The 57,671-nt window shown below is 60.1% G+C and carries 46 protein-coding genes and 1 pseudogene (1 of these 47 running past the window's edge); 18 read left to right on the top strand and 29 right to left on the bottom strand.

Going from position 1 to position 57,671, the window contains the following annotated elements:
- Nucleotides 1-469: the 5' portion of a GNAT family N-acetyltransferase gene (locus PV407_RS10425; RefSeq protein ID WP_332089850.1), read on the bottom strand. The gene continues 5 nt to the left of window position 1, outside the view; the window shows 469 of its 474 coding nt (coding positions 1-469); its start codon is at nucleotides 467-469; its stop codon lies beyond the left edge, outside the window.
- 129 nt (nucleotides 470-598) lie between these two features.
- Nucleotides 599-1,813 (bottom strand): MFS transporter, encoded by a 1,215-nt coding sequence (locus PV407_RS10420; protein WP_332089865.1) that lies wholly within the window; start codon nucleotides 1,811-1,813, stop codon nucleotides 599-601.
- A 153-nt stretch (nucleotides 1,814-1,966) separates the two neighbouring features.
- On the opposite strand from PV407_RS10420, the gene PV407_RS10415 reads away from it, so the two are divergent.
- A complete protein-coding gene (locus tag PV407_RS10415; protein WP_332089849.1) occupies nucleotides 1,967-2,755 on the top strand; it encodes an AraC family transcriptional regulator in 789 nt (262 codons plus the stop codon).
- A 901-nt stretch (nucleotides 2,756-3,656) separates the two neighbouring features.
- Here PV407_RS10415 and PV407_RS10410 read toward each other — a convergent pair.
- From PV407_RS10410 to PV407_RS10380, 7 genes are all read right to left on the bottom strand, one after another.
- The gene (locus tag PV407_RS10410; protein WP_332089848.1) at nucleotides 3,657-4,280 is read right to left on the bottom strand and encodes a YcnI family copper-binding membrane protein; all 624 of its coding nucleotides are present in this window, start codon (nucleotides 4,278-4,280) and stop codon (nucleotides 3,657-3,659) included.
- An 83-nt stretch (nucleotides 4,281-4,363) separates the two neighbouring features.
- Entirely contained in the window at nucleotides 4,364-5,038 is a 675-nt protein-coding gene (locus tag PV407_RS10405; RefSeq protein WP_332089847.1) for a response regulator transcription factor, read from the bottom strand.
- The gene (locus tag PV407_RS10400) at nucleotides 5,035-5,847 is read right to left on the bottom strand and encodes a sensor histidine kinase (RefSeq protein WP_332089846.1); all 813 of its coding nucleotides are present in this window, start codon (nucleotides 5,845-5,847) and stop codon (nucleotides 5,035-5,037) included. Before PV407_RS10400 ends, PV407_RS10405 begins: the two co-directional genes overlap by 4 nt.
- Before the next feature lie 179 nt (nucleotides 5,848-6,026).
- The gene (locus tag PV407_RS10395) at nucleotides 6,027-7,673 is read right to left on the bottom strand and encodes a copper resistance CopC/CopD family protein (RefSeq protein WP_332089845.1); all 1,647 of its coding nucleotides are present in this window, start codon (nucleotides 7,671-7,673) and stop codon (nucleotides 6,027-6,029) included.
- Nucleotides 7,674-7,703: 30 nt separating this feature from the next.
- Complete coding sequence (locus tag PV407_RS10390) at nucleotides 7,704-8,108, bottom strand: DUF2203 domain-containing protein (protein ID WP_332089844.1); 405 nt, start codon at nucleotides 8,106-8,108, stop codon at nucleotides 7,704-7,706.
- 81 nt (nucleotides 8,109-8,189) lie between these two features.
- Nucleotides 8,190-8,990: a metallophosphoesterase gene (locus PV407_RS10385; protein WP_332089864.1), complete on the bottom strand. Its 801-nt coding sequence runs from the start codon at nucleotides 8,988-8,990 to the stop codon at nucleotides 8,190-8,192.
- Nucleotides 8,991-9,339: 349 nt separating this feature from the next.
- Nucleotides 9,340-11,070: a response regulator gene (locus tag PV407_RS10380; RefSeq protein ID WP_332089843.1), complete on the bottom strand. Its 1,731-nt coding sequence runs from the start codon at nucleotides 11,068-11,070 to the stop codon at nucleotides 9,340-9,342.
- Between PV407_RS10380 and PV407_RS10375 the strand changes: the two genes are divergently transcribed.
- Nucleotides 11,069-11,422: a hypothetical protein gene (locus PV407_RS10375; RefSeq protein WP_332089842.1), complete on the top strand. Its 354-nt coding sequence runs from the start codon at nucleotides 11,069-11,071 to the stop codon at nucleotides 11,420-11,422. The two genes, PV407_RS10380 and PV407_RS10375, sit on opposite strands and share 2 nt — an antisense overlap.
- 52 nt (nucleotides 11,423-11,474) lie before the next feature.
- Here the strand turns inward: PV407_RS10375 and PV407_RS10370 are convergent, their stop codons facing one another.
- The 6 genes from PV407_RS10370 to PV407_RS10345 form a co-directional block, all read right to left on the bottom strand.
- Nucleotides 11,475-11,855 (bottom strand): gamma-glutamylcyclotransferase family protein, encoded by a 381-nt coding sequence (locus PV407_RS10370; protein WP_332089841.1) that lies wholly within the window; start codon nucleotides 11,853-11,855, stop codon nucleotides 11,475-11,477.
- A complete protein-coding gene (locus tag PV407_RS10365; protein ID WP_332089840.1) occupies nucleotides 11,852-12,004 on the bottom strand; it encodes a hypothetical protein in 153 nt (50 codons plus the stop codon). Before PV407_RS10365 ends, PV407_RS10370 begins: the two co-directional genes overlap by 4 nt.
- A 359-nt stretch (nucleotides 12,005-12,363) precedes the next feature.
- The gene (locus tag PV407_RS10360) at nucleotides 12,364-12,654 is read right to left on the bottom strand and encodes a CD3324 family protein (protein WP_332089839.1); all 291 of its coding nucleotides are present in this window, start codon (nucleotides 12,652-12,654) and stop codon (nucleotides 12,364-12,366) included.
- A 615-nt stretch (nucleotides 12,655-13,269) separates the two neighbouring features.
- A complete protein-coding gene (locus PV407_RS10355) occupies nucleotides 13,270-14,439 on the bottom strand; it encodes a M20 family metallopeptidase (protein WP_332089838.1) in 1,170 nt (389 codons plus the stop codon).
- A gap of 421 nt (nucleotides 14,440-14,860) precedes the next feature.
- Complete coding sequence (locus tag PV407_RS10350) at nucleotides 14,861-16,594, bottom strand: dihydroxy-acid dehydratase (RefSeq protein WP_332089837.1); 1,734 nt, start codon at nucleotides 16,592-16,594, stop codon at nucleotides 14,861-14,863.
- A gap of 552 nt (nucleotides 16,595-17,146) precedes the next feature.
- Entirely contained in the window at nucleotides 17,147-18,760 is a 1,614-nt protein-coding gene (locus tag PV407_RS10345) for a bifunctional metallophosphatase/5'-nucleotidase (protein WP_332089836.1), read from the bottom strand.
- Nucleotides 18,761-18,941: 181 nt separating this feature from the next.
- On the opposite strand from PV407_RS10345, the gene PV407_RS10340 reads away from it, so the two are divergent.
- From PV407_RS10340 to PV407_RS10330, 3 genes are all read left to right on the top strand, one after another.
- Nucleotides 18,942-19,892, top strand: coding sequence for a phosphate/phosphite/phosphonate ABC transporter substrate-binding protein (locus tag PV407_RS10340; protein WP_332089835.1), 951 nt, complete (start codon nucleotides 18,942-18,944; stop codon nucleotides 19,890-19,892).
- 267 nt (nucleotides 19,893-20,159) lie between these two features.
- Nucleotides 20,160-22,250 (top strand): hypothetical protein, encoded by a 2,091-nt coding sequence (locus tag PV407_RS10335; protein WP_332089834.1) that lies wholly within the window; start codon nucleotides 20,160-20,162, stop codon nucleotides 22,248-22,250.
- 123 nt (nucleotides 22,251-22,373) lie between these two features.
- Nucleotides 22,374-23,261, top strand: coding sequence for an AraC family transcriptional regulator (locus PV407_RS10330; RefSeq protein ID WP_332089833.1), 888 nt, complete (start codon nucleotides 22,374-22,376; stop codon nucleotides 23,259-23,261).
- A gap of 77 nt (nucleotides 23,262-23,338) precedes the next feature.
- Here the strand turns inward: PV407_RS10330 and PV407_RS10325 are convergent, their stop codons facing one another.
- Entirely contained in the window at nucleotides 23,339-24,676 is a 1,338-nt protein-coding gene (locus PV407_RS10325; RefSeq protein ID WP_332089832.1) for an ABC transporter substrate-binding protein, read from the bottom strand.
- Nucleotides 24,677-24,939: 263 nt separating this feature from the next.
- Here PV407_RS10325 and PV407_RS10320 point away from each other — a divergent pair, with 263 nt between their 5' ends.
- The 4 genes from PV407_RS10320 (at nucleotide 24,940) to PV407_RS10305 (ending at nucleotide 27,245) form a co-directional block, all read left to right on the top strand.
- Nucleotides 24,940-25,509 carry an RNA polymerase sigma factor gene (locus PV407_RS10320; RefSeq protein ID WP_332089831.1) on the top strand — a complete coding sequence of 190 codons (570 nt, stop codon included), beginning with the start codon at nucleotides 24,940-24,942 and terminating at the stop codon, nucleotides 25,507-25,509.
- Nucleotides 25,451-25,663, top strand: a complete 213-nt coding sequence (locus tag PV407_RS10315; protein ID WP_332089830.1) for a hypothetical protein — start codon at nucleotides 25,451-25,453, stop codon at nucleotides 25,661-25,663. Before PV407_RS10320 ends, PV407_RS10315 begins: the two co-directional genes overlap by 59 nt.
- A 5-nt stretch (nucleotides 25,664-25,668) precedes the next feature.
- Entirely contained in the window at nucleotides 25,669-26,409 is a 741-nt protein-coding gene (locus tag PV407_RS10310; protein WP_332089829.1) for a hypothetical protein, read from the top strand.
- 74 nt (nucleotides 26,410-26,483) lie between these two features.
- Nucleotides 26,484-27,245 carry a GTP cyclohydrolase II gene (locus PV407_RS10305; protein WP_332089828.1) on the top strand — a complete coding sequence of 254 codons (762 nt, stop codon included), beginning with the start codon at nucleotides 26,484-26,486 and terminating at the stop codon, nucleotides 27,243-27,245.
- A gap of 76 nt (nucleotides 27,246-27,321) precedes the next feature.
- Here the strand turns inward: PV407_RS10305 and PV407_RS10300 are convergent, their stop codons facing one another.
- Nucleotides 27,322-28,194 carry a phosphotransferase family protein gene (locus tag PV407_RS10300; RefSeq protein ID WP_332089863.1) on the bottom strand — a complete coding sequence of 291 codons (873 nt, stop codon included), beginning with the start codon at nucleotides 28,192-28,194 and terminating at the stop codon, nucleotides 27,322-27,324.
- A 40-nt stretch (nucleotides 28,195-28,234) separates the two neighbouring features.
- Complete coding sequence (locus tag PV407_RS10295) at nucleotides 28,235-29,044, bottom strand: methyltransferase domain-containing protein (protein ID WP_332089827.1); 810 nt, start codon at nucleotides 29,042-29,044, stop codon at nucleotides 28,235-28,237.
- A 272-nt stretch (nucleotides 29,045-29,316) separates the two neighbouring features.
- Between PV407_RS10295 and PV407_RS10290 the strand changes: the two genes are divergently transcribed.
- Both PV407_RS10290 and PV407_RS10285 read left to right on the top strand, forming a co-directional pair.
- Nucleotides 29,317-30,117, top strand: coding sequence for a glycosyltransferase family 2 protein (locus PV407_RS10290; protein ID WP_332089826.1), 801 nt, complete (start codon nucleotides 29,317-29,319; stop codon nucleotides 30,115-30,117).
- Nucleotides 30,114-31,619 (top strand): glycosyltransferase family 39 protein, encoded by a 1,506-nt coding sequence (locus PV407_RS10285; protein WP_332089825.1) that lies wholly within the window; start codon nucleotides 30,114-30,116, stop codon nucleotides 31,617-31,619. The genes PV407_RS10290 and PV407_RS10285 overlap by 4 nt, the downstream gene beginning before the upstream one ends.
- 572 nt (nucleotides 31,620-32,191) lie before the next feature.
- Here the strand turns inward: PV407_RS10285 and PV407_RS10280 are convergent.
- From PV407_RS10280 to PV407_RS10270, 3 genes are all read right to left on the bottom strand, one after another.
- On the bottom strand, nucleotides 32,192-33,934 hold the full coding sequence (locus PV407_RS10280; RefSeq protein ID WP_332089824.1) for a hypothetical protein: 1,743 nt from the start codon (nucleotides 33,932-33,934) through the stop codon (nucleotides 32,192-32,194).
- A gap of 231 nt (nucleotides 33,935-34,165) precedes the next feature.
- Nucleotides 34,166-36,475, bottom strand: coding sequence for an FIMAH domain-containing protein (locus PV407_RS10275; protein WP_332089823.1), 2,310 nt, complete (start codon nucleotides 36,473-36,475; stop codon nucleotides 34,166-34,168).
- A 37-nt stretch (nucleotides 36,476-36,512) separates the two neighbouring features.
- Nucleotides 36,513-36,716, bottom strand: a complete 204-nt coding sequence (locus PV407_RS10270) for a hypothetical protein (RefSeq protein WP_332089822.1) — start codon at nucleotides 36,714-36,716, stop codon at nucleotides 36,513-36,515.
- A gap of 312 nt (nucleotides 36,717-37,028) precedes the next feature.
- On the opposite strand from PV407_RS10270, the gene PV407_RS10265 reads away from it, so the two are divergent.
- Together PV407_RS10265 and PV407_RS10260 are read left to right on the top strand one after the other, a co-directional pair.
- Entirely contained in the window at nucleotides 37,029-38,459 is a 1,431-nt protein-coding gene (locus PV407_RS10265) for an extracellular solute-binding protein (RefSeq protein ID WP_332089821.1), read from the top strand.
- The gene (locus tag PV407_RS10260) at nucleotides 38,456-39,217 is read left to right on the top strand and encodes a class I SAM-dependent methyltransferase (RefSeq protein ID WP_332089862.1); all 762 of its coding nucleotides are present in this window, start codon (nucleotides 38,456-38,458) and stop codon (nucleotides 39,215-39,217) included. The genes PV407_RS10265 and PV407_RS10260 overlap by 4 nt, the downstream gene beginning before the upstream one ends.
- A gap of 25 nt (nucleotides 39,218-39,242) precedes the next feature.
- On the opposite strand, the gene phnE is transcribed toward PV407_RS10260, so the two are convergent.
- A complete protein-coding gene (gene phnE, locus PV407_RS29520; protein WP_442951642.1) occupies nucleotides 39,243-40,784 on the bottom strand; it encodes a phosphonate ABC transporter, permease protein PhnE in 1,542 nt (513 codons plus the stop codon).
- Nucleotides 40,785-40,816: 32 nt separating this feature from the next.
- On the bottom strand, nucleotides 40,817-41,590 hold the full coding sequence (gene phnC, locus PV407_RS10245) for a phosphonate ABC transporter ATP-binding protein (RefSeq protein WP_332089820.1): 774 nt from the start codon (nucleotides 41,588-41,590) through the stop codon (nucleotides 40,817-40,819).
- A 327-nt stretch (nucleotides 41,591-41,917) separates the two neighbouring features.
- On the opposite strand from phnC, the gene PV407_RS10240 reads away from it, so the two are divergent.
- The 4 genes from PV407_RS10240 (at nucleotide 41,918) to PV407_RS10225 (ending at nucleotide 46,559) form a co-directional block, all read left to right on the top strand.
- Complete coding sequence (locus PV407_RS10240) at nucleotides 41,918-42,985, top strand: LacI family DNA-binding transcriptional regulator (protein WP_332089819.1); 1,068 nt, start codon at nucleotides 41,918-41,920, stop codon at nucleotides 42,983-42,985.
- A 30-nt stretch (nucleotides 42,986-43,015) separates the two neighbouring features.
- Complete coding sequence (locus tag PV407_RS10235) at nucleotides 43,016-44,677, top strand: extracellular solute-binding protein (protein WP_332089818.1); 1,662 nt, start codon at nucleotides 43,016-43,018, stop codon at nucleotides 44,675-44,677.
- Between the two features lie 88 nt (nucleotides 44,678-44,765).
- Nucleotides 44,766-45,656, top strand: a complete 891-nt coding sequence (locus PV407_RS10230; protein ID WP_332089817.1) for an ABC transporter permease — start codon at nucleotides 44,766-44,768, stop codon at nucleotides 45,654-45,656.
- 18 nt (nucleotides 45,657-45,674) lie between these two features.
- Nucleotides 45,675-46,559 (top strand): carbohydrate ABC transporter permease, encoded by an 885-nt coding sequence (locus tag PV407_RS10225; protein WP_332089816.1) that lies wholly within the window; start codon nucleotides 45,675-45,677, stop codon nucleotides 46,557-46,559.
- 188 nt (nucleotides 46,560-46,747) lie between these two features.
- Here the strand turns inward: PV407_RS10225 and PV407_RS10220 are convergent, their stop codons facing one another.
- The 6 genes and pseudogenes from PV407_RS10220 to PV407_RS10195 all read right to left on the bottom strand — a co-directional run bounded on the left by PV407_RS10220 (nucleotide 46,748) and on the right by PV407_RS10195 (nucleotide 55,498).
- Nucleotides 46,748-48,130, bottom strand: coding sequence for an ABC transporter substrate-binding protein (locus tag PV407_RS10220; protein WP_332089815.1), 1,383 nt, complete (start codon nucleotides 48,128-48,130; stop codon nucleotides 46,748-46,750).
- Nucleotides 48,131-48,530: 400 nt separating this feature from the next.
- Nucleotides 48,531-48,695: pseudogene (locus PV407_RS10215) on the bottom strand (HAD-IC family P-type ATPase); the annotation flags it as partial.
- Nucleotides 48,696-49,084: 389 nt separating this feature from the next.
- Nucleotides 49,085-50,611 (bottom strand): extracellular solute-binding protein, encoded by a 1,527-nt coding sequence (locus PV407_RS10210; RefSeq protein WP_332089814.1) that lies wholly within the window; start codon nucleotides 50,609-50,611, stop codon nucleotides 49,085-49,087.
- Nucleotides 50,612-50,654: 43 nt separating this feature from the next.
- Nucleotides 50,655-51,527 carry a carbohydrate ABC transporter permease gene (locus tag PV407_RS10205; protein ID WP_332089813.1) on the bottom strand — a complete coding sequence of 291 codons (873 nt, stop codon included), beginning with the start codon at nucleotides 51,525-51,527 and terminating at the stop codon, nucleotides 50,655-50,657.
- 31 nt (nucleotides 51,528-51,558) lie between these two features.
- Nucleotides 51,559-52,452 carry an ABC transporter permease gene (locus PV407_RS10200; RefSeq protein WP_332089860.1) on the bottom strand — a complete coding sequence of 298 codons (894 nt, stop codon included), beginning with the start codon at nucleotides 52,450-52,452 and terminating at the stop codon, nucleotides 51,559-51,561.
- A gap of 700 nt (nucleotides 52,453-53,152) precedes the next feature.
- Nucleotides 53,153-55,498 (bottom strand): helix-turn-helix transcriptional regulator, encoded by a 2,346-nt coding sequence (locus PV407_RS10195; RefSeq protein WP_332089812.1) that lies wholly within the window; start codon nucleotides 55,496-55,498, stop codon nucleotides 53,153-53,155.
- Nucleotides 55,499-55,724: 226 nt separating this feature from the next.
- Here PV407_RS10195 and PV407_RS10190 point away from each other — a divergent pair.
- Nucleotides 55,725-57,671: DNA topoisomerase 3 (locus PV407_RS10190; RefSeq protein ID WP_332089811.1), on the top strand; the 1,947-nt coding region annotated here is incomplete at its 3' end.

Below are 57,671 nucleotides of genomic sequence, written 5' to 3'. Positions count from 1 at the left end.
CCGCCAGGCTCATAACGAGCTGTTCCCCGTTCGGCCCCGTCCTTCTTCGGCCCGTATCGGTAAACCCGGCCTTTTCGTACAGCTTTTGCGCCGGAATATTCCCTCGGTTGACCGCCAGCACGATCTCGTCGCATTTGGCGAATTGCCGGTTGACGAATCGCTTTAACAGCCCCATCCCTTTCTTCGCATACCCTTTGCCCTGCTCGGCGTAATCGATCGAAAACGCCGAAAGCAGCATCGCGTTCGGATTTTCCGCATATTCCTTCACTTTCTCGCCGGAATGGAGGACGAAAAAACCGACCGGCTCGTTTCGGCCCATGATGACGATCGGGTGCCGCTCGCCTGTTTTTTCCAGCATCCCGACCGGCAGCGCCGTAAATTGCTCCTGTTGTTCCGGCAGCCGAAAAGCTTGAAGACGCTCCAAATGCCCCGCTTCATAAAATTGCAGCTCCACGTCGTTCGAATGCATGTATCCGACCTCCGCACGTCATGATCTATTCAAGATCATACCACAAGAATGTATGTTCGCAAAAGCGCGGCGAACAAGCTGCCGTTGCCGGCAGCCCGATCGCGGAGCGGCGCCCCGATCGGCGGCGCATTAGCCGCGCTTGTCCTTCGGCAGCATGAAGGCGACGACGCCGAGCAGCGGCAGCAAGGCGCACAGCCGAATGACGAGCGAAACGGAAGTCGCGTCCGCAAGCCAGCCGAGCGCGACGGAGCCGATGCCGCCCATCCCGAACGACAGCCCGAAAAAGAGTCCGGCCACGGTGCCCACCTTGCCCGGGAGCAGCTCTTGCGCGTAGACGATAATGACCGAGAAGCCCGACATCAGGATGAGCCCGATCGGCACGCACAGCAGCAGCGCCGCGGTCGGACCCGCGTAAGGCAGCAGCAGGGCGAACGGCGCGGTGCCGAAAATCGAAAACCAAATGACGCTTTTTCTGCCGATCCGGTCGGCCAGCGGGCCGCCGAACAGCGTGCCGAGCATGCCGGCGAACTGCAGGACGAACAAGCAGAGCTGCGCGTCGGCGAGCGGCCGCCCGTACCGCTCCATGTAATAGAACGAATAGAAGCCGTTCATCCCCGCCAAATAAACGAACTTGGAAAACAGCAGCAGGATGAGCACGCCGATGACGAACGCCGCCTTCCCCCGGCTCGTCGTCGCCGCGGTCCGATCCGGCTCCGTACGCGAATGTTCGCCGGCGGCCGCGCGCAGCGCCCGTTCCCGGAGCACGCGCGGCTTGTACCAGCGGCTGACGCCGAATTGGATCGCCATCCCCGCGACGGCGAACAGCGCGAACCAAAGGAAGCCGTGCTGCCCTTTCGGCGCGAGCAAAAACGCGACGAGCAGCGGACCGATCGCCTGACCGGTGTTGCCGCCCACCTGGAATATGGACTGCGCCAAGCCCCTCCCTTTGCCAGCGGCCATATGCGCGACGCGCGACGATTCCGGGTGAAGCACCGACGAGCCGATGCCGACGGCCGTCACGGCCAGCAGCAGCGCGGGCAAGCTTGCGGCGAAAGCGAGGCCGAGCATGCCGGCGAGCGAGAACGCCATGCCGGCGGGGAGCAGGCCCGGCATCGGCCGTTTGTCGGTATAATAGCCGATCAGCGGCTGCAGGATCGATGCGGTGACGTTCAGCACGAACGCCACCCATCCGATCTGGCTGAAGCTCAAATTCATTTGCTGCTGGAACAGCGGGAAGCCGGCCGGGATAACCGTCTGCATCGCATCGTTCAGCAGGTGCGCCAGGCTGACGCCGATCAGGGCGTACAGCGAATACGAACGCGTTCGTTCGGCCGCTTTCTCCATGGACGTCGGAAGTTGTGTTTCGGTTTGCGGCTGCATGGAAGTCGCCCCTCTTCGCTTTTTTATTTATCGTAAAAAAAGCGTACGGGTGCTGTCGCCGCGATTGTTGCTACGAAATCGCGCAATTTTTGCTATACTGGCATCAGGTGAACGACTATGCAAATCCGCATCGTAACGCCCGCGATGGAGCTGTGGCGAATCGAGGACGAATTTACGAACGTCCCCCACAGTCACGAAGAACGGGTACAATTGACCGTGCCGATTCGCGGCACATGCCATTTTACGCAGGAGCGCCGGAAATACCGGCTCGACGAAGGCCGCGCCCTCGTGCAGCATCCGCGCGAGGAGCATCATTTTCGGATCGGCGACAAGTCCGGCGTCATCATCATCCAGCTGCAGACGAGCCGGATGGCGGGCGGCTTATCGGCGGACGATTTCGCTCCGATGCCGCATATAAACGCCCGGGAGCTCGGCGCCCGGTTTCGGGAATGGGCCGGCGAGCTGCTGCTGCGCGACCCGGCGGATCCGCTCGCCCAGCAGGAGACGGAGTCGCGCGTCGCCTCTTACATGAGCCGCGTGCTGACCGGAGCCGCCCCGCCCGGCGGAGACGCGCTTCCCGCGCGAAGCAAGGACGATCCGCACGTCGCCCGCGCGATCGAATATATCCGGGCGCGCTTCCGCTCGGCGCTGACGGTCGACGAGCTGGCGTCGGTCGCGCTGCAAAGCCGGTACCATTTCATCCGTTCGTTCAAAGCGGCGACCGGCTTGTCGCCTTACCAATACGTGCTGCGGCTGCGGATCGAGGAAGCGAAGCGGCTGCTGCGGACGACCCGGATGTCGGTAACCGACATTAGCCTGCACCTCGGATTCGCGAGCACGAGCCAGCTGCACCGGGCGTTCCGGAGCATCGTCGGCGTAAGCCCGGAGCGGTTTCGGGCGCTGTAGCGCCGTTGCCGTCGTTAGCAGTCTTGGGAGACTCGCGATTCCGTATGAGAAAACCGTCTATCGACGTCTTTCGAGGATGAGCGCAAACCGTCGGCTTCCGAAACGTAACGGACGCCACGGCGCTTATTTCGCGAAAATCGGCCGTTTTCCGATCGTAACGGACACCACCTGCGCTTATTGGCTCCGAACCGCCGTCCAAAAGGGGGTTTTTCGCCAAATAGCCGCGCCTGTGTCCGTTAGAAATAAAACAAGCCGTTATTAGGCGCAATAGCGGCCGCCATATCCGTTGGACACTTGAAGCTTAGGCCCGCCCCGCCGACGCCCCATGCTCGCCCCATGCTCCAACTCCCGACGCCGCCGGCACAGGTCAACCGAGCCGATATCGCCGTTTCCCGCCGCGGACAGCAGGGACCCGCTCCGGCTTCGGCGCTTAAGCGAAAGTCGGGACGGAAAGTCTTTTCTTTGCAAACCGATTTGTACGTCGAAACGACGGCGCATCGGGTAACGAACTGGAAATGCTCCCGCTATTTTCGGTCGTTTCCCGTTTCCGGGCAAACCAACGGGAAAACGTCCCGCTACATTCGTCCAAACCGCGCTTTTCGCCGATTCGGCGCCATTTTATCTGGAGCTTTTCTGAGCTTTTCCAGGTATTTCGACACGACGCCACAAGGAGAGCGAGTTAACCGGAGGTTTTCCCGTTCGTTCGATATTCGATTCCAACCGCCCGGCAGGATACGGAGAAGCCGGACGCAGAAACGAAAGGCGCTGCTCGCCCCACGCTTTAGCATCCTCTCCGTTTATAAATCCTAATACTAAAAAAACCCGTCCTCGCGAGCGTTCAAGCTCGCATAGGACGGGCTTCGTTTCCGCACGCGCCGTTCGTTCGGCCGGCGGCGCAGCCTTACTTCGCTTTTTTGAGCAGCGACACGATCAGCGCCAGCGCGCCGAGCACGACGGCGGCGATCGACAAATAGAGCGGCGTTTTCGACTCGGCGGAAGCGCCGGCTGCTTCGGCCGGAGCGGAAGCGCCGGTATCGTGGCCGTGCGAGTCGGCCCCCGGCGCGGCGGCCTTCACCTTCGTCACCGACGCCGGTTTGTCCGAGCCTTCCGCGCCGACCCATTCGACGACGCTGCCGTCCTTGTACGTCTGGTACGCCTTCCACGACAAATCTTTGGCGTCGTTTTCCACCTTGCCGGACATTTTGAATTCGCCGAACTCGGTCGCTCCGAGACCTTCGCCCGTCGCCGTCCAGACGACGCTCGTGATTTTCCCCGAGCCGTCCTTCGTCGTCGTGTAGGTCCAGCCGAACTTCGGCTCGAACCGCGATATGGTGACGCCCGCCGGAAACCTCACCTCCACCTTGACGGTGGCGATTTCTTTCTCGGTCGGCACGCGAACCGTAAACACTTCGTATTTGCCCTGCGACGTTTCGTTCGGCAGCACGGTTACGTGCGCGCTCGCCACCCCCGCGAACATCATCATCGCGATCAGGCAGACGGCGAGCAGCGTTCCTGTCTTTTTCATCGGTATGCAGCCCCTTCGGTTCGAGTTTGTCTCCACGTATCAATGTAACCAAAAAGCGGAACGGTGAGAATGACTCGACCGGGCTATTTTCCTTCGCGTTTTTGACCGAACTGTGTCAGTCCTTGCCGGACGGCGTACGCGGTCAGCTGAACCCGGTTTTCCAGCTTCAGCTTGTCCAAAATATTTTTAATATGGTTTTTTACCGTATTTTCGGCGATGACGAGCCGCTCGGCGATTTGCCGGTTCGTGTCGCCGGCCGCGACGCAGGCGATCAGCTCCCGCTCCCGCGGCGTCAGCAGCCCCGAATCCGGCTCGGGTACGGTCGCCCCGGCTCCGCCCCGAAAATGCTGGAACAGCTTGTCCGCCATCCGGCGGGACACTTCCGCGTCGTCGTCCAGCAGCGCGCGCAAATAGTGCATCCAGTCGTCGGGATCCATATTTTTGAGCAAATAGCCTTGCGCCCCGAACTGAATCGCCGTAAACAAATCGGCCACATGATCGGAGACGGTAAGCATGACGACGCGGACGTGGGGATACAGCTGCTTGATGCGCCGCGTCGCCTCGAGCCCGCTCATGTCGGGCATGTGGATGTCCATCAGCACCAGATCGGGCTGCAGGTTGCCGCACAGCGCGATCGCTTCCTCGCCGCCGGACGCTTCGGCGATCGTCTCGAACTGCGCATCGTCGTCGAGCAAGCCGCGAATCGCTTTCCGGGCCAGCGGATGATCGTCGGCAATCAATACGCGATAAGGGGTCATCCGTTTGCACGCTCCTTCCCGCCTTCGATTATCAGCTCCGTGCCGCCGTCCTCCAGCGGGCGTACATGAAAGGCCGCGCCCAGCTCGGCGGCCCGCTTGCGCATCATCGAGATGCCGTATTTGCCCGAATCCGCCGCGGGAGCTTGCATGCCCTTTCCGTTGTCCCGGACGGCCAGCGTCCAGCGTCCCGTCTCGCCGTCATAGGCAAATTCGAGCGTCGCCCGGTCCGCCTCGGAATGTTTGCGAATGTTCGTGAACGCTTCCTGGACGATGGCGAACAGCTGCACCTCCTCGTTCGAGGTGAACAGGCCGTCGACCCATTCGCCCTGCCGCTCCGCCTCGACGCCGGAAATGGCGCTCCATTCGCGCAGCCAGCGGCCGACCCGGTCGGGAAACGAAACGCCGTCCTCCGGCAGCGAACGGAGGTTGAATATCGCCTGGCGCAGATGGTGATCGATTTCCGCCACGACCGAACGCGCCTCCGCCGTTTTTCCCTGCTTCAGCTGGACGTTCAAAAAAAACAGCATTTGCGCGATATTGTCGTGCAGCTCCCGCGCCAGCCGCTCCCGCTCCTCGTAGACGGCGCGGCGCGACCGCTCGGCGGCGATCGTTTCGTTCATCGCCTGAATTTTGCGGAACATCCACGTCGAGAACCAGTACGACAGCAGAAGCGTCAGGACGATAATATAAATATTGCCGACCTCCATCGACAAATAATGCAGCAAAAACTCGTGCCGGATCAGCTCGAACCCGCCGATGACGACGGCCGGCAGCAAAATCGTAAACAACTTCAATCGTTCGAACGACATAAGCTCCCTCCCTCCCGAGCATTGTTTTCGTCCCGCGCCGACGAACCCGTGCGACCCGACCCGGCCCGATCCGACCCGATCCGATTTCGCGATGCGCCCCGTTCCAAAAAAGCTCCCTGCCGCACGCGGCTTTCTCCGCATCGGCAGGGAGCCCTTCGGCTCTTCGCAACGTGTGCTGCTCAGTATACTCGTTTCACGGTCGTATAGACCGTCTCGTCGTCGTTTTTGTCCATAATGCGCACTTCCATCTTCCAGTTGCCGGGGAACGGGATGAACGGCCCGTCGGCTTTATAGCTGTGCTGCTCGTACGTCTCGTCGGCCGTATAGCCCGCGTCCGGCTGCTCGTTCGTATGCTCCGCAAGCGGAATTTCGATCGGCGCGACGTCCGGCTTGTCCGTATCCTGCAGCTTCAGCAGCACCTGCTTCGGCTTGCCGAGCTCCTTCGTCAGCCATATGTCGATGCGGAACTGGTTGTCGCCGGGCACCATCGGAGCGACCTGCACGGTCATATGCGGCGAGCTCGCCGTCTCGCCCATCTCGTGCCAATAAAGCGGCTCGTTCGGCGGAACCGGACTGATGAACGTGAGCAGCGAGACGAGCACGACGATGATCGCCATCGCCCCGAAGTCCATCCGCACCATGTCGCGAACGTCCTTCTCTTTGCGCTGCCGCATCGCGAGCCGGATGCCGAGGCCGAGCAGGATGACCAGCACGACGAAGACGACTTTCGCGATCAGCAAAATGCCCCACTGGGAGTAAAGCAAATAGCGCAAGCTCGGCAAAAACAGCAGCGTCGTAGCCGTTCCGGTCAGCGCCAGCGCGACGATCGCAAGCAGCGCGGCGTTGGAAAATTTGGGCAAAAACCCGTCGACCCACGCCTTGTTCTTTTTCCATTGCGGCACGATCAGCAGCAGCCCGCCGACCCAGACGGCCGCTCCCAGCAGATGGACGAAATCGAGCGATACGGTCAGCCAAATCGGATCGTGCCCCATCGCATGGCCGTTCACGCTTTTCGCCGCCAGCAGCAGACCGACGACGAGCGCGTCGCCCGCTTTCGAGCGGCCGAGTACGGCAAAGCCGATCAGCGCCAGCACGAACGCGGCCAGCCACGATCGGCCGACCCACGTGCCGGTAAACAAATCGACCAGCTCGCCCAGCCCCTGGTCGCCGAGCAAATCTTGGTAATGAAAATAAACGAACGCGATCAGCGCCAAAAAATGGGCGCGCTGTACGCCGAGCAGGCCGCTGCGGTACGTCTCCGCGATCGCGGAATGCCGCAAATCGGCGAACGCTCCCCACAGCGCCCAGCCGGCCAGCGCCAGCAAACCGAAATAATACGCGATGCGCGACAAATATTTCAGCACGTCGTACACGCTCATGTCGGCCGACAGCTGATGTCCCGCGTGCAAGGACGAAGGATCGCCGACGATCGCGCCTTCCGCGCCGGGTCCGATCGACAGCACGTACGTCCCTTCGACCGGATGGCCGTCCGCGGATATGACGTGGTACGTCACCGTATAGCGGCCGTTGCCCAGCTTCGGCAAATCGAGCGACATCGTTTTCTGGTCGGCGGAAAGCGCCGCCTTCAAGTCCGGCAGCGCCCGGCCGATTTCGTCGAATACTTTAATATAGTAGAGCTGCGACTCGAGCCGTTCGTTGAACGTCAGCTCGATGCGGGGAGGCGATTCGTTCAACTGGCTGTTCGGCTCCGGCACCGCCTTCGTCAGCACGGAGTGCGCGGAAGCCGGCGTCGGCGCGGCGAACGCGCAGACGAGCAGCAGCACCGCCGCCGCGTATAACCATCTGGCTAGCTTGTTCGTGTACAAAGTTTCGTTCTCCTCGTTCCTGTAGTCCCGTCAATCTTCCTCGATCAGCTTTCTGCCGGCGAATCCGTCGCTCAGCCCGTGCCAATACGAAATTTTTTCCTCGCCGAGCCGCCAGCAGAGCAGCACTTCCTCGCCGCCGCGCAGCGAAGGAAAATCGACGAGACCCATATCCAAATCTTTCAGCTGAGCGCCTTTCATATGAATGCTTTGGACGAGCGTCCGGGCTTCGATCTGCATGAATTCGAGCTCGCTCTCGAGCGTAAAGTACGGATCCGGCTGTCCTTCGCGAGGCGTTCCGAGCTGCTCCTTGAGCAGCCTCAGCTGCATGAACCGACGCTCGAACTGCTGTTTGATCGATTGAAGCTGGTCGATTTCTTGGCGGATGGTCGGCAGCAGCGCGTTCGCTTCCTCCAGAGTAAACCACTTCTTCTCCATCGATAACGCCTCCTCCACGTAAATTGTACCAAAGTTGATGCGCGTGGTCCAAGCGGGCGGTCTTGAACGATCTATGAACGTTTACCGGCTTCCGACGACCCGGATCAAGGCGACCTCCGGCCGGCAGCCGATGCGAAACGGAAGATGGATCGTGCCGAGCCCGCGATTGACGTAGAAATAACGGCCCGGTCCGAGCTTTTTCATGCCGGTATGGTAACGGGCGTACCGTCCGAGCGCCTTGCCCAGGAAGCGGATTTGTCCGCCGTGCGTATGTCCCGCGAGCAGCAGCTCGAAGCCGATCGAACGCTTGTCCAGCCAGCGCACGATGCTCGGCGAATGCGCCAGCATGAGCCGGAACGTCTCGTCGATGTCGTCGAGATGGGGGGCGTACTTCTCCGAGCCGTACAGCGAATTGTCGAAACCGTATACAAAAATGTCCGACTGCTTGATGCGGATCAGCTCGCCTTCGTTGGCCAGCACGCGCATGTTCCGGACGCCGATATCGCGCAGCACGGCGACATACTGCTCCTCCGTGAATTTGCGCCGCCGAAACCGTTTGCGCTCCTCCCGTTCGTGATTGCCGGGAACGAAAAACAAATATTCGCAATCCAGGTGGGCGAGCTCCTTCATCACTTCCGGAAGCTGGTCGAGCCGGTTGAACAAATCGCCGGTCACGCATACGATGTCCGGTTTGAGCGAATCGACGATTTCGCCGATCGTGCCGGTCCAAAACCGGGTGCGTCCGTGCAAATCGGAAATTTGCACGATCTTCAGCTCGCCCTTGATCCGGTCGGATTCGATTCGCGTCTCGACGACCTCGGCCTTCACGGTCTCGTAAAACAAATAAATGAAAACCGCAACCGCGGCTAATAGAAGTAGCACAAATATCAATGTCATTCCCCTTCCGGTCTGAAAAATGGTTCCGTCTTCGCCGCCGCGGCCCGCTCTAGGCGGCCGCAGCGGGTTCGTTCGCCGGCGCGTCGCTTTGCGCCTATCCCTCCTCTCGGGCGTCTGCTATCTAATATTCTATCACGTTCGGGCTGCCATTGACGACAAAAATAGGAAAATGCTGCATGCGCAGACATCGAAAAACGGAACCATCGCCCGAACGTCCCGCCCGATGCAAGAACAGCCTCCAAGCCGATTGCGGATCGGCGAGGAGGTCTTGACAAACGTAACGGCAAACTCGATGAAACGCGGTACTCCGCCTCGAAGCGAACCCGCCGGGCGTTTACGGCTGCGGCTCCGTTTCCAGCAGCCGGCTCACCCGCAATTCCAGCTCGACCAGCGAAAACGGCTTCGACATGTAATCGTCGGCGCCGAGACGCAGCGCCGCGGCGACATCCTCCTCGCGTTTTTTGCCCGACAGCATCAGCACCTTCGGGCGCCGGAGACGGCCGTCCGGGTCCGCCTTCAGCCGCTTCAGCACCTCGAATCCGTCCAGCTTCGGCATGACGCCGTCCAGTATGCACAGGTCGACGTCGTGCTCCGTCAAATAGCGCAGCGCCTCTTCCCCGTCGGCCGCCTCGGTGACGTCGACGGACAGCTTTTTCAGCCGGGCCGCCAAGATGGAGCGGAGAATGCCGTCGTCGTCCGTCACGAGCACCCGCTTCGGCTTCGTCCTATCGTCCGGCGCCGGCCGTATCGCCGCCTCCGGCGAACCGCCCGCCAGCACGACGCGGTCGCGGCCTTCCTGCTTCGCCCGGTACATCGCTTCGTCGGCGAGCGCGAGCCATTGCTTCGCGGGCAGTCCCGCCGGCCATTCCGCGACGCCGCATGAAAACGTGACCCGAATCGACAGCCCTTCGTGCTGGGCGATCGGCTGCCGGCGCGCGAGCTCCAGCGCGTCTTCCATCAGCCGCGCGGCCTGCCCGCCGGTCGTGTTCGGCATGACGGCGACGAATTCTTCGCCGCCGAAGCGGGCGACGAAATCGGTCGGGCGCAGTTGCTGCTGCACCAAATGCGCAAGCCCCTGCAGGACGAGATCGCCGACGGCGTGCCCGTACGTGTCGTTCACCTGCTTGAACCGGTCGATATCGAGAAAGGCGATCGAAATCGGCGCCGGATACCGGGCGAGCCGCTGCAGCTCCAGCTCGAGCTGATGGTCGAAATAACGGCGGTTGAACGCGCCGGTAAGCGGATCGCGAAACGCGAGCTGCTCGAAATTTTTCGTCCGCGACAGCAGGTTGTATATACGCGCGGCCAGCTCGTCGTATTCGAACGGCTTCGTCACGTAATCGTTCGCTCCGAGCATCAGACAGCGCACTTTATCGCGAACGTCGCTGCGGGCGGACAGCACGATGAGCGGAACCCATTTCAGGCTCGGGTCTTCCTTCAAATAATCGAACAGCTCGTAGCCCGACTGCGGAAACAGCATCAGATCGAGCAAAATGAGATCGTACGCGTTCTCCCGCAGCTTCTGCTTCGCCGCCTCCACGCACTCCGCTTCGTCGACCGCATAGCCGTCCAGCTCGAGCCGGCGGACGAGAAACGAGCGCAGCACGTCGTCGTCGTCGACGACGAGCAGCTTGTCGGCGCGGGCTGCGCCGTACTGCCGCGGACCGTGCTCGTTCGGCTCGCCCGCGAGCAGCTGGCGCTGCAGGACGCTCCATTCCATCTTCAGCTGCATCAAGCTCGTCCTGCCGTTCGCGACGCATTCGCCAACGGAGGGCCCGGTTGCCGCCCCGTCCAGCGTCCATTCCCATTCGTCCGCCAGCCGCCCGGCCGCGGCGCCGACGCCGGCGAAGCCGAATACGGGCGCGCTGCCCTTCAGCGTATGCGCGTATCGATACAGCTGGGCGGGAAGCGGACCGTCGAAGCTTTCCTCCATTCGATCAAGTAGACGTTCCATCTCGCGAATTTGTTTATGCATTTCTTCAAGAAACCGGGCTTTGCCTTCCTTCATCAGGTTGTCGCTTTGCATCGTTTTCTCGTAACGGTCCAGCTCGCGCCGCTCATTCATGCTACTTCACTTCCACCTCGATTCTATCCAGTCTCACTTTCACTTCGGCGACTCGGATACCTTCCTCCTCCCGACAAATACGCGGCAGCGGCGCTCCGCCGGCCTTGCCGCGCAGGCGTTTGCCCGCTTCCGCTCCGTTTTTTCCGGCATCGCACCGAGCAATTCCTTCCCCGCTTATTGCTCGCTTGCCGCCGACTTCGGCTTCCGCAATCGAGCGGCCTTTTTCCGCAAGCGTTTTCGCAAGAAGAAAGCGGAGGGCCGTTTCGCCGTCGGCGGCAGGATCCGTTTGCCCGCCATGCCGCCTTTCGCCGCCCTTCGACAATCTTCGTTATTTTCGACTCGATCATTATAGCATCTCGTTGCAGCCGTCCGCGCGCAAAAAAAATTCGCCGGCGCGATTTGCCTTAACGCTCGCGCCAGCTGCCGGACCGGATCGCCGGGCAGCCCCGCGCATCGCGCCATACGTACGCCCAGCCGGAGCGAACGCCGTCGATGTCGGTGACGCGCACCCGCTCGTAGTCGTTACGCTCGTCGCCGGGCCCGAAATAGTCTTCGAGCGCGTCCATCGCCGGCAGCCCGTCCTCGCCGACGGTCAGCCATTCGCCGCGCACGACGGTCCCGGCCGCGCCGCCGCCCGGCTTCCCGAGCACGAGCGCCGGGTACGCTCCGGCGTCGACGAGCGTGCCGCGCACCGCTCCGGGCTCCGCGGACCGTACGTACGGCGCCGCCACGCCATGATTCGCCTCGCCCGTCATCAGCGTTCCGTACACGAAGACGCGGATCATGGCGCGCCTCCGCTCCCGTCCGCCGCCTCGCGCGCTGCGGTCATGTCCGGCTGCGGCGTCCCCGTTTCTGTTGAACGAACGATCGAGCGATCGGCCCCGGTTAACGGGTGAAGTTTCCGGCTTTGCGGATGTTTCGGTATTCGGGCCATGGCGGCGCCTCCTCTGCGGTTTATGCTTTTTTCAATGTACATGCTGACCGCCGGTCCGTCAAATGACAAGGCGAACGCAAGCCTGTCGGGGCAACCCGTAAAAAACGGCTGTCGACGGCTTGCGAACCCGGCAACCATTATCGGAGCCGAATGCGGGGGTTTGACTTTGTTTCCGGATTCGTTAGCCTGAAAAACGATCATTTTTCCACTGATAAACCTGTACCGGTTCGCTAGACAAACCAAAACTTTCCGAAACGCCAAAAAAACGCCCCCGCCGCCACTTCAAAGTGGTCGCGGAGGCGTCTTCGCGCATGGCTCGGGGACTGACGCTGCGGGCTTAACCGTTCGGGCGCCGTCCCTCATTTCGCCACGTTCTGCACGAGATCCCGGGTTTTGACGATAATTTTGCGGATGCTGTCCTCGGACAGATGGAAGCGCTGGATCAGCTCGAGCACGCTCGTGCCGCTTTTGTACATCTGGTATATTTCGCGGTTCCGTTTCTCGATCAGCTTGCGCGTTCCGTTATTTTCGCCCCAACCGGCTCTCGTTTGTTCCAACTTCGGTATATATACAAGCTCGCCTTGAATATATTTTTGCAGCTCCTGAAGCAGGCTAGGCGGAAGAAAATCCTTTCCGTTTTTGTAACTCACTGATGAAAACCTCCTCTTGTTTTGTTGCCAAAACCGATCCGACTGGAACAATGCTGAGCGCTTTCATCGTTTCACCTCCTCTATAGAATAAATTCGAACCGTACGTTCGAAAGCCGCGAGCGGCGGATTCGTCCCTAAAAAGGGAACAAAAAAACACGATAACCCGCATCGTGCCTGTGTCGTCTTATGTAATATGCGCATCAGGTGAAGGTTAAGTTACGGTCGTATTCGGTTAAAAGCGGTACACCCCAGTTTTGCCGTTGAACAACATGTTTTGCATGCCGCACGCCTCCTTTCACCTTAGTAAGTTCATTACCTTTGGTAACATTACAATTATATGGGATGAAAAAAAATTCAGCAAGCCCAAGATCTTGGAAAGATTATTTATACCAATATTCGCCGATTACGAAAAAAACCGACCGCCTCTCGGTGTACCCGAGGGACGGTCCGGTTGGCTTTGGAAGGCGTTTTCGCCTTCGTGGGGGCGCGCCGCTTCGATGCTTTGCGGCGAAGCCCGCTGCCCGGGCGGCCCGGCGCCCGGTCGGTTTGGACGCTCGCTTCGCTTCTTGGGCCGGTCGGACGCCGGTCGTCTCCGCTTGTCGCTCGTTCGAACCGTTACCGGGCGGCCGCTATCCCCATAAATTCTTCGATGAACCGCAAATACGCCTGCGCGGCCAGCTCGAGCTCGCGAATTTCCACGTATTCGACGTCGCCGTGCGCCGTCAGCTGGTCCGGACCGTGGCACAAAGCCGGCACGCCCAGCGCGTTCGCCAATATGCCGGCGTCGGTGACGAGCTTTTTGCCGACGGACGGAAACTCGCCGCCGCGCACCGAGGTGACGGCGCGGCGCAGCGCGGCGACCGCCTCGCTGTTTTTGTCGATGCGGTAGCCGTCCCGCACCTTTTTCAGATCGAGTTCGATGCGTACGCCGCGTCGTGCGGCCAGTTCGGCGAGACCGTTGCGGAAGACGCTTTCGACTTTGTCGTATTTCTCCAGCGGGTTGTAGCGGCGAACGCCGACCAGCACCGCCTTGTTCGGCATTTGATTGTAAAATTGCCCGCTGTGGATCGAGCCGACGAAATACGAGGCGTAGCCGATATCTTCGATAAAGTCGGTTTCCAGGTCTTTATTCCAGCGCTCGAGCAGTTCCACCGCCTCGGCGGCGACCGTAATCGGGTGCGGCGTTCCCGGCGGCGTATGGAGCTGGTGGCTCGGCTCGCCGTCGCGCTCGATCGTAATTTCGAACGTCGCCGAGCCGAGCTGCGCGACGGTGCATTCCGTCGTGGCGCCCTCCATGACGACGACGGCGTCGGCTTGCAGCGGCACCCGCTCGGTGAGGGCGATCAAGTCTTCCCCACGGCCGCCAGGGCTTTCGTGCAAGCTGCTCGCGACGACGAGCAGCTTGCCCGGCAGGCGGACGTTTCGTTCGCCCAGCACCCGCAGCACTTCGACGATGCAGGCGAGCGAGCCTTTCATGTCGTTCGTCCCCCGGCCGTACACGCGTCCGTCGCGCACCTCGGCTTCGGCGTGCTCGAGGGGGATGACGTCCATATGGCCGTTGAACAAAATCGTTTTGCCTTCGTTCTCCCCGCCGTATGTCGCGACCAATGTCGGGTTGTTCGGGTAAAATTCGTACCGCTCGACCGAGCAGCCGACGTCCCGAAGCATTTGCTCGTACCGGTCGGCCACGTTTCGGGCGTCCCCCGTAACGCTCGGGATGCGGACGAGCTCCAGCGTGTCCTGTACGATACGATCGGCTTTGACGCTTCTATGCAAATCGGACATGCAGTCGTCCCTCTTTCTTCATAAGTATACGCCCGCTCGGGCGGTCGCTCGGCCGGGCCGGGCGAAATAGCGCTCTTTCGCGCGTTATTTCGCCTTTCGCGCCTCTTCTCACAGCCGGATAGTGCTCTTTCGCGCACTATCGGCGGCCTGTGCGGCGGTCGCTCGGCCGGGCCGGGCGAAATAGCGCTCTTTCGCGCACTATTTCGCCTTTCGCGCCTCTTCTCACAGCCGGATAGTGCTCTTTCGCGCACTATCGGCGGCCTGTGCGGCGGTCGCTCGGCCGGGCCGGGCGAAATAGCGCTCTTTCGCGCGTTATTTCGCCTATCTCGCCGCCCCCACAGCCCGATAGCGCTCTTTCGCGCACTATCGGCGGCCTACTCGGCGGCTACGAGCCCGCGCATCGGCCCGGCAGCGCTCCCCGTCAGCCCCGTCCGACGATCGGAGGAACGAACTTCGCTTCCTCCTTGCTGTTCGGCCGCAAAATGTCGAGGTCGCACCCTTCCGGCGCCTGCAGCGCATGCTCCGCAAACAGCCGCGGATAGCCGCGCTTATGCCGCGGCTCGGGACGGCTCCACGCCGCTAGGCGCGCTTCGATTTCGGCATCGTCCAAATCGACGCGCAGCACCGACGCCTCCAGGTCCATCTCGATCCAATCGCCCGTCCGCACGATCGCGAGCGGCCCTCCGACAATCGCCTCCGGCGCGACGTGCAAAACAACCGCGCCGTAGCTCGTTCCGCTCATCCGCGCGTCGCTGATCCGCACCATGTCGCGGACCCCCTGCCGCAGCAGCTTGGCCGGAATCGGGATCGAGCCCCATTCCGGCATGCCCATCGCGACCGGGCCGCAATTTTTCAGCACGAGCACGCTGTCCGCGGTGACGTCCAGGTCGTCGCTGTCGATGCGGGCGAGCATGTCCTCGTAATCGTCGAACACGACCGCTTGTCCGCGGTGCTTGAACAGATGCGGGGAGACGGCCGATTTTTTAATGACCGCCCCGCTCGGCGCAATATTGCCTTTCAGGACGGCGAGTCCCGATTTCTCCTTGAACGGAGCGTCCAGCGTGGAAATCACCTCGTCCGAGTCCGCGTAATCGGGCAAATCGCGGCCGTACGTTTCCCGCAGCGTTTCTCCCGTACACGTCAGGCAGTCGGCGTCCAGCTTCGGCAGCAGGTTGCGAATCACTTTGCGCAAACCGCCCGCCTTGAAAAAATCGTCCATGCTGTGCGAGCCGCTCGGCTGCAAATTGACGATCAGCGGAATGCCTTCGGTCAGCTCCTCGTAGCGCTCGATCGGAATGCGGATGCCGAGACGCCCGGCAATGGCCGTCAAATGGATCGCCGCATTCGTCGAGCCCCCGAGCGCCGCCACCAGCTTGATCGCGTTATGGAACGCTTGCTCGGTCATCAGCCTGGACGGCGTCAAATGTTCCCGCACCATGTCCACGATGCGCCGGCCGGTAGCTTCGGCCGCCTGCTTGCGCGACGCGTGCGTGGCCGGAATGCTGGACGTGCCCGGAAGCATCATGCCGAGCATTTCCGAAAGGCTCTTCATCGTCGACGCCGTTCCCATGACGGGGCAGCCGCCCAAGCTGCACGAAATCGACTGCTCCAGCTCCCGCCAATCTTCCTCCGGCAGCAGACCCGCCTTGTAGTCGTCCGAATATGTCCACAAATCGGTGCCGTAATTGACCGTCTTGCCGCGGAAGCTGCCGGAGGACCGGTGACCGGCCGCGAGCTGCAGCGCGGGCAAATCGCAGCTGGCCGCCGCCATCAGCTGGCCGGGCACCGTCTTGTCGCATTCGCACAGCAGCACGACGCCGTCGATCGGCTGGGAACGGATGCTTTCTTCGACGTCCATCGAGAGCAAATTGCGGTACATCAGGTCGGAAGGCTTCATGAAATCGGCCGGCGTCGAAATCGTATGCATCTCGATCGGATAGCCGCCCGCAAGCAGCACGCCCCGCTTCACGAACTCGACCAATTCCTTGTGCGGGTAGTTGCAGCTGTTGAAATCGTTCCATGCGTTGAAAATGCCGATGATCGGTTTGCCCACGAACGATTCCGGGTTATGCCCCATCGCCCGCATCGCGGAGCGGTGCTGGAAAGTCAGCTCGGCGTTGTCGTTCTCGAACCACTCGCTGCTGCGTAATTTCAAGACGCTCTCCCCTTCTATCGATAGTTCAGTATGTTAAACAAGAGTCATCATATTGATTTTACGAGATCGCCTTGGAAGGGTCAACTTCTTTTTCCTTCTTGGCCTGCGGTACTCCGTTTGTGCTTCAACCGTTTTCGCCCCTCATTCAACATATGGAAATCGGTTCATAAAAAAAGAGGACGAGGCGCATACGTGCAAAGCGCTTGTCGTTCGTTCGGTAAGCGAACGCGCGCCCATCGGACGAAACTGACAGTCCCTTTCGTCCGCTAATATCGCCCCAGGCCGCAACCTCCCCATTAACGGTCCCGAACGTCTTCTATATCCAGCCACCGGCAGCCAGGCCGGCAAAACGGCGCCCGCCCGGCACCCGCGATGCCCGCCGACCGCCTCCAACAGGGTCGAACGTTCGGGCGCCCCCCCCTGCTCCAAATCGGGCATCGCGTGCCCCTCTCCCGCAGCACAAAAAGGACGCCCTCCCCGCTTTCGCGGGTCTGATGCGTCCTCGCTCCTCGCCTCGCCTCACCCTCGCTTGAGAGCACGTCCCCGTCGGGGTCAGCGTCCGCCGACGATCACTTCCCAATTGCCGTCGACCGTGGCGACGACCGTCTTCCGCTCCAAAATGTAATTCGCGATCAGCTCGGAAACGTCGGTCGGGATGTCCTTCACGACCGGCTTCCCCTGGAACATCGCGTAATCTCCGCCGCCTCCCGCCCGGTAATTGTTCATCGCGACGTCGTACTCCGCGTCCGGATCGACGGGCTCGCCCCGGTGCGTCAAGCGGACGACGCGACTCCCTTCCGGGCGCGAAATGTCGAGCGTATAATCGATCCCTTCCCACATGTCGTAGTTGTAATGCTGCGGCTTCGGCACCGCAAATTTCGGATTGATCGCCGGCCGGCCTTCGCCGTCCAGTACGAAATATTCCGCGTTTCGTTCCAGCGCGGCCCGCATGTCGCGTCCGGTAATGCGGATCACCTTGAGCGTGTTCGGATAAATGTAATTCGAGACGATATGGCGCATCGTCACGTTGGGCGGAAACCCCGGAGACTCGTCCGTAAACAGCGCCGTATTGGAAATCGTCGCGCCCGACGTCTCCATCTGCACTTTATTGATAAATTCGATGAGCGCGTTGTCCTTCATCCGCAGCCGCATCGGATCGCGCACCGTCATGTCGCCTTCGATCGAGCCGATCGGCGTGTCGAGCCACCGCTGCGTCGCCTCCTCGTAGGGCCGGGCCAGCTCCAGCACCTCGGGGTCGGGGACGACGCCTTGAACGGACAGCAGCTCCGACGTTTTGTCGGCCACGCGCCAGCCTCCGCCATCGCCGGGAACGAGCGTCAACGTTACCCGCCCCGCCTTTTGTCCCAAATGGCCGGGCTGCACGATCGTAACGCCGTTCACCGACTTCCCGGCGATTTCCCGGTGCTGGTGTCCCGTCAGCAGCACGTCGATGCCGGGCACCTCCATGCACAGCCGGTACCCCTGGTTTTCGCCCGTCTGCGCTTCGGAAGCTTCGCCCGTATCCGGGTCTTTCTCGAACCCGCCGTGATACGACACGACGACGACGTCGGCCCCCTCTTCCCGGCGCAAATAGCGAACCCAGCGCTTGGCCGACTCGACCGCGTCAAGGAAGGCGAGCCCCTCGATGTTTTGCGGATTTTCCCAGTTCGGAATATACGGGGTCGTCAGACCCAACACGGCGATTTTCGCCCCGTTGCATTCGCGGATCAAATACGGCCTGCCGAAAAACGGCTCCTCCGTGCCGGCTTTGACGATATTGGCCGACAGCCAAGGAAAATGCGATTCCCGGACCGCTTTGTTCAAGACCCCCGGCCCGTAATTGAATTCGTGGTTGCCGATGACCGCCGCGTCGTAGCCGAGCTTGTTCAGCGCCAGCACGAACGGGTTCGGCGGAGCGTTGTCGATCCGGGCGTGATGGTAGGCGAGCGGCGTTCCCTGGATCAAATCGCCGTTGTCGACCGCAAGCAGCAGGCCGCCTTCGCTTTCGGCGCGCCGTCTCTCCCGGCGGAGCAGCGTGGCGATTTTGGCCAGTCCGACTTCATAGGGCTCATTGTTTGCATAATGGATGGGCAAAATAGTTCCATGCAAGTCGCTTGTTTCCAGCAAAGTCAGACGTACGGCGTCGCTATCGGTAGGCAAAGGCAAAACGGTCTCCCTCCTGCATTTCGTTCATGATCCCACTATATCAGGGCGATTGGCGCATGACAAACGGGTCGCCGTCATTTTACGACAACTTTACACGGAGCCCGTACCAACCGCCTACAAAATATGATATGCTATTTTCTGCATTTACTTTGCTGTGCCATGAAAAGGGAGGACAAATCAAATGTTCAAACAAGCATCGGCAATCGGCTTATCCTTCATCCTGGCCGCCGGGCTGTCGGTCGGCTGCGCGAAGAAGGAAGCGGCGGGCACGACCGACCCGGGCAAAACCCAGGCTTCGGCGGGGTATGTGCCGAAAGAACTAAAGGTGCAGTTCGTTCCTTCGCAAAACGCGGAGACGCTCGAGGCGAAAGCGAAGCCGCTGGAAAGGCTGCTCGGAGAAAAACTCGGCATCCCGGTCAAAGTCAGCGTATCGACGGACTACAACACCGTCATTGAAGCGATGGCCTCCAAGCAAGTCGACGTAGGCTTCCTCCCTCCGACCAACTACGTGGTCGCCCACGATACGAAGAAAGCCGCCGATCTGCTGCTGCAGGCGACCCGGCTCGGCGTGGACGACAAAACCGGACAGCCTACGGCCGATCTCGTCGATTCGTATAAAGCGATGATCGTCGTCAAAGCGGATTCCCCGATCAAAGAGATCAAAGATTTGAAAGGCAAAAAAATAGGCTGGCAAGGAACGACGTCCGCCGCCGGCTACACATATCCCGCCCTGCTCATGAAGAAAAACGGAATCGACCCGGTATCCGACGTGACCGGCGTCCAGTTCCAGGGCCATGACAAAGCGATCATCGGCCTGCTGAACGGCCAGGTCGACGCCGTCGCCGTATTCCAGGACATCCGGGCGCAAATGCAGAAGGACGTGCCGGACGTGATGCAAAAAACGCGGGTGCTCGCCTTTACCGATAAAATCCCGAACGATACGATCAGCGTTCGCCCGGATATGAGCGCCGAGTGGAAGAAAAAAATTTCCGACGCGTTCATCGCCATCGGCAAAGACCCTGTAGGCCAACAAACCATTTTCGACGTTTACACCCACAAAGGGTATGTCGAAGGCAAGGACGAAAACTTCAACGTCGTGCGCGACGCGAACAAGCAGCTCGGCGGCAAATAAGTCGCCGCAAGCCGCAGCCGCGCCGACTCGCCAAACCAGGGAGCAGCCATCCTTTTTCGGGATGGCTGCTTTCGTATGTTCGGCCTTCCATCGCCCAAAAAGTCAAAATAACGGGATATTCCGGCAATATCGTTATAGTTAAACGCTTACATTATTTTATATAATTCAATTCTCGGGAAGGACTCTCGGAACCGCGGCATCGTGGGAAACCGGAATGGGATGAAATTTGCCGGTATTTTTTAACGGAGATTACGGAGGGGAAAAGGGATGAGCAAGCGAGATACGAAGCCGACCGATGCCGCCAATGGCGGACGCCAATCGGAGCACGGAAAACTGCCGGAACCTAACGGCAAACGGATGAGCCGCAGAGCGCTCATGGCGTCGCTTGGCATGGCCGGGGCGGCCGTCGCCTCGGGGGGACTGGTTCGTACGATTAACGCCGCCGGGAATCCCCACGACAAAATCGGCGAACTGTCGGACCTGCAAACGAACGACAAGACGAGCCTCGTCAACGCCATTAACGAAAATGTGGAGCGGTTGACTCAAAAGGCGACGTTCGCACCAACCGTTTCCGCCATGAAATCGTTAACCCGGCTGCAAGAAAACGATATCGTCGTCACACTCGGCTATTATAAGCCTAACGATGGCGGCGGGGGCACCTATATCGTAAAAAACGACGCCAGCCTTGCGGATAACGGAGGGCTTTGCCACGCTTTGAACAACGGGCTGAAGGCGGTTCTTCTGATCGAGAACGGCCAGGTCAACTTCAGGCAATTCGGGGCCAAATCGCTGCAGGACAACAACAATGTCAAGTACGACAATAAGCCCCATATGATGAGTTTTTTGCAAAGCTGGAGCACGGGCGTTACGAACGATCCGACTATAAAATTATGGATTCCTCAAGGGATTTGGTGCTTTTCGGATACGCATATTTTCCGAAGAAACGGCATTCATATCGAGGGCTGCAACGGATTCGTAGCGACCAAGGCGAATAAAACGATCATCGCCCCGATGCAGGACAATCAACAGTACGTATGGAAATTGGGCGGACTGGCCGATTTTTCGGACCCGTTTGCAAGAGGAATCGCCGAAGGCTCAAGCGATAAATACCATATGACCGACATTCGGATGGACAATCTCGCGTTCACTTCCTTCAACGGCGACATTACCGATCACGCGAGAAGCTTCAAAGAACTGTACAAAGTGCAAAGGGCGGTATTGTACCTCGATTGGGTTGCGTTCGGCGTTATGAACCATATCGATTTCCTGTTTGTCGACGGTACGGGCCTCGCCATGAAAAGCTGTTGGGAGCTCTATTTCCCCGTCATGAATTTCAGATCGATATTGGACTACGGCAAGCCCTGCCTGCTGTTCGAAGACCATTATAACTACGCCGACAGCAATTACTCGGCTTTGAGCTTCGGGAATTTAATGTTCGAGGCTTGCAACGGCGACTATATCGAAAGCAAAAGCAACCGGTTTACGCATTGCTATTTCGGAAACATTAACGCCGAATGCTCGTCCTACAACCGTTACCGGGAGACGGGGGAAGTCAGAGCGGTAACCGCCGACGAGCCCGACGGCGATTGGAACTACCATTGCGTGTTCAGAGGCTCGATTACGGATAACGTCGTGTTCGATACGATCAATTTGCAGCATTTCAACCATCGTTTGCATACGCTGGCGGACGGAAGCAAGCATATGGTCGGAATCGTGTTTTATTCCAATACGATTTTCAAAAATGTCGTGGTAAACCATATTTTGTTGGACGGTACCCCCAAGAGAGATACGACAATTGTGGAAACAACCTACAATCAACGCAATTCGACGACGATCAATAATGTGAACTGCAAAACGGAAACGTTGACGATCCGGCCTCTGTTCAAATGGTACGGTTCGGATTTGCAGGTGAACAACATTCATTTCGGCAGCTTGCAAAACAAAAGCAACGCTCTGCATCAATCGATCCATGCGTTGTTTGCGGCTGATCTGAACTATGTGAACGGACGCTTGCACCACGACCCGACGAGTTTGTCCAAAGAGAGCGTCGTATTAAAGCGCAAAACCGGAAATCACAACGGAAAAGTAATGGGCAGACTGTTGAATATGCTGCCGTACCCGCAGCAATATTATATGCGGATCAAGACGAACGAAGGGGCGGCGTACCGACTCATCGTGACGTACGTGCTGAACGGCGCCAATCAGTTTGTCGCGATTGAAGGAACGGGAACCGGAAATTGGCAAATGGCCTCGGCCTCGATACCGGCCGCCGATATCGGCACGCTGATCGGCATTCTGGATGAAAGTCCGCAGGAAGGCTTATCGCTCGATTGCGTCATACCGGGACCGAACGGCTAGGAAACGATGCGCGAAGGGACGGTGTGCGGTCAAGCGGATTGCCGTTGTAAAAAAATCGGATCTATTTTATCCTTATTTTAACAACGGCTGGCCGAATCGTGTTGAAGCGGGAGGTGTGTCGGTTTGTTATCCGGCAATCGGAACGAGTACGCGGACGATTATACGAATAAACGTCTGCATGAGCTGCCCTTCTTCATCAAATACCGTCATACGGATGCCCATTTCCATATGAATTTCCACTCTCACCGCGGGTATGAGCTGTTTTTTCTTCATGAAGGCTCGGGGAATTACATAAACGGCGGTTATATTCATCCGTTCCAGGGCAACGATTTGATTCTGATCGAAGGCAAACAAATCCACAAAACTGCTCCGACGGCAGGTAAGCGCTTCACCCGGACCGTCATCAACTTTTTGCCCGAATCGTTAAACCCCGAAACGAAAAAGCTTGTTATCGATTTGTTCGGCCAAAAGCGCAAGGCCGAGCATTCGCATTTCGTCTTGTGCGAGAAGAAGCATGCGCGCATCTATGCTTTGCTCGACCAAATGTATGCGGAATACGAGCTTCGTCAAACCGGGTTCGAGCAAATGATCGGCATTTTGCTGAGCCGGCTGCTGGAGGATATTCACCGCATCCGTTTCAGCGACCGACGTCCCGCCGACAACCGCGCCGGCGGAGACATCTCGCTCGTTCACCAAATCATCGACTATTTGTCGAGCCATTATGCGGAAGACATTACGCTTGAGGAATTGGCCAAAATGTTTTACATCACTCCCTATTACTTGTGCCGATTGTTCAAAAAAGCGACCGGGGAGACGGTAACCCGATTCATCGCGTACACGCGCATCCATCAGGCGAAGCAGGACCTCGTCTTTACCGATCTGTCCATATCCGAAATCTGCGCCCGGGTCGGCTTCGGCAACTATTCGTATTTCGGGCTCGTATTCAAACAGCACGAAGGGATGACGCCGAAGGAATACCGCAAAAAATACAAGCGCTCCGTCCCTATGTAGGAGCGACGCAAATGCAGGCGCGATAATAAAAGCGGAAGCCGCCCCTTGCGACGGTTCCGCTTTTGTCGTTCGCCGCGTTACTTGGCGGCTTTTTTCTGCTCCAAATCTTTGTTGATCGCTTCTTCCGCCTCCCGCAATGCCGTGTTGATATCTTTGTCGTTCAGCACGACTTCTTTGAACTTGCCGCGCATTATATTGTAGGCGGCCGGGTCGTATTTCGTAATCGACGGTCTCGCGACGGCGAATTTGTTTTTGATCAAGGCGCCCTTGTTTTTGCCCTTCAGCAAATCGTTTTCCGTTCCGTACTCCTTCTTTACGCGGTCCGTGCTTAAAACGCTAGGTCTGCCCAGCTTCGCCTCCGCCACCTGGTATTCCTCGGACAAAATATGCGCGATCGCCAAAAACGCTTGATCCTTGTATTTGCTTCCGGGCGAAATGGCGAGGAAGGGCGAGAACATTTGGATCGTCGTTCCGGGCGCCTCCGGAAACGACGGCAAAGTGACGACGTCCCAATTCAACCCGTTTTTGACCGCATCGGGCAATGCCCCGAACATAAGCGTCGAGCCGAGCATGGCCAGCGTCTTGTCTTTCAGAAACAACGTGCTCGCTTTGCCGCCGTAATCCGCGGCGGCCGGCTTGGCTCCGGGAGTCTCATAGACGCGCTTGAGCGTGGCGAACAAGCTTTTCCATTTTTCCGTATTGACCGCAGCCTTCAACGTAGCCGCGTCGACGACCGGCAGCGACAGCTGGTTGTACGGAATGAGAACGTGCTCCGAGAAGTCGAGTCCCCGGTACTGCACGCCGCCGTCCATTCGCGTCACCTTTTTCGACAAATCGATCGCTTCGTCCCAGGTCATGCCGTCCTTCGGATAAGGCGCGCCGAACTTGTCGAAAATGTCTTTATTGTAGTACAAGACCGCCGTGTTATGCCCGCGGGGAAGCGCCAGGATGCGCGAGTCCCCCGTATACGCCCTTACTTCGTCGATAACGGCCGGATCGATGGAGCTTAAATTGAAGTTCAGCTTTTTGATGAGCGGCGTCATGTCGTAAAGCACGTCCAGTTCTTTGTAGACCGGGATATCCCCGCTGCTGTCGCCCATAATAATATCCGGAACCGAGCCGGCGGCGATCAAATCTTCGATGAGAGAGCCTTTTTCTTTTTTGATCACCTTCAACGTAATGAACGGATACTTCTTTTGAATCGGATCGACGATCGCGCTTTTCATCAGATCGTCTCCCATGCTGCTGTTAAAAATCGTCAGCGTAACCGGTTCCGTCGATACGGAGGCCGTGTCCGCCTTCTCCGATTGCCCTTTCCCTTGCGGCTGCGCGTCGCCGCTTTTTTCCGAACCGGTCCCGGCCGCGCAGCCGACCATCGCCGCCACGGCCAGCAGTGCGACCGAGCCTTTCGCCATGCGTTGGTATAGCCCCCTCATAACGTCCTCCTTCATCGCATTTGTCGGCATTTCGCCGTTTTTACGAATCTCCTGCAACAGCCCGGCCGCCTTCTCCTTCGCCCACTTTCCGCGACCGGTATATCGATTATAAACAAGGACGGCCTGCCAAAACTCTTGACGGATTGACCAATACTATAAGAAAAATGACGTAATGGAACGGACGCCGCTCCCTCCAACATTTTCGGCTTCCCGAACGTTATAAGGGCAAAGGGAGGTGGACCATGGACATCGAGGAGGCGCTCGAGGCGGTTGCACGGGGGAATGTCGAGGCGCTTCGGATTGTATACGAGCGGTACCGCCACATCGTTTATTCCGTCGCCGTCGCCATCGTGAAGGAGAAGCAGGCCGCCGAAGACGTGCTGCACGACACATTCGTTCGCGTCTATGAAAAAGCGCATACGTACCGCACCGGCACGCGGCCGAAGGCATGGATCGCGTCCATTGCGCGCAACCTGGCTTACGACGCCTATCGGCAGCGAAAACGGGCGGGCGGCGGCTGCGGAGAACCGGCCGACGACGAGGCGGAAAACCGGGCCGTGCAAAGCATGGAGCTGCGCGATGCGCTCGCGCGTCTCGATGTTACCGAGCGCCAAATCGTCGTGCTGCATCTGGTCGCCGGGCTGAAGCATCGCGAAATCGGCGAGCAGCTCGGCATTCCCGCCGGCACCGTGCGCTGGAAATATCGGCGAAGCTTGGCCCGTTTGGCGGAAACGATCGGAGGTGGGGAATACGATGGAACGGAACCGACTGACCTTCAAGCTGAAGCGGGAACTGACGCGGAGCGCCCCTGATCTGTGGGACGGCATCGCCGCCGGCGTGGCGGCTTTGGTCGCGGAGACGCTGCTTCGGGAGCTCGACGCCGTCCCTTCTGCAGACGGCAAGCTGTTCGCGGAACTGAAGGACGCCAGTATGACGGAAGCGTTCAAACGGAATCGGGGAGCGTGAAAACGATGGGTTCGAACGAATTTCATTTGAAATGGGAACGCGAACGCAAATTCGAGCTGCGCCAGCGGCTCGAACGCGAATACGACGAAACGTTATGGCAGGAAGCCGTTTCGCTGCACGAGGAAGCGATCGCCGAGCAGCCGGATAATCCGGAATATTTGCACGGATACGGCTTCTTGCTGGAACTGAAGGCGAACCGGCTGCTGCGAAAGGCGGCCGGATGCTACGAGGCCGGCTTGAACGGCGGCGCGATCAAGGGCGATTACGGCTGGATCGCCGGCAAGCTTCACGCGCAGCTCATCAAAGTGCGCGGACAGCTGTCCGAAAACCGCAAATCGATCGACTTCTACAAGAAGCGGCTCGGCGAATCCCCGAACGAAGCGGATTCGTACCGGTATTTGGCGAAATGCTACTTGACGGCCGATCAAACGCAGGAAGCGCAGCTCGTCCTGCAGGCCGGGTTGAAGCTGTTCCCGACGGATGCGATGCTTCATTATTACAAGGGGGAAACGCTCGCGCGCCTCGGACAAATCGGGGAGGCGCTGGAGGCGTGGGAGCGGTCCGCGCAGCTCGATTCCCAGCTGATCGACGGACGGTTCAGCCGCGCTTTCGCCCTGGAGCGGGAACAGAGGCTCGTGGAGGCGATCGCGGAGTGGGAACGGATCGCCGATTTTATGGACCTCTATGAACTCGATTCCGAAGTGCCGCGTCGCGAAATCGAGCGGCTGAAGCAAAAAATGCGCTAGCGCGACATTGGAACAGGCTCGCTTGGGGTAACCTACGTAACGAGACCACCAGACGCCACAAGGAGCTGCCCGATATGTCAAACGTCAAAATGCCGGACCCCGCCGTCTACGACCTGCTCGAGCATAAGGTACGGTCGATTCGTACGGACCGGGGCGCGATTTACTTGGTCGGACCGATCAAGCTGCCCGTCAACCTGGACGGGGAAACGATTCCGTTCAGCTGGTACTGCTGGCTGAACTGCGACGAAGCGACCGACCGCTTCGAACGCATCGTCGAAAAGCTGTCTTCCGCCAACCTGGCGGAGTATCAACAATCCAGCGTGCTCGTATACGGAGACTTCGAGCATGCGGAGCACGCGTGGATTCGCCTCCATTCGATCTGCCATACGGGCGACATCTTCGGCAGCAAGCGGTGCGACTGCGGGTTCCAGCTGCGGCAATCGATGAAAACGATCGCGCAGCGCGGCGCGGGGGCGCTGTTTTACCTCGCCAATCAGGAAGGCCGGGGCATCGGGCTGTTCAGCAAGGCGCTCGCTTACCTTCTTCAGGAAAACGGCTACGATACGGTCGACGCCAACCTGAAGCTCGGCTTTGCCGACGACGCCCGCAATTACGCCGACGCGATCCGCGTCCTGAAGGCGCTGCGCACGAAGCCGGTCACCGTCATCACGAACAACCCGAGAAAGCTGGACGCGCTCAAAAAGGCGGGAATGGACATAGCGGGCCGGGTGCCGCTGTGGGGCGACGTATCCGAGTACAACAAACATTATTTGCAGACGAAAATCGAGCGCTCCGGCCATATGGAGCAGCGCGAAAGCTGCTGCGACAACGATTGACGCGGAAAATGGAGCGCCCGCGCCGCATGTTGAAAAACCGCTGTCGCCTCGACAGCGGTTTTTTGCGGCCGTTCGCTTACCGGTAAAGCTCCATGCCGGCCCGAAACGCGTCGGCATCGTCGTGCTCCAGTCCGAACAACGCTTCCTGCAGGGCGAACGTCCCTTTGTAAAAAAGCGCGCGTTCGTAATAAGCCCGGCTGTCCGGGTTGAACTCCATGACCATGCTTAAAAAATCGTCCCCGTACGAAGCGAGAAGCGCCGCATAATCGGTGGCGGGGTCGCCCGGTCCGGCGAAGCCGAAATCGATGACGCCGGTTATCGAAGCGCGCTCCGGATCGTACAATAGGTTCGACGTGCCGAAATCGCCGTGAATCCACGCCGGTTCGACATCGAGCGGGCTGCCGTCCGCCACAAACGGTTCGAAATGGCGTCTCGCTTCGCGCTTTCCGGCTTCGCTCATATACGGAAACAGCTTCGTCTCGATCCGCTCGTACAGCTCGCGCCATTCGGCCGCTCCGCGATACGCCGGCAGCCCCGGCACTTCGCCCGTCCCGAGCTCGGCTCCGTGCAGCGCCCGCATGAAACCGGCCAGCTGCTCCGCCATGACGCGCAGCTTCCCGGGGTCGCGAATCGCCTCAAAACGCTCCCTCGTCAGCGGCTCGCCTTCGATCCGCTTATATCCGGCGAACACGTCGCCGACCCGCTCGGACTGCAGCGCTTCGTACTCGGGATACGGAACGCGCAGCGGCAGCCGGCCGCGCAGCGCCTTCAACACGGCCGTCTCCAGACGGAGCGCGCGAATCCCTTCGCCATACTTCGGAAAACGGAATATCAAGTCCCCGTTTACTAACAAAACGTAGTTGTTTTGTCCCGATTCGATCGGCTCCGCGGTCCGGATCGTCAAATCGGGATATCGGTTCCGAACGGACCGGACATACGCTTCGATCATCCCGTCCACCGTCGTCCCTCCTTCGTTCCTGCCGCTCGCTCTATCGTTCCTTCACGCCTTCGACCGCGAGCATGTACATCGTCAGCGAGTCGGCATCGCTTCGGATCCATTCGCGATACTCGTCCTCCGCCGTCTTGTATTCGCGCTCCGTCACGTATCCGTCCTTGGCCATTTGCGGCCCCCGGCTCGACGCCGTGTCCGCCCATATGGCGATGCGCACCGCAAAGTCGGGATCGCCCCGCCTCGTTTCCTCATGCTGAGGGGTGACGGCGACCCGGGCCAGTCCCGCCCGTTCGAACAGGGCGGGAAGCCGGTCGGCGATCGCGTTGTCCAGTCCCGCGTCGGAGCGCCATTGCAAATAGGCGTCGTAAAACGCGAGCATGCTGGCCGGAGGCTTCGTCCCCCATTTGATTTTGACATGATTGTAGTCGGCGATCACAACGCGTCCGCCCCGCTTCGCCGCGGCCGTCATCCGCTTCAGCGCCCGCAGCGGGTCGGACAGCCAGACGAGCAGCCGGGCCGACGTCACGATGTCGAATCGCTCCTCGTAGGCAAGCTCGTACGCGTCGCCCTCCTCGAACGCGAGTCCCGGCGTGCCGCCGTGCGCGCGCCTCGCTTTTTCGATCAGCTTCGCATTGCTGTCCACGCCGAGCACGCTCCCCGACGGGCCCGTCGCTTCGGCGATCCCGCGCGTAATCGAGCCCGTACCGCAGCCGACGTCGAGCACCGTCATGCCGGGGCGGACGATTTCCGCCAGTCTGCGATGCGAGCCGGCCAGCGTGCGGGCGTCGAGCACGTTCGTCAGTTTGCCGGATAATTCGGCGCGTTCCCGGGCCGTTTTGTCGTCCATGCCGCTTCCTCCTCCGCAAATGGCAAGTCGCTGGCTGCCACCATTGTAGCGCTGCCGGCCGCACTGTTGAAATATATAGTTCGGATGAACGGTATAGGCGCTGCCTATAGCCTTGTTGCTGCGCGGCCGAGCGATTTTTCAAATTCCGGATTGTCCCGCACGGAATGGGGAATTCTGTTAATAAAGGCCGTTAACGATTCACGGCCATAAACGATGCGCAGGTTCGCCGCGACCCGTTCGCGGGCTCTATTCCATACAGCAGGAGACTCCTTATGACCTTACACGGTACAATCGTGATCGGCTTGCCGGTCTATAACGAAGAAGCGGCGCTGCCCAAGCTGCTCGTCCGTTTGGACGGACTTCGCGAACGGTTCGGCGATTCGCTCCATCTGTGCTTCGTCGACGACGGCAGCACCGATCGAACCGCCGCGCTGCTCGCCGAATATATCGGCTCCGCTCCGAACGCCCGCCGCCTCGCTCACCCGGCCAACCGCGGGCTCGGCGCCGCGATGCGGACGATGCTGGAGCATGTTTCGACGCATTACGGCGACAAAGACATTCTCGTCACGCTGGATGCGGACAATACGCACAGCCCGGAGCTCATACCGGACATGGTGCGAAAGCTGCGGGACGAGCGGCTCGACCTCGTCGTCGCTTCCCGGTTCGCCCCGGGAGGCGAGGAGCGGGGCGTTCCTTGGCTGCGCAAAGCGTACAGCCGGGGAGCGAAAGCTTTTTTCAAGCTGCTGTTTCCGATCGCCGGCGTCACCGACTATTCGAGCGGGTTTCGCGCCTATTCCGTCGGCGCGCTGCGTCGAGCGTTCCGCGAATACGGGGGGATCGTCGTAACGTCGACCGGCTTCGCCTGCATGGCGGAACTGATCGCCCGGCTCGGCAAAATCGGCGTCAATGCCGGGGAAGTGCCGCTGCGGCTCGAATACGGCTTGAAGGAGGGGCGCAGCAAAATGAACGCGCTGCGTACGATCGCCGGTTACATCCGGCTCCTTCGCGTCGTGAAGCATCCGTCCCCGGCGAGCGAGCCGGAATTTCCGGCGTTCGACGGAGCCAAACGGTGAAAGCTCCGGCAACGTCCGGGACGCCGGGGAGGCGCGCCGCATGGCTGATCGCGCTGCTCGCCCTCGTCCTGCTCGTCCGTCTGCCTTATCTGAACGCCCCCCCGCACGGCGGCTACGACTCGTGGCGGCAGTCGGATACCGAGGCCATGGCGCGCAATCTCGCCGAGCACCGGTTCCATCCGCTGTATCCGCAGCTGAATTACGAAGGGCCGCCGCCGAACTACGCGCAGCTGGAGCTGCAGCTGACGACCGGCCTGATCGCGGCGCTGTACCGGCTGTTCGGCTGCGAGTACGCGTTCGCCCGCATCGTGCCGATTTTGTTTTTTATGGGGTCGGTTTGGTTCGTGTACCGGATCGGGCGCATGTACTTCGGCGACGCCGCGGCGTATGTGGCGCTGCTGCTGTACGGGCTGCTGCCGCTGAACGTGCTGTACTCCCGCGCGATCATGCCGGAGTCGGCGGCGCTGTTTTTTTACACCGGGGCGTTCTACATGTACTCGGTTTGGATCGCCGGCGGAAAACGGGCCGTGCTGTACGGGTCCGCGCTGTTCACGGCTTTGGCCGTCTGCGAAAAAGTGCCGACCGTCTTTATCGGCATCGCGTTCATCGCCATGGCTGCGGTCAGCTTCGGGCGCCGCTTGTTCTTCCGTCCGGAGCTGTGGGCGTTCGCGGCGATCGCGCTGCTCCCTCCGTTCGTTTACTACCGCTGGCTCGGCGAGGTCGCGGAAGCCGCCTTCGTGTCCGGCATCGCGGCGAAGCATATTTTGCCGGACATGGCGCGGGCGTTTTGGACGAAGGAGGCCGCCGCGTTTTTCGTCCGCGAGCTGCCGAAAGCGTTTACGTGGAGCGGCCTAGTCCTGTCCGCGATCGGCTTCGCCTCGCTCCGCCGGCGCGCCCATTACGCCGTCGGCGTTTGGGCGGCCGCCATGCTGCTGGAGCTCGCGACGATCGTCGCCGTCATCAGGTTCAACTATTATTTGATCTTTTTGGGGCCGCCGCTCGCCTTGCTCGCCGCTTATCCGCTCGGCGAACTGCTGCGGCGAACGGCGCAATCGCGGCCGGTGCGGGGGGCCGCGGCGGGGGAGAGGAGACGCGGGCGGCCGTTCGCGGCGCCGGCCGTCCTCGCGGCGGCGGCGCTCGTTCTCGTCGCCGCGGAAAGCTTCGCAGCCGTCGCCCCGGTCATCGGCAAGCGGGACGCGGAGCTGCTGCGGCAGGCGGACATCGTCCGGCGGCTCACCGGACCGGACGATCTGATCGTCGTCGGCACGGACGACCCGTCGCTGCTGAACGCCTCCCGCAGGTTCGGTTGGCGGGTGACGAACAGCGTGCCGGGGGACCCTTTGGCCGAGCTTCGTTACTTCGTGCGGGAAGGCGCCGCTTACTTCGTGCCGCTCAAAGGATATATCGACGGCGACCCGGACGGACGGCTGAAGCGGTACCTCGATGCGCACTATCCGAAGCTCGGGGACGATCCGGCATACGCCATCTACAAGCTTCGGTAGTGGCGTAGGCGCGTGGGACAGGCGCAGTGCGCTTTCGCGCGCTATCCCGGCGTTTTCGCCGGCTTGCTGCGCCGGATAGCGCTCTTTCACGCACTATCCGCGCCGACAACCGCGCTCGACCCGCCGCTTCGGCGCCGATAATGCGCTTTCGCGCACTATCCCGGCGTTTTCGCCGGCCTGCTGCGCCGGATAGCGCTCTTTCGCACACTATCCGCGCCGACAACCGCACTCGCCCCGCCTCTTCGGCGCCGATAATGCGCTTTCGCGCACTATCCCGGCGTTTTCACCGGCCTGCCGCGCCATATAGTGCTCTTTCGCGCACTATCCGCGCCGACAACCGCGCTCGACCCGCCGCTTCGGCGCCGATAATGCGCTTTCGCGCACTATCCCGGCGTTTTCGCCGGCCTGCTGCGCCGGATAGCGCTCTTTCCCACACTATCCGCGCCAGCACTCGCACTCGCCCCGCCGCTTCGGCGCCGATAAAAAAACACCCCGCCGGCATAACCGCGGGGGGTGAAAATCCGATTCGATTCGCGGCATAAATAGTTGACAGTGCGAACCTTACTGTAACGTTACGGCTGCGCATCCGGAAGCGGAACGAGCGCGACGCTCCAGCGGACCGTCCCGCCGGCCTTCAGCGGGCCGGACGCCCGAACGCGCACCTTCGCGGATACGCCGCTGACCGACAGCAGGGAGCGGTTCAGCTCCATGTCCGGCGCGCCCGTTCCTTCATACCGGAGCGCATAGCGGCGAAGCCCGGTCTGCAGCAGCAGCTCCCGGTCGCCGCCCGTCGCGATGCGCAGCGCGTCGCGGCCGTCGTGGACGACCAGCGGCAGCACGTGGCCCACGTCCTTCAACGGCTGCTTCGCTTCGACGACGTACGTCCACGTCACGCCGCCGTCGCCGATCGCGATCGTCTTCTCGCAGCGCAGAACGTCGTTCTCGAAGCGCATCGTCAGCCCGCCCGCGGCTTCCGCGGTCTCGACGTTCTCCGTCATATCGGGAACGTGGACGATGCCGGCTTCGTCGGTCGCCGCGCAGCCTTCCCAGACATCGTCGCGATCCGCTTCGCCGCCGAATTTGCGCGATGCGGACAGCCGCGGCTCGGCGATCGGCAGGGTGCGTCCGGCGTGACGGAAATGGAAGCCCTGCATCGCCGGCGCGTACTTCCGGTTGTGCATGCGCAGCGTGCAGCCGAAAAAATGCGCGCCGTCGCGGTAAAACGCGTACCCGCTGTCCGAATCGACGAAAGCCGGCGCGCCTTCCGCTTCGAGCCGCCCCTCCGGCCGCTCGGGCAGGCGGATGCCGCGCTCCAGCACGCGCTCCGCCACGGCAATGCCGGTCAGCCCGAGCAGGTTGTACATGTTCAAATGCGTGTACGTCTCGAAGCCGACCCGCAGCGAGTGGGGCAGCCGATTCGGCGTGCAGCCGTACGTTCCGTCGTCATGCTCGTAAGGGAGCCAGTTCCGGTAAGCGTCCCGGGCGGTCGCCCCGTATTCGCCGTCCGGGGCGGTATAGGCGAGCAGCGCGGTTAACGCGCCCCACGTAAACATTTGGTACCCGCTCCGCTCGACCATGGCGAACGCGCCGTCCGGCGTGATCGACCGCCGCATCCATTGCATCCCCTTGCGGACGATGTCGTCGGCCTCAAGGCGATACGGCTCGAGCCGGTCCGGCCAGCGTTCGATCACCGCCGAAGCGCTCGCCAGCAAAAACAGCGTGAACGCATGGTAGGCGATCGGCATGCCGTCGTGGCTGGCCTGCTCCGTCACCTCGTCGTTAATAAAGCCGGAGGCGAGCTGCGCGTTTGCGATGAACGCCAGCCGATGCTGAAGCAGCCCGGGATCGGCTTTTTTCAGGCCGAGCGCGTCGGCGAACAGCTCCATCGCCCATTGCAGGGCGGCGCAGTTCGTATTGACGACGGGGCAGTCGTCCTCGTACGCCCCGAGCGTCTTCCCGAACCGCCCGGCTAGGCGGATGCGGTCCTGCTCCGGCGCGAGCAGCAGCGCCATCAGCCCGTAATGGTACAGAAACACCCGGCAAAACGGGGTCACCCCGCTTTTGTCGCCGAGCAGCTCCGTCGTGCGGGCGAGCATCGTCTCCAGCAGCCCGGCGGCTTCGTCGCCATCCCCCGCCCGGCAAACGGCGGCGAGGACGGCGGCCGCGTTGGCGGGGGCGTAATTTTCGCTGTACACGGTTTCGTAAGGGTCGGGCAGCTTGCCGTCCGGCGTCGTCCATCCGCGGATGACGGGGACGTAACGCCGCAGCGTCTCGCGCATCGCGGCGGCCACCGCCGCCTGTTCGGCACGTTCCATTCGCAAACTCACTCCTAGTCGTCCCGCCGCCCGGGCGAAAGGCCAAGCGGCGCCGCGCGGCTCCGTGCGAACCGACGCGGCGCCGACGGGCGGCTGCGGACGTTATGATGGTGCCGTCGCAAGCGATCGGCTGAACCTTGCACTATTGTCCATTCGCTTTCAGGTTCGCGATTTCCTTCTCGGCCATCCCGGGAAGTCCCACGCCGCTCGACACCGTTATGCCGGCCGCCGTTATCCCCCTTTCGCCGATCCGTCCCCCGCCGCCCCTTGCAAAAGGAGGGCGATTTCGTTCAATTTGGCCGAAAGCGCGCCGCGTACCGGTTCGCTCGTCCAGTCGCCGCCCTGCTTCACGGAATCGGCGGCCTTGTTCGCGAAGTGCGCCGCCTGCTCCCGCCGTCCCGCCTGCCAGTGATGGACCGCCTGCCGCAAATCGTTGCTCGTCTGCTTGTAGAGCGGCTCCGCAAGCTCGCCTGCCTTATAAAACGCCTCGACGCTTTCCCGGGCGCCGGCCAGCGCCAGATCCGGATTCGTATACGTCCACAGCTCGTGCCGCTTGCCCTCGATACCCGATCGCATGTACAAACGGCCGTCCGTATCCTGCGCCAAATTGGAAAATTGCCGCGTATCGTCCAATATCGTCACCCGCTTCGTTCCGCCGTCGATACGGAAAAACACGCCGCGCGCCGTTCCGTATACGTTGCCGTCTTTGCCCGTCGTCATAAAGGCGTCCGACCATACGGTGCCGGCGTAGCGCACCGGCATCACCTCGTGCGTTTCTTTCACCGATCGGGTCGCCGGATCGAAAATGAACAGCACGCCCTCGTCGAAGCCCCAAATGTTGCCGTCCGGGCCGACGATCACCGACGTGACGGCCTGCTTGCCGGGCACGGGGACGAGCTCCAGCTCCTTTTGCCCGGTCGCCGCGTCCCAGACGAACAGCTTCCCTTCCTTCGCCGTCGGAGCCGGCGCGCCGTAAGCGCCCCAAATCGAGGTGCCCCCGTACACTTTGCCGTCTTTGTAGGCGAGCGTAATAATGCTTTGATCCTGCACCAAATTGCGGTGCGTCTGCAGCGATTTCGTCGCCGTATCGTAGACGGCGAACGCACCCCCGAGCTGGCCGTATTGCGGAACGGTGCCCATGAAAAGCTTGCCGAGCTCCGCCGCGCCGACGATGCCGAACGGACGGTCCTGCAAGCTGTCGGCCGGCAGTCTGGCGATTTCGGCGGGGTTCCCGGTTCCGACGGGGCGGGACGTATCGAATGCCCCCAGGCGCGCTTGCGGGTAAATCCCGAAGTAAAGCACGTCTCCGATGGCGGCGATGCCTTCGGCTTGGCTGAGTCCGAGCGAACCCGGCTCCATGGCGCCGGTCGCCGGATTATAAATGCCGACTCCGCCCTGAATGCCCGACGCGTACACCCGCCCGTCCGGTCCGCCCGCGATCGAACGGATTTCGATCGGCTGACCCGGCACGTCGATCGGTTGGCCCCGATGCTTGGCGGCCGCGAAATCGTACGTAACCGCGGCATTGTACCCCGCCCACGCGGACAACGTGTAGGCCGGCGCCTGCGGAGTGCCGGTCGGGATCAGCCTCGCCGATTTCCAGCCGTTATATTTGCCGAAGCGAAAAACGGGCTCGGTTTTTTTCGCCGCGATGTCGTAGGCGTGGACGTAGGCATCCCCCGGGGTGAACAAGTACGCCTTCGTTCCGTCGGGGGACGGAAGCACTTGGGCCGATACGCCGTCTCGCGTATATTCGATCGTTTTCGTCAGCTTATCCATTACGATCAGTTTGGACGATTTGTTCAGCTGGATGAACAGCTTGCCGCCGATCACCTCGATGCTGTTCGGATATTCCTCCGTGGCCAGAGACGCCGGCATCCGGTTGGCGGACACGCTGCCCGTCGCCGGATCGAATTCGACCAGCTTGTTGCTCGTTCCCGTCCCGACGTAAAACAGCCCGCGTTCGGCATCGTAGGCGGTCGCCCTTACGTATTTCTCGCCCGGCACGAGCGTGCCGAAGCTGCGGAAGGCGCCGGTCGCCGGATCGTACTCGAACATTTTGCCGCCCGGGTACGTGCCGCCGTACAGCTTGCCTCCCGGCCCGTTCGACAAGCCGTAAATATACGTCTCGCCCGCGATCGGTTTGCCGAGCGATTCGAGCGCATCGCTTCCCGGCACGTAGCGGAACAGCTCCGCCGATCCCGTCGTGCCGATATACACGTTTCCGTCGCTGCCGGTCAGCATGGACGGAGCGCTGGACGTTCCGGGGATTTCGATCACTTTGTCCACCTGCAGCGTAAGCGCGTGAACGGAAACGAACTGCGCCGGAGAGCCGTTCACGGAGGCGCTCAGGTAGGGCGTTCCGTCCGGGCCGTCAAACGGCGCGCCTCCGACGCCGACAACCCGCTTGAGCGGCGTGCCGAGCATCTCGTACGCCCCGGATAGCGCATCCTCCGCGGCCGCCGGCTTCGCTCCCGCCGTCGCGCCGAATCCGAGCATAAAGGCGAGGACGCACGTCCCCATCGTTTTGGACCATTTCATCTTGAATTCTTCCTCCTTTGAAAAACTGCAATCGCTTTCAAATCGAGTGTCTGCTGCGTTCGCAGCAACGATCGCCGTTCCCGGCCGGACTGAGCCGGAAAGAGGCACGGCCTCCAATGCCGTCGGAACGGTCGCAGCGGATGACCATGCCCATCGTTTGCTCCTCGAAGCCGACCGAATCGGGGAGCGGCGCGGCGCTTTCGGCCATGATCGCGCCTCCTCCGGCAACGATGACGCGCAAAGCTTCCCCCTCCATCTTCTCGATTCGACCACAAACGAATCTAAATGAGCTGTATGTGTATGTAATTGTTTGTAGTACGTATCTGATTGAATTATATCGACGAAAAGGAAGCGCTGTCAACGAAAAATACCGCCAGCCCGTAGCTTCCCGCCGCTCCGACGGCGGCCCGCATCGTGAGCGGACGTTGCGCGCCTTGACCTGCCGAGAGTGACATCCGGCTTCGTTTTCTTTATAATAGGGGGTATGATTGCGGCGCTTCGACAGCACGATCGAACGCACCAGATACGAACCAGTCATTCGGGAGGAACCAAGGTGAGTCGGAGAACAAGGCAGTCCGTCCTGCGGGCGAAATTGGACGACATGATCGTCGGCATCCGCGAGCAAATCAGGAGCGGGAAGCTGAACGACGGGGATTTTTTGCCTTCGGAGACGGAGCTGGCGGAACGGTACGACATCAGCAAGCATTCCGTCCGGAAAGGGCTCGACCTGCTCGTCGCGCAAGGCTACGTGGAGAAAGCGCCGAGAATCGGGAATAAAGCGAAACGCCCGGAGCCGAAGCCTCCCGTCGCGCTCCGTTTCGGCTATTACCCCTCCATGCGGAAGCAAGCCGCGTTGGGCGAGCTCGTCCAGCTGTACCGGCAGCGGCATCCGGAAATCGGCGTGGAGCTGATCCCGATTCCGTTCAAGTTCGACGATCTTCATTTGATGCAGCACTATTTGGAATCCGGCCTGATCGACGTCGCCATGTTCAACCAGCTGAGCTTCGCGGAGCTTCACGAATCCGGCCGGCTGAAGGAGCTCCTGGAGCCCCTGCAGCCGCCCGACGACTTGTATCCGTTTTTGCCGCCGGCGTTCGAAGCGGGCGGACGGCTGCACGCCCTGCCCTTCGTCTTTTCTCCCGTCGTGCTCGGATACAACAAAGATCATTTCGCCGAATACGATCTGCCCGAGCCGGACAGCGGCTGGACGTGGAGCGACCTGCTGCGCGTGGCGGCGGAAATCGGCCGGGAACACAAGCGCGTCGGCTTTTACTATCACGCGCTGTCCGACAACCGTTGGCCGATCTTTCTGCTCCAAAGCGGGGAGCCTTTCCGTGCGGGAGACGCCGGCCGCATCGACTTTTCCGCCCCGGCGGTGCGGGAAGCGATCCGGACGAGCCGGGATATTTTGAACGAACAAGGCTTGACCTCGCTTTTGTCCCAAAGCGACGGAGAAGCGGAGGAGCTGTTCCGCGGCGGAAAAGCGACAATGATTATGACGACGTATTTCGGGCTGAACCTGCTCGCCGACGCTCCGTTCCGGTTCGACATCGCGCCGCTGCCGGCGCTGCGGACGAACCATACGCTGAATCTCGTCGTGGGGCTGGCGGTATCGGCCAAGTCGCCCCGCAAGGAGGAGGCCGGTCGATTGGTCCGCGAGCTGACCTCGATGGATTACCAGAGCTTAATCCGCCGCCGAACGCTCAGCATCCCGGCGCTCAAAAAAGCGGCCGAGCGCGGCCTCGCCCCGGATCACCCGGCTCCGGCCCGCGAGCCGTCGCGGTTTATGCTGTACCGGGAAATTATACGCAGCTTCCGGCTTCATTCCGATCTGCAGCTGTCGAACGACGCGTTGAAACGGATGCGCAGCGAGCTGAAGCTGTATTGGGCGGGCGTCACCGATTTGGACGCCTGCTGCCGTGCCTTGGAGGAGACGCTGGCGGCGCCAAACCAGCCTGTACAAGAGGAGTTGCAAGGAAGATGAAGCAAAACAAATATGACGATGCGACTTTCTTCGCCGCGTACGAAAAAATGCCAAGATCGGTCAGAGGACTTGAAGCTGCGGGAGAGTGGCATGTATTTCAAGCATTGATGCCGGATTTTCGGGACAAACACGTGCTCGATTTAGGCTGCGGCTTCGGCTGGCATTGCCGATATGCCCGCGAGCGGCAAGCAAGCTCCGTGACGGGAGTGGACATTTCCGAAAACATGCTGCAAAAGGCTCGCGAAATGACGGACGACCCGCTGATTACCTATATCAAAATGCCGATTGAAGAGATCGACTTTCCGGACGCCCATTTCGATGCGGTGATCAGCTCGTTGTCGCTGCACTACGTCGAACCGTTCGAGTCGGTTTGCAAAAAAGTATACGATTGCCTCAAAGCGGATGGGTCTTTTGTTTTTTCGGTCGAGCACCCCATCTTCACTTCGCTTCAAGGACAAGATTGGTATTATGACGACCGGGGGAACCGACTGCATTGGCCGGTCGACAACTATCAATCGGAAGGGGTGCGCGAAACGTCGTTTTTGACCGGCAATGAGATCAAATATCACCGTACGATTTCGACCTATATGAACGTCTTGATTAACGCCGGCTTCGGCATAACAGCAGTCATGGAGCCCGCCCCGTCCGATGCGATGCTGGAGGCGATGCCCGAGATGAAGGATGAAACCCGAAGGCCCATGTTTTTAATAGTCTCGGCGGTAAAAAAGCCCCTACCATTCGCATTCGCCGAACGGTAGAGGCCGAGTCTTTCGATCGCCCGCCCTATACGATCCGCTTCCGCAAAGAGCCGGAAATGTAGTCGATGAGCGAGACGGTGACGATAATGCCGATCAGGATGATGCCGACGCGCGGCCAGCTGTAGCCGTTGATCGCGAAAATGAGCGGCGTGCCGATGCCGCCGGCCCCGATAATGCCGAGCAGCGTCGCCGAACGGACGTTGATCTCGAACCGGTACAGCGCGTACGACAAAAAGTCCGGCAGCACCTGCGGAACGACCGCGAACGCGAGCGTCTGCCAGCGGTTGGCGCCGCAGGCGGTCAGCGCCTCGGTCGGCCCCATGTCCATGTTTTCGATCGCTTCGGCGTACAGCTTGCCGAGCATGCCGACGGAATGGACGCCGAGCGCCAGCACGCCGGCGAACGCGCCCGGTCCGACCGCCTTGATGAAGATGATCGCCATGATCACCTCCGGCACCGTGCGGATGATGCTGAGCACGATTTTGCCGCTGCCCGACACGAGCCGGGAACGGCTCATGTTGGCCGCCGCCCAGAAGGCGAGCGGCACGCAGACGACCATCGAGACGATGTTGCCGAGATACGAGATCGACAGCGTCAGCAGCAGGTTGCGGACCAGGTCTTCGCCCTCCGGCAGCCAGACGTAGTTCCAATCGGGGTGCAGCAGCCCTTTGATCATCGCCTTGGACATCACTTTGGCCGTTTCCTGAATGCCCTGGAACTCGAGCCCTTGCAGCGACCAGAGGACGAGCAGCACGGCGACGACGATGCCGGCGATCCAGCCCGTACGGCCGGCCGCCGGCGACAGCGGCCGCTTCGTCCCTTTCAGCAGCAGCGTGCGGATGCGCGTGCTGATCGTGTCGATGACGATGACGACGACGAGCGTCATCAGGATGAGCACGAACGCCTGGTCGTAGCGGAACAGGTCGAGCACGTTTTTGAGCAGCAGCCCGATGCCGCCGGCGCCGACCAAGCCGAGTATGGCGGACGCGCGGATGCTCACCTCGAACGTGTACAGCAAATGCGCGAGAAACGTCGGCGCCACCTGCGGCAGCACCCCGAAGCGGATCCACTGCAGCTTGTTCGCGCCCACGGCGGTCATCGCTTCGAGCGGGCCGGGATCGATCGCCTCGACCGACTCGTAGGCGAGCTTCGAAATGATGCCGTACGTGAAGAAAAAGAGCGCGAGCGTACCGGCCGTCGGACCGAACCCGACGACGACCGCGAACAGCGCCGCGTACAGCAGGTCCGGAATCGTCCGCAGCAGGTTCATGATCATGCGTGCCGGAAGCGACAGCCAAGGCGTGCGCGTCACGTTGCGCGCGGCGAGCAGCGCCGTCGGAAAGGCGAACAGCGCCCCGAGCAGCGTGCCGATGATCGCCATTTGCAGCGTTTCTTTCATCGGCTTCCATACTTTCGGGGTAAACGACCAATCCGGCGGAAACATTTCTTTGATAAACGCCCCTATTTGCGGCATTCCGGTAAACAGCTTCGTCAGCGTCGCCTCCGTCTGGTAGACGCTGCCGACGAACAGCACGAGCAGCACGACGAGCCAGCTGTACAGCTTCATGCGCGAAGGGCGGGGAACGGTGCCGGGCGTCTTCAATGCGCAGCGCCTCCCAACAGCTCGTCCTTCTTGATCGCGCGGCCGTATATGTTCGAGAACGCCTCGTCGGTCGCCTCCGCCACCGGCCCGTCGAACACGACTTGGCCGGCCCGAAGCCCGATAATTCGGGTGGCGTATTCGCGCGCCAGGTCGATGAAATGCAAATTGACGATCGTCGTAATGCCGAGCTCCTGATTGATCCGCTTCAAATCGTCCATAACCTGTCTCGTCGTCAGCGGGTCAAGCGACGCCACCGGCTCGTCCGCCAAAATGATCGTCGCCTCCTGCGCCAGCGCCCGGGCGATCGATACGCGCTGCTGCTGGCCTCCGGACAGCTGATCGGCGCGCACGTACGCCTTCTCCAAAATGTTGACGCGCTCCAGCGCCTTCAGCGCCAGCTCGACGTCCCGCTTCGGAAACATCGCGAACAGCGTCCGCAGCGTCGAATGGTAGCCGACCCTTCCGGACAGCACGTTGCGCAGCACCGTCGACCGTTTGACCAGGTTGAAGCTTTGGAATATCATGCCGATGCCGCGGCGCATTTTGCGCAGGCTCTCGCCTTTCGCGGCCGTGATCGACTTGCCGTCGATCAAAATCTCCCCTTCGGTTATGTCGTGCAGCCGGTTGATCGACCGGAGCATCGTCGACTTCCCGGCGCCGGACAAGCCGACGATGACGACGAATTCGCCTTTGCCGATCGTCAGATTGATATCGTTTAGGCCGATCGTCCCGTTTGCGTATACTTTTTTCACATGCCTGAATTCGATCATCGCGCATTCAATCCTTCTCGCCTCGATTTCACCACATCGGACATCATTCGACATGTCCCGGTTCGATTCCTTTGCATGACATAAAATTTACAATGCGCCGCCCGTCCTTTCCCTAGTATGGTCCACATCGGCAAAACGGCAAACGTGCGAGGCCCAACCTCGGCGCCGTTAAACCGGTTTCGCGATTTTGCCCCGCGAACGTATCATGAAGCGCTTCCGAACTTAATACAATATCAACATCCGCCTAACATTCCGTTTATAAAACCGGTTTAATGTGAAAGAAACGGTCAGGTTACCGAATTTCGCGAAGAGCAAGGAGGAGGGTACTTGGCAACGATCGACGACGTAGCCGCGGCGGCCGGCGTTTCGAAGAGCACCGTATCCAGCGTGTTCAGCCAAAAACGGCCGATCAGCAAAGAAGTGACGGAACGGGTGCTCGACGCCGCCCGCCAATTGAACTACAAGCCGAACTATTGGGCGAGAAGCCTCGCGAGCAAGACGACGCGCATCATCGGACTGAACATGCCGGGCGAGTCGGTCAAATTCAGCCTGTTTCACCTTTCGCTGCTCAACGGGGTGCTTAGCGAATGCAATGCGAACGGTTACCGTCTTCTCGTCAATCCGTTGTCCGGAACGTATTTGAACGAAGTGCCGCATTTGTCGTCGGAGCCGGTGGACGGCGACATTTTGCTGGACCCGGTCGAGAACGATTCGCGCATCGCCGACCGGCTTCGGCAAAGCCTTCCTCTCGTCGTAGTCGGCCGGCCTCCCGGCGACTTCGAGTCGAAGGTGTGCTACGTGGACAACGACAACGTGGCGAACGGGCGGCAGGTCACCGACTATTTGCTTCGTCTCGGACATACGCGCATCCTGTTTCTGAACGCGTCCGCCGGCAAAACGGTTTCCGCCGACCGCGGGCTCGGCTACAGGCGCTCGCTGGAGGAGGCCGGCATCCCGTTCGACCCGCAGCTGCTCGTCCACAAAGATCCGGCCGCGACGACGTCCGCGTTCGGCTACTCCGTCGCCAAATCGTTGCTGCAGCGGCGCCCGGACGTGACGGCGGTCATCGCCGACACGGACAAAATGGCGCTGGGCGTTTACAAAGCGGCGGCGGAGCTCGGAATCGCCATCCCGGACGATTTGTCGGTCATCGCGTTCAGCGACGAGTCGGTGTTCGCCGCCGAATTCGTCCCGCCGCTGACCGGCGTCAAGCTGAACAGCGAGGAGCTCGGCCGTGAAGCCGCGAAGCTGCTTATCGAGCGCTGCGCATCGGGCAACCCGTCGGTGAAACGGGCGCTCATCCCGACCGAAATGGTCGAACGCGGCTCGTGCGGTCCGGCGTCGCCCGGAGCGGCCGGGCGCCGATGCGAACGCGGCGGCGATGCTTTACCTTGAGGGACCAATACGTTTGCTGGAGGGACCTGTATGAAATACGCGAAAACGCTCGTGATGGCGGCCGCCTTGGCCGCGTTCGCTTCCGCCTGCGGAGGCGAAGGCCCGGGGGCGGACGGCGGAGCGGGCCAAAAGCCCGGCGCCGCCGAAGCGACGAACCCGCCCGCCAAAATCGACCCGTACCGGATGCCGAATCCGATCGAGGTGACCACGTTCAAAAGCGTCAGCGCCGGCGCCAAGCTGGCGGCGGGAGACACGGTCGAAAACAACCAGTATACGCGCTACATCAAGGACAAGACGAACATTGACGTTAAAATATTATGGTACGCCTCGGGCCCCGACTTCGACCAAAAGTCGAAGCTGTCCATCGCCAGCGGCGACATCCCGGATATGCTGCTGGTCGACGAAGCGACGTTTTTGTCGCTCGCCGAAGCGGGCCAGCTCGAAGATTTGAGCAAAGCTTACGAGCGGTACGCCGCCCCGCTCACGAAGGAGCTGTACGCGTCGACGGGCAACAAGGCGCTCGAAAAAGCGACGTACCAAGGCAAATTGATGGCCATCCCGAACATCAGCGTGCAGGCCGACGCGGCCAGCATGCTCTGGGTGCGCAAAGATTGGCTCGACAAGCTCGGCCTGCAGCCGCCGAAGACGGTCGACGACATCGCGGCGATCGCCAAGGCGTTCGTGGAGCGCGATCCGGACGGCAACGGCAAAGCGGATACGATCGGCCTGACCGGCTCGAGCGGCATCAACGTCCCCGGCAAGGCGGGCCATCATAATTGGAAAGGGCTGTTTCTCGCCTACAACGCGTATCCGTCCAACTGGATCAAGGACGGCTCCGGCAAAATCGTGTACGGCTCGATCCTGCCGGAAACGAAGCAGGCGCTCGGCAAGCTGCGCGACATGTACGCCGCCGGACTGATCGACAAAGAATTCGCCCTGCGCAAAGATTTGAACCAGCCGGTCATTGGCGGGCAGGCGGGGATGTTTTTCGGGCCTTGGTGGTCGGGCGGCATCGTCGCCGACACGATGACGAACAACCCGAAGGCCGAGTTCGAGCCTTATCTCATTCCCGACGCGAAGGGCCGGTACAACAACCTGATGGTGCCGGTGAGCAACCGCTTTCTTATCGTGAAGAAAGGGATGAAGCATCCCGAGGCGGCCGTCGTTTACGCCAATACGTTCGTCGCCGCCCAGCGGAAGACCGACCCCGACTCGCTCAAGCTCGACTTCACGATCAGCGCCGAATATTGGCCGATCGGCAACGCCACGTACGATTACGCCGACGCGGTCGAACGGAAGGCCGATACGCTGAAAAAAGCGCTGAACGGCGAAATCAAGCCGGAGCAGCTCAATTCGGAGATGAAGGCGCTGTATGACAATGCGATGATCGACAAAGCGAATCCGAAGGCGGATTTGAAGGCGTGGCGCGCGTTTTACGGCTATACGACTCCCGCCGAGCTGCTGAGGCGGAGCATGAATCAAGTGTACAGCGAATATACGGCGACGACGAAGACGATGGAACGGAAATGGGCGAACCTGCAAAAGCTCGAGACGGAATCGTTTCTCAAAATCGTCATGGGCGAGGCGCCGCTCGATTCGTTCGACAAATTCGTAACCGATTGGAAGGCGCAGGGCGGCGACGAAATTACGAAGGAAGTGCAGGACGAAGTGAACAAATCCAAAGGCAAGTAACGGGCGCCGGGGGCGCCGGGGGCGCCGCCGCCGGTGCGGACGGCGGGCCCTCGCTCGTCCCGGCCGCTGCTTGGAGGAGAACCGGACCATGAACGTCAAATCGTTCCACAAGCATTACCACCTGATGCTGCTGCCCGGCGTCGTCCTGCTGATCGTGTTTCACGTCGTGCCGATGTTCGGCATCGTCATCGCCTTCCAGGATTTCAAAATCGGCAGAGGCATCTGGAACTCGGAATGGATCGGGCTGGAAAACTTCGCTTACTTGTTCGAGATCCGCGACGGCAAAGTCATCTTTTTCAACACCGTCTTTATCGCGTTGAGCAAAATCGTCGCGCATCTCGTCGTTCCGCTCGTTTTCGCGCTGCTGCTCAACGAAGTGCGGATGATGGCGGTAAAGCGCTGGGTGCAAACCGTCGTCTATTTGCCCCATTTTATTTCGTGGGTCATTTTGGCCGGCATCGTCATCGACATGCTGTCGCTCGGCGGCATCGTCAATCAGACGCTGAAATCACTCGGCTTCGAGCCGATTCTGTTCCTCGCGAGCAACGCCTGGTTTCCGGCGATCGTCGTCGGCAGCGATATTTGGAAGGAGTTCGGCTTCGCCGCCATCGTCTATTTGGCCGCGCTGGCCGGGATCAATCCGTCGCTGTACGAGGCCGCCGAGATGGACGGAGCCGGGCGCTTCCAGCAGCTGCTCTACATTACGCTCCCTTCGCTCGCCTCCACGGTCGTGCTGCTCGGAACGCTCAGCATCGGCAACATTTTGAACGCCGGCTTCGATCAAATATTCAACCTGTACAATCCGCTCGTCTACGATTCCGGCGACATTATCGACACGTACGTATATCGCGTCGGTCTCGTCCAGGCCCAATACGGCTTCGCCACGGCCGTCAGCCTGCTCAAATCGGCGATCGGCTTCGTTCTGATCGTGATCTCGTACCGTCTCGCGTACAAGTACGCGAATTACCGGATTTTTTGAAGAAAGCGGTGAACCGTCGTGGTCCGCAACCGAACCGTATCCGCCCGTCTGTCCGAGGCGGCGCTGCTCGCCGTCATGCTGCTCCTCTCGTTCGTTTCGCTCGGCCCGGTCCTGCATACGGTCGCCGTCTCGTTCAGCGACAACGCGGCCGCGGCCGGCGGCTTCGTCAAGCTGTGGCCGAAAGGCTTCACCCTGGAGTCGTACCGCAAAATTATGGAGGAGCCGCACTTCGTCCATTCGTTTTACGTATCCGTCAAACGCGTGCTGCTCGGAGGGGCGATCAACTTCGCGCTGACCGTCCTGATGGCGTATCCGCTCTCGCAAAGTCCGAAGCATTTTCCGTACCGGAACGCCTACATGTGGTTTTTGCTCGTGACGATGCTGTTCAGCGGCGGCATCATCCCGCTCTACTTGACCGTCAAGGCGCTCGGCCTGTTCAATACGATTTGGGCGCTCGTGCTTCCGGGCGCGGTGCCGGTGTTCAACGTCATTTTGCTGATGAACTTTTTCCGCAATATGCCGAAGGAGCTGAGCGAAGCCGGCTATATGGACGGCGCCGGCCCGTGGTACATGCTCGTTGCCGTGTTCATACCGCTGTCGCTGCCTTCGCTCGCCACGGTGACGCTGTTCAGCATCGTCGGCCATTGGAACGCGTTTTTCGACGGGCTTATCTTTATGCGCAGCGTGGAGCAATATCCGCTTCAGACATACATTCAGCAGCTCGTCGTGCAGATCAACATCCAGGAGCTCGACTCGACCCAGGCGGCGCTGCTGGAGAAAATTTCCGAGAAGACGCTGAACGCGGCCAAAATCGTCGTATCGATGGTGCCGATTCTCGTCGTCTACCCGTTTCTGCAAAAATATTTCATCCACGGCATCATGCTCGGCTCCGTCAAGGAATAGCGCCGTTTATCCAAAGCAAAAAAGCGGCGTCCGGCCACCTATCTTCTCTTCCGGATACATGGGGAGACGCTGCTGTTATAATTGGTTACACCATAATGAAGCTGCCGGCGGATGATCGGCGGCTTTGCTGCGTTAACGGGCGGTTTTTTTTTCGATCATCAAAGAAATAGTTCGCCAGTCCCGTTGCTTCATTTGCCAAGTGTGCTTATTTTCTGGTTTGCCGATTCCTCCGCTTCACGCAAAGCGGTATTGATGTCGTTCTTGCCGGCCACTACGTTATAGAAGGCGGTGTTCAAGGCGCCCGTTGCGGCGGAATAAAGCGGGTCAACCGGAATGCTTTCGCCGTATATCCTCGGTACCAGCCCTTTAGCGTTTCTGCCTTTCAAATATTGCGAATCCTTTCCGATTGTATCCAGGAAGGAGCGATTCTTGATGACAGGTACGGCTCCGTCAGTCCGGGCTGCGTCCAGTTGGGCGCTCTCCTCCAGCAAAGCGGCGATGGCCAAGAACGCGATTTCCCGATTCGGACTCGTCTTGGATATAAAATAGCCATACGGGCTCGAATTCGGACCTGCATTCGGCATGTCGCCGAAGTAGGGGAATGTGGCAATATCCCATCTCATGCCATCCCCATTTTGGTGGAGTATATTATAGATGGTGTTGTTGCCGACCTGGATCGCGATATTTCGATCCTTGTAAAATTGAATGTATGATTTTCCGTAGTTGGCCAGGTCGTTGTTCGCGGCTTGATTCCCCGAGATCGTAGCCATCGGCACGATGCGCTCCATCATTTTCTTCCAATGATCCGTATGGAGCGTTGCTTTTCTTGTCTGCGTATTTACCAAGCCGGGCAACTTCTCGTTTACATACAGCATGTTGGATATATTGAGTCCGAGCCCGTAATAAGGCGTGCCGCCGTCGGAACGAGTCAATTTTTTAGCGGTTTCGAAAACTTGTTCCCATGTCATATTGTCGGTCAAATAAGGAACGCCGAATTTATCGAACAGATCTTTGTTATAGTAAAGTGCGGTGGAGTTTATTTTGACGGGAAGGCCCGGTAAAATCCCATTGCCCGCAAATGTGTACGCATTGATTGCGTTCGGTTCGACTTTGCTCAAATCCACCTTGTGTTTCTTTATGAGGTCGGATAAATCATCCATTAGACCGACATCCCGAAGTTTGGCCACACCGGATTGCGTATCGCCGAAAAAGTCGACATTCGTTTTTGTAGCGATAATATCGGCCAGCGTAGTGCCCTTTTTGTTTTGAAGAAATTTGAACGTAATATTCGGGTATTTCTTCTGAATACGCGCCCCGTCTCCTTCGCGAAAACCTTGTTCTATATCATCGTCGTACATATAGTAAAACGTCAGTTCCACCTTCTCCTTCGTCCAATCTTTCGTTGCGGCTGCGGCCGCTTCCGGCTGCTTCGCATCCGGAGCTTTGTCTGCGGAGCCCGGCGTAGCGTTTCCTCCGCTGCATGAGGCGACGAGCAGGGCGACGACCGGCAGCGTTGCCGCCGCCGAACACGCCGATCGTTTGCCGGCACGGAACGTTTTGTTTACTTTCATACACATCTCCCTCTTCTCTTTTTGTGTCATCTACGTACACAACCAATGGATCAGGCGATGATCTTGTTGAAAGCGCTAACATTTATTTTTAGCATAGCGGTTTCATTTTGAAAAATCTTTGGATTTTACGACAATAAATTTGCACCATTGTCATATAAAACCAACATTTTAATGAGGTTAAATGCTATCGAAGACTTCTGCGATCGATGTCCCAGGCGCCGCTCATTCGGCCCTATTTACCTCCTCGCGCAGCTGCAGTTCGCCGAATGATCAATTCAAACCCGGCGCCAGCGATTCGTAAACCCGGAAGCCGCAGCTGAAACGGTGCTCAAACTCCCTTTCAAAAAACGAAAAAGGAGCTCCCGCGTAGGAACTCCTCCACTATCGTACCCCGTTAGTTCATTGCGGTGTCCGTGCCGGCTCCGCCCATCGCGATGCCAAGGTCGGAGGTCGCAAGCGCAGGTGCGTCGTTGATGCCGTCCCCTACCATCGCGACCTTATGGCCTTCCTCTTGCAGCCGTTTGACGGCGGCGGCCTTGTCTTCGGGCATGAGCTCCGCAACGTGGAATCGACGAAGCGTTCCGAGTATTGCGCCATGATTGGATTCGAAATAGATAGCAGTCCTTGAAGTCTCTTAACCGAACAGGATCCTCCATTTCAAACAATTAGCGGTCTTTTGGGACTCCTAATGAAACAAATTCGCTACGCAGAGACGATTTCGGCCGATTTCGGAGGAAATAAGCGTCCCAAACGTCTGCTATTTTTGCAAAAAATACGTTTTCCGGCAAAAATAAAGGGTCCAAAGGATCGCTATCCTTTGCAGTACCCGCACGGTTTCAGAATGATGCCGTCGTAGAAAAAAAGCCGGCGGCCCGGCGATCCGCCGGTTGCCGGCTTCATCGCAGGGCCGCCGCCCTTCCTCCCTCGCACGTCCCATCCGCCTGAACGCTGGCGTTATTTTTTCCGCAGCTTCAAGTACGACTCCTTGTACTCGGCCATAATTTTATCCCCGCCGGCTTTTTTCCATTTGGCGATTTCGTCCTGGTAGCCGGCCTCGTCGATTTTGCCCATAATGAATTTCGTCTGGGCGTCGTTGATCTGCTGCTCCAGCTCCTGGCCGCGCTCGGAAAACGTCGCCGACGTCAGCGTCAGCGCCGGGTTGGAGACGATATATTTGATGCCGTCCGCCTCCATCTTCGTCCCCTTCTCCCCGATCGGCACGTCCTTGAGCGGAGCGACGTTGTACCCTTCGAGCACGGGCAAATTGTCCCGGTACGGCTTCACCTCGCGCTGGAAAACGTTGAAGCCGTCGCCGATAAACTCGGTCCGGTTGTCGCTCGTCTTGGCGAAATGCGTCCCTTCGATGCCGCGCAGCAGCAGCGTCGACATGTCCGGGTCCATCAGCTTGTCGAGGAAGGCGAGCACCCGCTTCAGCTCGGCCTCCGTCTTGACGGACGACTTCGGGACGACGAGGAAGCCGTTGTTGCCGTTCTCCGACGAAATGCGGATGCCTTGCGGCCCTTCGAAGCTCGCCACGTCGACGACGGCGGTCGGCGCCGTCTTGCTTAGCCGGTCCTGCTGGCTTTTGCCGTTCGTCGCCACGGCGAACCGGACGCCGACGCGGCTCGTGTCGAACAGCTTCTCCGCCTCGGTCGCGTCGAGCACGGCGAAGTCCTGGTTGATCAGCTTTTCCTCGTACAGCCGGCGGAACAGCTTCAGCACGTCGGCGAACTCTTTCGTCATAAATTCCGGCGTGAAATTGCCGTCCTTGTCGACGCCCCATTTGTTGACGCCGCCCATCGCCACGGCGAGCCGGGTAAGCATCGAGGCCGCGCCCTGGTTGTACGTTTTGTTCAGCACGATGCCGTACGTGTCGTTTTTGCCGTTTTTGTCCGGATCGTTCAGCGTGAGCGCCCGCAGCGTATCGTACCAGCCGTCGATCGTTTTCGGAATCTTGAGGCCGAGCTGGTCGAGCCAGTCTTTGCGGTAGACGATCGCCCCGCGCCCCATGTTGCGGTACAGCGGAATGCCGTACATTTTCCCTTCGACCGAAATGTTTTGAAAAAACTGCTCGTTTTGGGCGGCGATGTTTTTGTAATTTTTAAGCAGCGGCCCGATTTCCCAAAACAGCTGCGACTCGATCGCGTTGACGACGTTCGGGGTTTGGTTCACCTTCAGCAGCTTGGGCATTTCGTTCGACGCCAGCATGACGTTCACTTTGTCGTTGAAGGCGGCGCTCGGAATCCATTGGATGTCCAGCTTCGTATTCGTATACTTCTCGATCGCCTGCTCGACGGCGTTGCCCTTCGCCGGAATGTCCCCGACCTGGGCGATCGCGATGCTGAGCTGGAGCGGGGCTTCCGTGCCGGACGGCGCGGCCCCCTGCCCTCCTTCCGGTCCGGCCGGTTTGCCGCACGCCGCGGTCAGCAGCGAAACCGCGACGACGGCCGAGGATACGAGCGCGAGCTTGTTCTTTTTCATGGAAAACGACCTCCCCGATATGGCGCGCATACGGCGCGCGGGTTTACCCTTTAACGGAACCGAGCATGACGCCTTTGGCAAAATGCTTTTGCAGAAACGGGTAGATGACGATGATCGGCAGAGTGGCGAAGACGATGACCGCCATCTTGATCGTGAGCGGCTGGATGTACATCTCCTCGATGCTCGTATCGCCGATCCGGCTGCTGGCGTTGATGACGATTTCCCGCAGCAGCACCTGAACCGGCCATTTCGAATTGTCGTTAATGTACATGACGGCCTGAAAGTACCGGTTCCAATGGTCGACCGCGTAAAACAGCGCGAACGTCGCGATCGCCGGCAGCGAGAGCGGAAGCACGATCCGGACCAGGATGCCGACGTCGTTGCAGCCGTCGATTTTCGCCGAATCTTCCAGCCCTTCGGGGATTTGCTGAAAAAAGTTTTTGAGGATGATCAGATTGAACGCGCTGATCGCCGTCGGAATCATGAGCGACCACAGCGTGTCGATCATATGCAGCGATTTGACGACGTAATACGTCGGGATCAGTCCGCCGCTGAACAGCATCGTGAAGACGATGCCGAGCATCATCCATTTCCGCCCCCGCAGGTGGCGCCGGGACAACGGATACGCGAGCAGCGACGTAAGCACCAGATTGATCAGCGTTCCGAGCGCCGTCACATAGACGGAGATGCCCATGCTGCGGACGAGCGTGTTCGTCGAAAAAATGTATTCGTACGCCGCCAGCGAAAATTCCTTCGGGTACAGGATGAATCCTCCCTGCGCGACGATATGCGGGGCCGTGAACGAAACGGCCAGCACGTACAGAAACGGAACGATGCAGACGAGCGCGATCAGGACGAGCAGCGCGCCGTTGAACCAGTCGAACAGCCGGTTGCCCCACGTTTTGTCGTACGTCATGCGATTTCTCTCCTTTCGCCGCCGGTCGGCATCAGTAGATGCCTTCTTCCCCGAATCGTTTCGCCAGCCAGTTGCCGGAGACGACGAGCAGAAGGCCGACGAGCGATTTGAACAAGCCTACGGCCGCGCTGTAGCTGAACTGGCCTTGGGTAAGCCCTTTCACGTATACGTACGTATCGAACACTTCCCCGACCTCGCGGTTCGTCGCGGTCAGCATAAGGAAAATATGCTCGAACCCGGAGTCCAGAAAGTTGCCGAGCCGCAAAATGAACAGGATGACGATCGTGCTGCGAATCGCCGGCAGCGTGATGTGCCACAGCTGCCGCCATCGGCCCGCGCCGTCCATGCGCGCCGCCTCGTACAGCTGCAAATCGACGCCGGCCAGCGCGGCGAGGAAGATGATCGTGCCCCAGCCGACCTCCTTCCAGATCGTCTGGCTGACGATCATCGTGCGGAACCATTCCGGCTCGAGCAGAAACGGAATTTTTTCGCCCGTCGCGCCGTACAGCAGCTCGTTGACCGCTCCGCCCTCGGTCGTGAACAGCATGTAGAAAATGCCGACGACGACGACCCAGGAGACGAAGTGGGGAACGTACACGAGCGTCTGGATAAACCGTTTGAACTTTTCCCGGCGCACCTCGTTCAGCATCAGCGCAAGCACGATCGGCAGCGGGAAGAAGAAGACGAGATTGTATACCGCGAGAATGAACGTGTTGCGAAACAGCATCCAAAATTGGTCTTCGCCGAAAAACCGCGCGAAATGCTTGAAGCCGACGAACGGGCTGTTCCAGAAGCCGAGATGCGGCTTGAAATCCTGGAACGCCATGACGATACCATACATCGGCACGTATTTGAAGACGAGGAAGTAGACGATGCCCGGCAGCGCCATCAAGTACAGCCAGCGATCCTTGACGACGTCTTTCATCCACTGCGTTCCGCCGGACGCTTCGGATCGGCTTGCGGCTTCGCGCGGCGGCGCGGCCGCGTCGGGTTGCGCGTTCATGGGGACCCTCCTTTCGGTTTCGTTGGCGTTGCCTTGCGTCCATTATCGGTCCCCTTGCCGGAACATGCTATGCACCAAATGCAACCAAATTCCGGCCGCGCTGCGAAACGGTAACGGCGGCGCAGCCTGCCTCCCGCGGCGTTTACCGTTTTTAACCCGCCGTTATCCGGATTTAACCTCGCTTGCCGGGCCTGAAATACGAAAAAACCGTCCGGTACGCCGGACGGTCCGTTTAGGCTTGACGATAAACAACACGACATCCAAGGCGGTCCGTGATCGTTCCGCGCCGTGCCCATTCCTTTCGAACTCCTGAGAACTGCTTCATGCGGCTCAACGAATCGAGCGATCGTTATCGGAGCCGAATGCGGGGGCGCGAATTGGCTTACGAACTCCAGTATCGCTATTGCCGGCAAATCGGATCGTTTTCTTCCATTTTGGGCTGGATAGCGATATCCGGATTCGTTAGCCTCAAAAACGGTCGTTTTTTCCGCCGATAAGCATCCTACGATTCGTTCCATCCCGCAGCGGCCGACACGGATCCCGGTTGCCGGGCGATCCCTGAGAAAGACCGCCGGAACTAACGGTCTTTCTGTGCAAACCGATCCTTTTTGCTCGAAGCGTATTACTTGTTGAACCTCTCCCGGTACTGCCCCGGCGTCATCCCGACGACTTTGCGGAACATGCGGATAAACGCCGTCGTGTTCGAGTAGTTCAGCTTCTCCGCGACTTCCGACAGCCGCATCGTCGTCGTCTCCAGCCATTCCTTCGCCACGTTCATCCGGTATTCCGCCAAATACTCGCTGAACGTGACGCCCGTCTCCTTCTTGAACACGCGGCTCAAGTAGACCGGATGGAAATTCAGCTCCGCGGCGCATCCTTCGAGCGTAATGTCCTGATCGTACCGCTCCTCGACGAGCCGGATCATCCGGCCGACGATGCTGACGTACTGCGTCTCCGCTTGCCGGTTCAAAAAATCGATGATCGGCGCGAGCAAATCCCGCTTGAACCAATCGGCGATATCCTCCGGCGTATTCCGCTTCGTCAGCTGCCTGTACGAGCCCGGCTCGCCGACTACGGCGTGCACGAGCCCGCCCCGCTCCTGGACGACCTGATACAGCCGCGAGACGAGCTGCATGAGCAGGACGGAATACTCGTTCGCGCCCACGTTGCGCTCCGCCAGCTCCGCCATGTACTCGTCGAACAGCTCCGTCGCTTTGTCCGGCCGATCCGACTTAAGCGCTTTCGCAAGCCGCTCCTCGATCGCCTTCAGCTGCGCGTACGCCGCCGCGGCGATGCCGCCCTGCCCGGTCCGCACGTCGCCGTAATGGACGATGATGCCCGTGCCCAAAAAGATGCGGCTGCTGAGCGCCTCCAGCCCCTCGTTGTAGCCGCGGACCGCCTCCGTCGGCTTCATGAACGGCCGGCTGATGCCGATGCTGACGTGCACCTGCAAAAATTCGTACACTTTCGCCTGAATATGCTCCGCGTACCGGTAATAATACGCCCGCAGCTCGCGTTCGTCCTCCAGCTCGCTCGTCACGAGCGTCACCTGCGACTGGTCGAGCAGGACGGGGCTGAACCGGTGGCCGGCGGGGATGAGCTCCGACACCATGTTGTGGATCGAGAACAGCAGCAGCTCTTTGTCGGGGTCGCGGTAGCGGGTGTCGTGCAGCGTGTCGATCTGCAGCGTCAGCACCGCCAGCCGCTTCCAGCCGGTCGGAAACCCGTACAGCTGGCTGCGGTACGCGAAGTCGCTCTCCGACAGCTGCCCGGCGAACAGCTTCAGCATCAAAAATTCGTTCAGCTGCGTGAACTGCACCTGCATTTGCTGCTTCAGCTGCTGGCCGGCGCTGAACAGCGTCCGGAACCGCTCCTCCATCGAGCGGAATTCGTCCCGGCCGCCCGGATCGCCGATTTGAACCGCTTTCGTAAATTCGGCGAGCCGCCGGATCGGCGAATACATGCGGCGGCTGACGAGCAGCGCCAAAATGCCGACGACGGCGAGAATGACGCTGCAGGCGACGAACGTCGCGACGGCGATTTTACGGGTTTGCTGCGTCAGCTGCTCCATGGAGACGGCCGATACGTAGATCAATCCGTTATAGCCGGAGCCGCGGTACGAAAACATCGTTTCCCGTCCCCCGACGTCGTCGACCAGAAAGCCGGTCGACGTCCCCGCCCGCGAGGCGGCCTCGGCGATCCGTCCGTTCACCCGCGCATAGTCGCCGCCCGGGTCGCCCAGCATGTTCAAAAAATCGGTTCCTTCGCGGCTGAGCGCGTACAGCTCGCCCATTCGGCCGGAGTCGGCCTCGAGCAGCGAACGGAATTGCGTTTTCAGCATTTCGATGATCAAATAGCCTTTCGGCTGCTGCGTGAACGGCAAGATCGGCAGCTTATACACCATCCGGATCGTCTGCTTCGGGGCGGCCCCCATTTCGCCGTCCGCCGATTCGGCGCTTTCGGCCGCGCCCGCCGCCGGAGCGATGTCCCAGAACAAATTGTTCGGGCGCTTCGCGTACTGCTCGAGCTGATGCCGGAGCGGGGATTGCGACAGCGGGGTCACGGACGTGAAGCTCATGACCCAGTCGTGCTCGCTGCCGACCAAATAGCCGCCGCTCATTCCGGAAAGCGTTTGCAAATTGTAAAGTCCGGTATACAAATTGCGCACTCTTATAAAATCGGCCACATCGAGCGGACCGTTCAGCGCCGCCGTCACCTGGGGCGAGTTGGCGTACTGCATCGCGGTCAGCTCCAGCGTCTTCATCATCTGCTCCACGCGCATTTGCGTCTGCAGCAGGACTTGGCCGCTGCTCTCCTTCATCTTCTGCTCGACGTCTCCCGAGGCCGTATAGTACGAATACAAACCCAATGCGAGAACGGGAACCGCGCCGATCAGCACGCCGAACGCGAGCAGCAGCAGCATATAGCGCGGGACGGCGCGGAATGGGACTCTCCAGCGGGCGGGCATACGGGCATCGACCGTCCTTTCCGTCGTGATGGCGCCGCTTCCGTCGCGGAACCGGGCTTCTTTTCTTCAACTTATCACTGCGCCCGGGAATATGCAACAACCTGGACTCATTCGCTTGTCCCTTCATTCCGTCGTCCTCCCCGGCCGCCGTTTGTGGTACTATGGAAATGACCGAGCGGCGAATCCGAACGGGTTCGCCGGATTTTGTTACCGGAGGAAGCATGCTTTGAAGACGCTGATTATCGCCGAAAAACCGGACATGGGGCGCAATATCGCCGCCGCGATCGAGCCGAAGGCCGTCAACAAACGGACCTACCTGGAAGGGCGGCAGTACGTCATTACGTGGGCGATCGGACATTTGATCGGACTGGCGGAGCCCGACCTGTACGACGACAAATATAAAAAGTGGAATTTGAACGACCTGCCGATTATTCCCGATACGTTCAAGCTGCTGCCGAACCCGCGCACGAAGGACCAGCTGAAGGTGATCGCCGAGCTGGCCAAACAGTGCGGCGACATCGTCAACGCCTGCGACGCCGGGCGCGAGGGGCAGCTGATTTTCGCCTACATCCAGCAGCATTTGAAGCTTCGCCATCCGGTGAGGCGGCTGTGGATTTCGGACCTGACGCCGGAGACGATCCGCCGCGGCTTCGCCGAGCTGAAGGACGGCAGCGCGTACGAGCCGCTGACGCGGGCCGCCCGGGCGCGGAGCGAGGCGGACTGGCTGATCGGCATGAACGGCTCGCGCGCGTTTACGACGAAGCATAACGAGCTGCTGTCGGTCGGGCGCGTGCAGACGCCGGTATTGGCGCTGCTGTACGACCGGCAAAAGCAGATCGAGCAGTTTTCGTCGACCAAGTTTTACGAGGTGGAGGCGCATTTCGACCAGCGGGAGACGGCTTATCGCGGGCTGTGGCAGGGAGAGCGGCTGACCGACAAGGAGAAGGCGGAGGCGCTCGCCGCCAAGGTGAAGGACAAGCCGGGCCGCATTTCGAGCTACGAGGTCAAGGATACGAAGGAATACCCGTTCCGTCTGTACGATTTGACGCTGCTGCAGCGGGACGCGAACGCGCGATTCGGCTTTTCCGCCAAAAAAACGCTGGACGTCGCGCAGTCGCTCTACGAGAAGCATAAAGTGATTTCGTACCCGCGGACGAACTCCAATTACGTGAACGAGCAAAACATTCCCGAAATGCACCGCGCGCTCGATTCGCTTCGGGGGACGCCGTACGAGACGCTGGCGGCCGGCGCGAACAAGCAGCTCGTGCACAAAAACAACAAGGCGGTATGCAACCCGGCCAAGGTCGAGGATCACCACGCCATTTTGCCGACGGGAAAACGGGCCGGGTCGCTGTCGCCCGAGGAGCAGAAGCTGTACGATTTGATCATCCGCCGCTTTTTGTCCCACTTTTATCCGCCCGCCGAATATAAGGTGCATACGGTGCTGACGGAGGTCGAGCGGGAAACGTTCAAAACGACGATCAAGCAGCTCGTCAGCCTGGGCTGGAAAACGGTATACGAGGACGACAAGCACGCGCCGAAGGATACCGGCAAAACGTCCGGCGGCAAATCGGCGGAAGGCAAGGACGGCAAAGACGGGGAAGGCGACGGACCGAGCGAGCCCGAGGAGGAGCTGGTCGATACGCCGTTCTCGCTCGCGCCGGACGAGCCGGTGCACTGCCGCGACTCGGCGGCGAAGGAGAAAGAAACGCAGCCGCCGAAGCCGTACACGGAAGGAACGCTGCTGAAGGCGATGGAAAGCGCCGGCAAGCAGCTCGAGGACGAGGAGCTGCGCGACGCGATGAAAGATTCGGGGCTCGGCACGCCGGCGACGCGGGCGGCGATCATCGAGCGGCTGAAAAACGTCGGCTACGTGACGATGCAGGGCAAGCGGATCGCGATTACGCAGAAGGGCCGGTCGGCCGTCGAGCTGATCCGCGGCGCCGGCGTCGAGCTGCTGACGTCGCCGGAGATGACCGGGCAGTGGGAGCGGCGGCTGCACGAAATTTCCCGCGGGCAAGCGTCCGACGCGGCGTTCATGGAGAACGTGAAGAAGTTCACGCGCTCCATCGTCGAGAAGGTGCGCGCCCAGCCGCGCGCGGCCAAAGCCGCCTTCGAGCCCGCGCAGGCCGCCGCCGGCGAAGGCGGCGGCAAGGGCAGGGCGCGCGGGGCG

The organism is Paenibacillus sp. GYB003 (genome assembly GCF_036577625.1).
Classification (GTDB): Bacteria; Bacillota; Bacilli; order Paenibacillales; family NBRC-103111; genus Paenibacillus_AB.
This window is presented reverse-complemented; position numbering and strand designations above follow the sequence as displayed.

What these genes read in the sequence shown, in the direction of transcription:
- PV407_RS10420 (WP_332089865.1), bottom strand. Translation starts at nt 1,813, where the DNA reads ATGGAGAAAGCGGCCGAACGAACGCGTTCGTATTCGCTGTACGCCCTG.
- PV407_RS10415 (WP_332089849.1), top strand. Translation starts at nt 1,967, where the DNA reads ATGCAAATCCGCATCGTAACGCCCGCGATGGAGCTGTGGCGAATCGAG.
- PV407_RS10410 (WP_332089848.1), bottom strand. Translation starts at nt 4,280, where the DNA reads ATGAAAAAGACAGGAACGCTGCTCGCCGTCTGCCTGATCGCGATGATG.
- PV407_RS10405 (WP_332089847.1), bottom strand. Translation starts at nt 5,038, where the DNA reads ATGACCCCTTATCGCGTATTGATTGCCGACGATCATCCGCTGGCCCGG.
- PV407_RS10400 (WP_332089846.1), bottom strand. Translation starts at nt 5,847, where the DNA reads ATGTCGTTCGAACGATTGAAGTTGTTTACGATTTTGCTGCCGGCCGTC.
- PV407_RS10390 (WP_332089844.1), bottom strand. Translation starts at nt 8,108, where the DNA reads ATGGAGAAGAAGTGGTTTACTCTGGAGGAAGCGAACGCGCTGCTGCCG.
- PV407_RS10375 (WP_332089842.1), top strand. Translation starts at nt 11,069, where the DNA reads ATGCTACTTCACTTCCACCTCGATTCTATCCAGTCTCACTTTCACTTC.
- PV407_RS10380 (WP_332089843.1), bottom strand. Translation starts at nt 11,070, where the DNA reads ATGAATGAGCGGCGCGAGCTGGACCGTTACGAGAAAACGATGCAAAGC.
- PV407_RS10370 (WP_332089841.1), bottom strand. Translation starts at nt 11,855, where the DNA reads ATGATCCGCGTCTTCGTGTACGGAACGCTGATGACGGGCGAGGCGAAT.
- PV407_RS10365 (WP_332089840.1), bottom strand. Translation starts at nt 12,004, where the DNA reads ATGGCCCGAATACCGAAACATCCGCAAAGCCGGAAACTTCACCCGTTA.
- PV407_RS10355 (WP_332089838.1), bottom strand. Translation starts at nt 14,439, where the DNA reads ATGTCCGATTTGCATAGAAGCGTCAAAGCCGATCGTATCGTACAGGAC.
- PV407_RS10340 (WP_332089835.1), top strand. Translation starts at nt 18,942, where the DNA reads ATGTTCAAACAAGCATCGGCAATCGGCTTATCCTTCATCCTGGCCGCC.
- PV407_RS10335 (WP_332089834.1), top strand. Translation starts at nt 20,160, where the DNA reads ATGAGCAAGCGAGATACGAAGCCGACCGATGCCGCCAATGGCGGACGC.
- PV407_RS10325 (WP_332089832.1), bottom strand. Translation starts at nt 24,676, where the DNA reads ATGGCGAAAGGCTCGGTCGCACTGCTGGCCGTGGCGGCGATGGTCGGC.
- PV407_RS10320 (WP_332089831.1), top strand. Translation starts at nt 24,940, where the DNA reads ATGGACATCGAGGAGGCGCTCGAGGCGGTTGCACGGGGGAATGTCGAG.
- PV407_RS10315 (WP_332089830.1), top strand. Translation starts at nt 25,451, where the DNA reads ATGGAACGGAACCGACTGACCTTCAAGCTGAAGCGGGAACTGACGCGG.
- PV407_RS10310 (WP_332089829.1), top strand. Translation starts at nt 25,669, where the DNA reads ATGGGTTCGAACGAATTTCATTTGAAATGGGAACGCGAACGCAAATTC.
- PV407_RS10305 (WP_332089828.1), top strand. Translation starts at nt 26,484, where the DNA reads ATGTCAAACGTCAAAATGCCGGACCCCGCCGTCTACGACCTGCTCGAG.
- PV407_RS10300 (WP_332089863.1), bottom strand. Translation starts at nt 28,194, where the DNA reads ATGATCGAAGCGTATGTCCGGTCCGTTCGGAACCGATATCCCGATTTG.
- PV407_RS10295 (WP_332089827.1), bottom strand. Translation starts at nt 29,044, where the DNA reads ATGGACGACAAAACGGCCCGGGAACGCGCCGAATTATCCGGCAAACTG.
- PV407_RS10290 (WP_332089826.1), top strand. Translation starts at nt 29,317, where the DNA reads ATGACCTTACACGGTACAATCGTGATCGGCTTGCCGGTCTATAACGAA.
- PV407_RS10280 (WP_332089824.1), bottom strand. Translation starts at nt 33,934, where the DNA reads ATGGAACGTGCCGAACAGGCGGCGGTGGCCGCCGCGATGCGCGAGACG.
- PV407_RS10275 (WP_332089823.1), bottom strand. Translation starts at nt 36,475, where the DNA reads ATGAAATGGTCCAAAACGATGGGGACGTGCGTCCTCGCCTTTATGCTC.
- PV407_RS10260 (WP_332089862.1), top strand. Translation starts at nt 38,456, where the DNA reads ATGAAGCAAAACAAATATGACGATGCGACTTTCTTCGCCGCGTACGAA.
- phnE (WP_442951642.1), bottom strand. Translation starts at nt 40,784, where the DNA reads ATGAAGCTGTACAGCTGGCTCGTCGTGCTGCTCGTGCTGTTCGTCGGC.
- phnC (WP_332089820.1), bottom strand. Translation starts at nt 41,590, where the DNA reads ATGATCGAATTCAGGCATGTGAAAAAAGTATACGCAAACGGGACGATC.
- PV407_RS10235 (WP_332089818.1), top strand. Translation starts at nt 43,016, where the DNA reads ATGAAATACGCGAAAACGCTCGTGATGGCGGCCGCCTTGGCCGCGTTC.
- PV407_RS10230 (WP_332089817.1), top strand. Translation starts at nt 44,766, where the DNA reads ATGAACGTCAAATCGTTCCACAAGCATTACCACCTGATGCTGCTGCCC.
- PV407_RS10220 (WP_332089815.1), bottom strand. Translation starts at nt 48,130, where the DNA reads ATGAAAGTAAACAAAACGTTCCGTGCCGGCAAACGATCGGCGTGTTCG.
- PV407_RS10210 (WP_332089814.1), bottom strand. Translation starts at nt 50,611, where the DNA reads ATGAAAAAGAACAAGCTCGCGCTCGTATCCTCGGCCGTCGTCGCGGTT.
- PV407_RS10205 (WP_332089813.1), bottom strand. Translation starts at nt 51,527, where the DNA reads ATGACGTACGACAAAACGTGGGGCAACCGGCTGTTCGACTGGTTCAAC.
- PV407_RS10200 (WP_332089860.1), bottom strand. Translation starts at nt 52,452, where the DNA reads ATGAAAGACGTCGTCAAGGATCGCTGGCTGTACTTGATGGCGCTGCCG.
- PV407_RS10195 (WP_332089812.1), bottom strand. Translation starts at nt 55,498, where the DNA reads ATGCCCGCCCGCTGGAGAGTCCCATTCCGCGCCGTCCCGCGCTATATG.